The following is a 56905-nucleotide window of genomic DNA, read 5'->3' as shown; positions in this document are numbered from 1 at the left end:
CCCGCCGCCGACCAGGGCCAGCCGGGCCCTCGGCACCCGGCGCAGCACCTCCGGCCAGGCGGCCAGCAGCACGTCCTGGCCCTTCTGCCGGCACAGCCGCCCGACGCACACCGCGAGCGGGGCCTCCAGGTCCAGGCCGAGCGCGATCCGGGCGGCGCGGCGGTCGGCGGGCGCGTAGTGGCGCACGTCCACGCCGTTGGGCACCACCGCCCAGTCGGCGTGCAGCCCGGCCGCCACGCCGTCGGCCCGCTCCTGGACGCTGACGCACAGCAGCCGGTGCGACCAGCGGGTGGCGAAGCGCTCCCAGCGCAGCGTGGCGGCGGCCAGCGTGCCGTCGACGGCGGCGAAGGACCAGGCGTGCGGCTGGAAGACGGTCGGCACCGTGCCGTGCACCGCGAGCCGCCCGGCCAACCCGGCCTTGGCACTGTGCAGGTGGACCACGTCGGGCGCGGCCGCCCGGACGATCCGGCGCAGCCGCCAGGCCTCGGCGGGGGTGCCCGGGCCGGGCGGGCGCCGGGCGGGCCAGTCCTGGACCAGCGCGCCCACCGCGGCGGCCTCCGCGGCCAGCCGCCCGCCGCGCGGGCAGGCGACCAGCACCCGGTGGCCGGCCTCCCGCTGGCCCCGGACCAGATCGGCGACGACGCGGGCGACCCCGCCGTCCACCGGTTGGGAAATGTGAAGGATCGTCATATGCACGGCGGCGAGCCTAGGGTGGCCCACCGGTGCCGGGCGGCCCCCGTCACCCGCAGGTGGCGGTTCGGCCACCCGTACGGCTTTCGGCTCGTACGGGAGACCGAACCGCTCGAATCCCCGGGCGATTCGAGCGGTTCGATGGATCTACGCGCGCGAATCGCGCGGTTGGCGAATCCGGGGGCCGACGGACCGCGGTGGCCCCGGCGGACCCACGTGGACCTCGGTGGGCCTCAGCGGACCTCGGCGGGCCTCAGCGGACCTCGGCGGCCAGGTTGGCCAGCACCTGGTCGTGGATCCGGTTCAGGCCCTTCGGGGCGAAGGTGCGCTCGAAGAAGCCGCCGATGCCGGTGGCGCCCTGCCAGGTGGCGGTCACGGTGACCTTGGCGCGGCCCTCGCCGACGGCCGAGACGGTCCAGGTGATCACCATGCTGGAGTTGGCGTCCTTCTCGACCAGCTGGTCGGGCTCGGGCGCGGAGACGGTGAAGAGGCAGTCGCGCACCCGCTTCTCGGTGGCCTGGAGCTTCCAGTGCACCTGGGTGCCGGCACCGGTGCCGCCGACCCGCACCTCGTACTCGCTGTACTGCGCGGGCAGCAGCTTCGGGCGGGTCACCTGGTAGTCGGCCAGCGCCTCGTACACCCGCTCGGGCGCGGCGTCGTAGACCCGCTCGGTGGTGGCCTGCACCTGTCCCATGACCTTGCTCTCCTCATGTGGTGGGAACCGCTCTGTCCGGCAAGCCAATCACAGGGTCCAGCCCGCGACGCGGCGGGATAGGGTGGCCGGTGTGCTCGATCTGGTGACTGCTGTGCGCTACGTCGACCCGCTGCGGGCCGGCGGCTCCGTTCCGGGCGTGGTGGAGACCGACGACCTAGGCACGTACGTGGTCAAGTTCACCGGGGCCGCGCAGGGCCGCAAGGCGCTGATCGCCGAGGTCATCGTCGGTGAGCTGGCCCGGCGGCTGGGCCTGCGGGTGCCGGAGCTGCGGCTGGTGGACTTCGACCCGGCCGTCGCCGCGGACGAACCGGACGCCGAGATCCAGGACATGCTCAAGGCCAGCGCCGGGGTCAACCTCGGGATGGACCTGCTGCCCGGCGCGCGGGACTTCCGGCCGGGGATGATCACGGTGGACTCGGCCGAGGCCGGCCGGGTGGTCTGGCTGGACGCCCTGACCGGCAACGTCGACCGCACCGTGCACAACCCCAACCTGGTGGTCTGGCACGGGCGGCTCTGGCTGATCGACAACGGCGCCGCGCTGATCTTCCACCACCGCTGGGCGGGGGCCGAGGCCTCGGTCGGCAAGCGGTACGACCTCAGCGCGCACGCGCTCGGCGGCTCGGCCCCGGACGTCCGGCTGGCCGACGAGGAGCTCGGGCCGCTGGTCACCGTGCCGCTGCTGGAGGAGGTGGCGGCGCTCGTCCCGGACGAGTGGCTGGCCGGCGAGCCCGGCTTCGACTCGGTGGACGCCGTCCGGCACGCCTACGTCGCCCACCTCGCCGCCCGGGTGGTGCTCTCCGAGGAGTGGCTGCCGGAGGGCTTCGCCACGCCCGAGCAGCTGCGCGAGGCGGAGCGGCGGCGGGCGGCCCGGACCAGGGCCGGGCGGCCCGCCTGGCTGCGGGACGTACCGGACCTGCACGGCAAGCCGTCGGTGGAGACGGCCTGGGAGCAGTACGCCGACGAGGGCTAGCCGGGTTCGGGCCCGACGCGGCCGGAACGCCGACGGGTGGGAACGCGACCGGGGAGCGGACCCTGTGGGCCCGCTCCCCGGTTCTACTGTTCAGTGCTGTCCGCGGTCAGCGCGTCAGCGCCACCACTGGACCGCCTTCTCGGCGTTGACCAGGCCCGCGCCGTAGAAGCCGTTGTCGTTCGTGGTGCCCTCGCAGGTGGCCTTCCAGGCACCGGCGCCGCCCGGGTTGAACTCGCCCTTCGGGCACGGGACGGACTCGGCGTGGCTGGTCAGCATCTCGGTCAGCTCGTCCGGGCTGGCCCACGGGAAGGTGCTGGCGAGCAGCGCGACCACGCCGGCGACGTGCGGGGTGGCCATCGAGGTGCCCTGCATGTAGCCGTACTTGCCACCGGGGATGGTGGACAGGATGCGGCCGTCCTTGTCGGGGGTGTCCGGGAGCTGGAAGCGGCGGTCGCCACCGGGCGCGGTGACGGAGACGACGCCCTTGCCGTAGCTGGAGTAGTACGCCTTGACACCCTCGGAGCCCACCGCGGAGACGGCGACGACGCCGGGCAGCTCGGTCGGCAGCGACAGGCAGTCGTTGGTGACCGGGCGGGAGGCGGGGGTGGTGTCGTCCGGGCTGGCCACGTCGACGGTCTTGTGCGCCAGGTCGAGGTTCTCGTTACCGGCGGCGGCGACGTTGAGGACGCCCTTGCGCTGCGAGAAGGCGACGGCCTTGCGGACGGCGTCCGAGATGGCGGCCTGGTCCTTGTCCGTCTTGCAGTTGAACATCCACGGGTCGACGAAGTAGCTGTTGTTGGTCACCTTGAAGCCGTGCTCGCCGGCCCAGACGAAGCCGCAGACCGCGTTCTCCGGGTAGATGAACCCGCCGTCGTCGACGACCTTGACGGCGGCCAGCTTGACGTTCGGCGCGACACCGACGATGCCCTTGCCGTTCTTGGCGGCGCCGATGGTGCCGGCCACGTGGGTGCCGTGGTCGCTGGTGGTCGGCTGCCAGGCCTTCCAGTCGGTGTTCGTCTTGCCGTCGATGCAGGAGACCGACTGCGAGGCGTCCACGTTGGCGGCCAGGTCCTCGTGGGTGGCGTCGATGCCGGAGTCCAGGACGCCGACGGTGACGTTGCGGCTGCCGAGCGAGATCTTGTGGGCCTTGTCGGCACCGATCTGACGCATGTCCCACTGGTAGGCGTCGTAGGGCTCCTGGCCCGGGGCGGCCGCGGCGGCCGGCTCGGCGGCGACGTCGGCCTTGCCCTGGTCGGAGGCCTGGATGCCCTTGGTGCGGCTGGCACCGACCGAGTCGACGCCCTTGGCCAGGCGCAGCTTCTCGGCGAACTTGGTGTCGTTCGAGCGGGCGACCACGACGCCGACCTGCTCGTACGACTGGACCACCGTGCCGCCGAGGCCGGTGATGGCCTTCTCGACCTTCTGCACCTGACCGTGGTTGGCCTTGGTGTTGACGACGTAGCTCATCACCGGACCGGTCGTCGGGTCGGCCGCGGGGGCCGCGACGGCGGTGCCGGCCGGCAGCGCGAGGGCGCCGGCAGTGGCGAGCACGACGCCCACTGCCGCGTACCGGGTACCGCTGATCCGAGGAACACGCATGAGGGTTGGCCTCCCGAGTCGTCAAGGCGGCAGCTGCGGTGGCAGGTGCGCTTGGGAATGACCGGGACGCTAATGAATATTTGCTTATAAGCGCAAGAGGTAGTCATCTAATCGTCACATCTGAACCAGAAACCGGGATGCGACCGTTCGGGGGTCAACAGGGAAACAGAGGTCAAGAGTGTTAAAAAGTGATGGTTCGCCGACGTGCGGCCGCTCCCCTCGGAACCTCGGCCACCAGCGCGGATCGCGCCGCTACAACGCGTACAACCGACGCGCGTTGCCGCCCGCGACCAGGCCCGCCACCCGCTCGGCGTCGGCCGCGGAACAGGCGCCGTCGGCCCGCCAGTCCGCCAGCACCGCGCCCAGTCCGTACCGGAACTGACAGGTCCCCACCAGAAAGAGTTCGGGCAGCCCGTAGGCGTCGGTGGAGAACAGCAATTTTCCGAACGGGGCCAGCTCCAGCATCTCGCCCAGCACCGCGGCCACCCGCGGCCCGGTGTAGGAGGCCGTCAGCCCGAGGTCGGTGTACACCGTCGGGAAGGCCTGGGCCAGCCAGGCGGCCTGCCGGTGGTACGGGTAGCCGTGCAGCAGCACCAGCGGGACGCCACTGGGCTCGGCGGCCCGCACGAAGTCCGTCAGCAGCGACGGGTCGGCCCGGTGCAGGGTGAGGTCCGGATCGCCGAAGCCGGTGTGGAGTTGGAGCGGCAGGCCGAGCTCGGCGCAGACGTCCACGGCCGTCCAGAGCAGGTGGTGCAGCAGCACCGGATCCGTCAGCCGGCCCCGCCCGGCGCGCAGGTGGGCGCCGGCCGCGGCCACCACGGCCGCGGTGGCGGGGCGTTCGGCGGGGGCCGCCAGCCCGTGCCGGTAGGCGAGCACCGACTTGACCGCGACGGCCCCGGCGGCGGCCGACCCGAGCGCCTGCGCGACGGCCCCCGGCCAGTCCCCGGCGCCGGCCGTCACCGCCGCGGCGACCGACTCCAGCCGGACCACCTCGCGCACCGACGCCCCGGTGGCCCCGGCGAGTTCGGCCAACGGCAGCAGCTCGTGGCCCGCGGCGGTCGTCAGCCCGGTGTCCACCAGGCAGGTGTCCAGCCCGGCCGCCGCCAGCAGCAGCCCGGTGGCCCCGGCCGCGCCCACCTCCCGCCGCCGGGCCAGGTAGTCGGCGGCCGGGGCGTGCGCCGGCAGGCCGAGCACGGGCGGGCACCAGCGCCGCACCGCGAGGCCCAGCGCGCTGTCGAAGGGCGAACAGCCGGGCGCGGGCGGGCGGTCGGACTCGGTGAGCAGCCCGGCCAGGGCGTCGTCGGCGAGCTCGGCCGCCACCACGCTGTGGCAGTGGTGGTCGACCAGCGCGGGCCCCTCCGGCCGGGCCACCGCTCAGTACCGCCAGCGGGTGGCCGCGACCAACTCCTCGGGCGTGACGGCCGCGTACTGCTCCCGCTCCGCCCGGCGCACCGCCAGCACCGCCTGGTAGAGCGGCTCGCCGAGGGCCTCGCGCAGCACCGCCGAGCGCTCGTACGCGGCGATCGCCTCGGCCGGGGAGGCCGGCAGCCGGGGCACCGTGCCGGGCTCGGCAGCCGCCGGATCGCCGGTGAACTCCGGTGGCAGCGCGCGGCGTTGCTCCAGCCCGGCGAGGCCGGCCGCGATCACCCCGCCGACCGCCAGGTACGGGTTGGCGCTCGCGTCGAAGCACTTGACCTCGGCGTTGGCGGCGGCGGACCGCTCCCCGGTGGAGCCCGTCACCAGGCGCAGCGCGGCCTCCCGGTTCTCCAGGCCCCAGCACTGGTAGGCGCCCGCCCAGTGCGAGGGCACCAGCCGCAGGTACCCGGCCGGGCTGGAGCAGCCCAGCACCAGCAGTTCGGGCAGCGCGTCGAGCACCCCGGCGAGGAAGCCCTCGGCCTCGGCCGTCAGGCCGTGCGGGCCGGGGCCGCCGTGGCCGAGGTTGCGCCCGTCGCGCCAGAGGCTGACGTGCAGGTGCCCGCCGTTGCCGACGCCGCCGGCCTCCACCACCGGGGCGAAGGAGACCCGCAGGCCGTGCCGGGCGGAGACCGCCCGGACGGTGTGCCGGACCAGGACGGAGGTGTCGGCGGCGGCGACCGGGTCCTCGGGGGCGACCGAGACCTCGAACTGGCCCGGGGAGTACTCGGGGTGGATCTGGAGGACGCTCAGGCCCTGCCGGCCGAGGGCGCGCAGGACGTCCCGCAGGTAGTCGGAGAGGTCGGTGACCCGGTGCATCCCGTACGCCGGACCGTGCGTCGGGTACTGCGGCTCCTCCCCCGGGGCGCCGGCCAGGGCGACCGTCCACTCGACCTCGATGCCCGCCTTGAGGCTCAGGCCGCGCGCGGCCGCCACGGCCCGGGCCCGGCGGGCGAACAGCCGCTGGCAGCCGGGGTGCGGGGCGCCGGACTGGGTGTACCTGTCCCCCGGGGCCCAGGCCCAGCCGGGCTGGGCGGCCAGCGGGACGATCCGGTCGAGGTCCGGGTAGAGCCTGAGGTCCCCGGTGGGGCCGCCGATGATCGGGCTGGTGGTGATCGCGTCGTCGGCGAGGAAGACGTCGAAGCAGGGCGCAGTGCCGACGCCCCACTGCGCGGCGTGCAGCAGGCCGCCGAGCGGGACGGCCTTGACCCGGGTGATGCCCGCGTTGTCCACCCAGGTGACGGCCACCGCCTCGACGGCCTCGGTGCGCAGCCAGTCGACGGCCTGCGCCGCCCGGGCGGCCCGCTCCTCGCGCGGTGGCAGCGCGACGGCCGCCACCGCGGCGGCGGCGAGCCGTTCGGCGGTGACGGGCGGCTCGGCGGGCCCGGGCGCGGTGGGGTCGACGGCGGCGGTTCCGGTGGTCATGCCGTCATGCTGCCCCGCCGGTCGGGGTCGGGTAACTCCCCTATCGGGTGGTCCTGCGGGCGCCCCCGTTCACCCGTTCACCCGTTCGGGGCGGGCACGTCGGCGGGCAGGTCGGCGGGCACCGGGGCGGCGAACGCCCGCGGCCCCGAACGGTTTTCCGTCCCCGCCCTCTTCCTACTCGCCAGTAGCTTCGCTACAGTGGCCGGGCACGCACCACCGCCGGGCTTCGGGAGCCGCACCGGCGGCAGGCCGCGGTCGCCGCTTCTCCGGCGCCCGCGCGGTGCGCCTTCACCTTCACCGGCCGGTGCCGCGGACCGCGGCGGGCCGGGTTCCTCCTCGTATCAGGGCCGTCTCCTTCACCTTCGAGCGCCTGAGCACCACGGCACACCCGCGATCGGGCCGGAGCGGACCGGCCCCCGCCCGGCGTGCCGACACCCCGTCATCTCCCCAGCCCTCGCGCGTGGACCCTCCTCCGGCGGCGGCCGCCCCCGGCGTACGGGCGCGGCGGCGTGCCCGCCGGAGCACGCGCGGGCCCTTCATGACTAGGAGTACAGGACAGATGGAGCGTCCCTTCCCCACTGTCGCCGTCGTCGGCCTCGGCACGATGGGTGCCGGCGTCGCGGTGGCCGTCGCCAAGAGCGGCCGCCGGGTGATCGGCATCGAGGCCACCGAGGACTCGGCCGCCCGGGCGCTGGCCCGGATCGAGGAGGCCACCGCGCACGCGGTCGGCCGGGAGCGGCTCACCGCCGAGGAGCGCACCGGGCTGCTGGCCCGGATCTCGGTCGGCCACGAGCTCGCGGCCGCCGCCGGGGCGGACCTGGTGATCGAGGAGGTCCCCGAGCAGCTGGAGCTGAAGCGGGAGGTCTTCGCCGAGCTGGACCGGATCTGCCCGGAGGGCACCGTCCTCGCCACCGGCACCACCGCGCTGTCGGTGACCCGGATCGCCGCCGCGACCGCCCGTCCGGAGCGGGTGCTCGGCCTGCACTTCTTCAACCCGGTGCACGGCATGAAGCTGGTCGAGGTGGTCCGCACGGTGCTGACCTCCCCGCGGACCGCCGAGGACGCCGCCGCCTTCGCCCGCGACCTCGGCAAGGAGCCGGTGGCGGCCGGCGACCGGGCCGGCTTCGTGGTGAACGGCCTGCTGTTCGCCTACCTGAACCAGGCCGCCGCGATGTTCGAGTCCAAGTACGCCTCGCGGGAGGACATCGACGCCGCGATGCGGCTCGGCTGCGGCCTGCCGATGGGCCCGCTGGCGCTGCTCGACCTGATCGGCGTCGACACCGCGCGCACCGTGCTGGAGGCGATGTACGAGCAGTCCCGGGACCGCCTGCACGCGCCCGCCCCGATCCTCGGCCAGCTGGTCGCGGCCGGGCTGCTGGGCCGCAAGACCGGCCGCGGCTTCTACACCTACGAGGCGCCGGGCTCGTCCCGCGCCGTGGACGCGGCGACCGGGCCGGCCCTGCCGAAGGTGCCGGGCCGGGAGGTGCGCACCGTCGGCGTCTGCGGCTCCGGGACGATGGCCACCGGCATCGCCGAGGTGTTCGCCAAGGCCGGGCACCCGGTGCTGCTGGCCGCCCGCAGCCAGGAGAAGGCCGAGGCGGCCAAGGCGCAGCTGGCGAGGTCGCTGGAGCGCTCGGTGGCCAAGGGCCGGCTGTCCGCGCAGGCGCGGGACGCCGCGCTGGCGCTGGTCACCCCGGTCGGCCAGTACACCGAGCTGGCCGAGGTGGACCTGGTGGTCGAGGCGGTCGCCGAGGACCTGGCGGTCAAGCGCGAGCTGTTCGCCACCCTGGACAAGATCGTCCGGCCGGGCGCGGTGCTCGCCACCACCACCTCCTCGCTGCCGGTGATCAGCTGCGCGACCGCCACCTCGCGGCCGCAGGACGTGATCGGCATGCACTTCTTCAACCCGGCCCCGGCGATGAAGCTGGTCGAGGTGGTCTCCACCGTGCTGACCGCGCCGGACGTCACCGCGACGGTGCTGGAGCTGACCGCGAAGGTCCGCAAGCACCCGGTGGAGTGCGGCGACCGGGCCGGCTTCATCGTCAACGCGCTGCTCTTCCCCTACCTGAACGACGCGGTGCGGATGCTCCAGGAGCACTACGCGACGGTGGACGACATCGACACCGCGATGAAGCTCGGCTGCGGCTACCCGATGGGCCCGTTCGAGCTGCTGGACGTGGTCGGCCTGGACGTCTCGCTGACGATCGAGCGGGTGCTGCACCAGGAGTTCCGCGAGCCCGGTCTGGCGGCCGCGCCGCTGCTGGAGCACCTGGTCGCGGCGGGCTGCCTGGGCCGCAAGACCGGCCGCGGCTTCCGCGACCACGCGCGCCGGTGACCACCCCGCAGGCCGGGGGCGGCCCGTACGAGCTGCCGTACGAGCCGCCCCCGGCCGGACCGCACGCCGCGCCGCCACCGGGCTCCGCGGCTCCCCTGCGCCCCCTCTGGAGCCCCGGGACGGCGACCTCCCGCTGGCCCCGCCCGGCCGTGACCGGACCGGTGGTGCCGGTGCGGCGGGGAAGGGCCGCGGGCGCGCCGTCCGGGCCGTGTAGCGTTCCGGACATGGATCGGGTTCAGTCAACCTCCCCGCAGCACCCCGCCGGGCCGCACGGCGGCGCCGACCGGACCAGTCCCTCGACCGGGGGCACCGGGCCGGAGGGCGGGCCGGGCAGCCGCCGGGCGGCGGCGCAGCGCCAGCAGATGCGCCAGGACCTGGCCACGGCCGCGATGGAGCTGTTCGCCTCGCAGGGCTACGAGGAGACCACGGTCGACCAGATCGCGGCCGCCGCCGGGGTGGCCCGGCGCACCTTCTTCCGGTACTTCCGGTCCAAGGAGGAGGCGATCTTCCCGGACCACGACGACACCCTGGTGCGGGTGGCCGACCTGCTGGCCAGCGCGGAGCCGGAGGAGCACCCGCTGGACGTGGTCTGCCGCGGCATCAAGGAGGTGCTGCGGATGTACGCCTCCACCCCGGGGGTGTCGGTGGCGCGGTACCAGCTGATCCGTCAGGTCCCGGCGCTGCGCGAGCGGGAGATCGCCGTGGTGGCCCGCTACGAGCGGCTGTTCACCCGTTACCTGCTGGGCCGTTTCGACACCGGCGAGTCCATCCCGTCCGGCTGGCAGCGCGGCGGCGAGGACGACTCGATGCTGGCCGAGGTCTCGGCGGCGGCGGTGGTCGCGGCGCACAACCACGTGCTGCGGCGCTGGCTGCGGGCCGGCGGCCGGGGCGACGTGGAGGCGCAGCTGGACCACTCCTTCGAGGTGATCCGGCGGACCTTCTGGGCCTCCAGTGCCCCGGGTGCCAGGAGGCGGGGATCGGTGGTGGCACCGGGTGCCAACGGGGCCCCGGGGGACGCCGGGGTCGAGAGCGCACTGAGTGCCAGTCCCGGAGGTGAGGTGCTCATCACAGTCGCCCGGACGGACGCTCCGCTGGACGTCGTGGTGGACAGCATCCGGGCCGCTCTGAGTGGCGCCCGGGAGTCGTAGACCCAGTATTCACACAGGTCAGAGCGGTATCGAGGGCCCGCGCCGGGATGTCGGCGCGGGCCTTTCGCATGCCCGCGCAACGCGCGTCACGCAGCCTCTGAACCGGCTCGAATTCCTGGCACCCGGTGTCTTTACGAGTGGCACAGGGTGCCACTACCTTGTTACTCACCAGTCGCGGCGCCGCGGCTCCCCACCTCGGCGCGCCGTCGTCCGGCGTTCCCACACCCCGGGAGCAGAGAGCCAGAACGGCCCGGTCCACCCCGGGTGCCCCGTCTGACCCGCCCACCACCCACCTCAGCGAAGCCGGTGTCCGCTCCCGGCTCCCCCAGACGCCCTGTGACCCTCGCACAGGTACGCCTTCGGAGGCAGCCATGCAGGAAATCCTCGACGCGATCCTCAGCACCGACAGCACGTCGGCGGACTTCGCGGCGATCAAGCTCCCCGAGTCCTACCGGGCGGTGACGCTCCACAAGGACGACGAGCAGATGTTCGCGGGCCTCGCCAGCCGCGACAAGGACCCCCGCAAGTCCCTTCACCTCGACGAGGTCGCCCTGCCCGAGCTGGGCCCGGGCGAGGCCCTGGTCGCCGTCATGGCCAGCGCGGTGAACTACAACACCGTCTGGAGCTCGATCTTCGAGCCGGTCTCCACCTTCGGCTTCCTGGAGCGGTACGGCCGGCTGTCGCCGCTGACCAAGCGCCACGACCTGCCGTACCACGTGGTCGGCTCCGACCTGGCCGGCGTGGTGCTGCGCACCGGCGCCGGGGTCAACGCCTGGAAGCCCGGCGACGAGGTCGTCGCGCACTGCCTCTCGGTCGAGCTGGAGTCCGCGGACGGCCACAACGACACGATGATGGACCCGGAGCAGCGCATCTGGGGCTTCGAGACCAACTTCGGCGGCCTGGCGCAGCTGGCCCTGGTGAAGACCAACCAGCTGCTGCCCAAGCCCCGGCACCTCACCTGGGAGGAGGCCGCCTCCCCCGGCCTGGTCAACTCCACCGCGTACCGCCAGCTGGTCTCGCGCAACGGCGCCGGCATGAAGCAGGGCGACAACGTGCTGATCTGGGGCGCCAGCGGCGGCCTCGGCTCGTACGCCACCCAGTACGCGCTGGCCGGCGGCGCCACCCCGATCTGCGTGGTCTCCAGCGACCAGAAGGCCGAGATCTGCCGCGCCATGGGCGCCGAGGCGATCATCGACCGCTCCGCCGAGGGCTACCGGTTCTGGAAGGACGAGAACAACCAGGACCCGCGCGAGTGGAAGCGCCTCGGCGCGAAGATCCGCGAGTTCACCGGCGGCGAGGACGTGGACATCGTCTTCGAGCACCCGGGCCGGGAGACCTTCGGCGCCTCGGTGTACGTCACCCGCAAGGGCGGCACCATCGTCACCTGCGCCTCCACCTCCGGCTACATGCACCAGTACGACAACCGGTACCTGTGGATGTCGCTCAAGCGGATCGTCGGCTCGCACTTCGCCAACTACCGCGAGGCCTTCGAGGCCAACCGCCTGATCGCCAAGGGCAAGATCCACCCGACCCTCTCCAAGGTCTACTCCCTGGAGGAGACCGGCCAGGCCGCCCTGGACGTGCACCACAACAGGCACCAGGGCAAGGTCGGCGTGCTCTGCCTGGCCCCCGAGGAGGGCCTGGGCGTGCACGACGCGGAGTTCCGCGCCAAGCACCTCGACGCCATCAACCGTTTCAGGAACATCTGATGACCGAGCCCCGGAAGCGCGACCGCCCCTGGCTGATGCGCACCTACGCCGGCCACTCCACCGCGAGCGACTCCAACGCGCTCTACCGGCGGAACCTGGCGAAGGGCCAGACCGGCCTGTCCGTCGCCTTCGACCTGCCGACCCAGACCGGCTACGACTCCGACCACGTCCTCGCCCGCGGCGAGGTCGGCCGGGTCGGCGTCCCGGTCGGGCACGTCGGCGACATGCGCACCCTGTTCGACGGCATCCCGCTCGAACGGACCAACACCTCCATGACGATCAACGCCACCGCGATGTGGCTGCTGGCGCTCTACCAGGTGGTCGCCGAGGAGCAGGGCGCGGACATCGCCACGCTCACCGGCACCACCCAGAACGACATCGTCAAGGAGTACCTGTCGCGCGGGACGCACGTCTTCCCGCCCGGCCCGTCGGTGCGGCTGATCACCGACATGATCGCCTACACGGTCGGCAGCATCCCCAAGTGGAACCCGATCAACATCTGCAGCTACCACCTGCAGGAGGCCGGGGCGACGCCCGTCCAGGAGATCGCCTACGCGATGTGCACCGCCATCTCGGTGCTCGACGCCGTGCGCGACTCCGGCCAGGTGCCGGCCGAGCGGATGGGCGAGGTGGTCGCCCGGATCTCCTTCTTCGTGAACGCCGGCGTGCGCTTCGTCGAGGAGATGTGCAAGATGCGCGCCTTCGCCCGGCTGTGGGAGAAGGTCACCCTGGAGCGCTACGGCGTCACCGACCCCAAGCAGCGCCGCTTCCGCTACGGCGTCCAGGTCAACTCGCTCGGCCTGACCGAGGCCCAGCCGGAGAACAACGTCCAACGGATCGTCCTGGAGATGCTGGCCGTCACCCTCTCCAAGGACGCCCGCGCGCGGGCCGTCCAGCTGCCCGCCTGGAACGAGGCGCTCGGCCTGCCCCGGCCCTGGGACCAGCAGTGGTCGCTGCGCATCCAGCAGGTGCTGGCGTACGAGTCGGACCTGCTGGAGTACGGCGACATCTTCAACGGCTCCCAGGTGATCGAGGCCAAGACCGAGGAGCTGCTGGCCGGCGCCGAGGCGGAGATCGCCAAGGTGCTGGAGATGGGCGGGGTGATCCCGGCCGTCGAGTCCGGCTACCTGAAGTCCAACCTGGTCGCCTCGCACGCCGCCCGCCGGGCCCGGATCGAGTCCGGCGAGGACAAGATCATCGGGGTCAACTGCTTCGACACCACCGAGCCGAGCCCGCTCACCGCCGACCTCGACACCGCGATCATGGTCGTCGACCCGGCCTCCGAGCAGTCCGTGCTCGCCGCCCTGGAGGCCTGGCGCGCCGAGCGCGACGAGGCCGCCGTCCAGTCGTCGCTGGCCGAGCTCAAGGCCGTCGCCGCCACCGAGGCCAACCTGATGCCGGCCACGCTCGCCTGCGCCCGGGCCGGCGTCACCACCGGCGAGTGGGCCTTCGCCCTGCGCGAGGTCTTCGGCGAGTACCGGGCGCCCACCGGCGTCGGCGGCGCCCCCGTCGCGGTGGCCGCCGAGCCCGGCGGCGAGCTGGAGCAGGTCCGCGCCGCGGTCGCCGCGACCGCCGCGGAGCTGGGTGCCGGCAAGCTGCGCCTGCTGGTCGGCAAGCCCGGCCTGGACGGGCACTCCAACGGCGCCGAGCAGATCGCCGTCCGGGCCCGCGACGCCGGGTTCGAGGTGGTCTACCAGGGCATCCGGCTGACCCCGGAGCAGATCGTCTCCGCCGCCGTCGCGGAGGACGTCCACTGCGTGGGCCTGTCCATCCTCTCCGGCGCGCACAGCGAGCTGGTGCCCGACGTCCTGAAGCGGCTGCGCCGCGCCGGGGTGGAGGATGTCCCGGTGATCGTGGGTGGCATCATCCCGGCAGCGGACGGCGAGGCCCTCAAGGCCGCCGGCGTCGCCGCCGTGTTCACCCCGAAGGACTTCGGCATCACCACCATCATCGGCCGGATCGTGGACGAGATCCGGCTGGCCAACAAGCTCCAGCCGTGGACGTCCGCACCGACCGCGGCCACGAACTGACCAGCTGACCAGCTGACCACTGGGAAGGAACCCTCGATTCTGATGACTGCTGTCAACCGACTGCGCCCGCGCCGCTCCTGCCTCGCCGTACCGGGCAGCAACCCGCGCTTCCTGGAGAAGGCCCAGGGCCTGCCGGCCGACCAGGTCTTCCTCGACCTGGAGGACGCCTGCGCCCCGCTGGTCAAGGAGAGCGCCCGCCACAACATCGTCGACGCCCTCAACAACGGCGACTGGGGCGGCAAGACCCGCGTCGTGCGCGTCAACGACTGGACCACCCACTGGACCTACCGCGACGTGATCACCGTGGTCGAGGGCGCCGGCCCCAACCTCGACTGCATCATGCTGCCGAAGGTGCAGGACGCCGAGCAGGTCAAGGCGCTCGACCTGCTGCTCACCCAGATCGAGAAGACCATGGGCTTCGAGGTCGGCCGGATCGGCATCGAGGCGCAGATCGAGAACGCCAAGGGCCTGATCAACGTCGACGCCATCGCCGAGGCCTCGCCCCGGCTGGAGACCATCATCTTCGGCCCCGCCGACTTCATGGCCTCCATCAACATGAAGTCGCTGGTGGTCGGCGAGCAGCCGCCCGGCTACGGCGCCGACGCCTACCACTACATCCTGATGCGCATCCTGATGGCCGCCCGCGCCAACGACCTCCAGGCGATCGACGGCCCCTACCTCCAGATCCGCAACCAGGAGGGCTACCGCGAGGTCGCCCGCCGCTCGGCCGCCCTCGGCTTCGACGGCAAGTGGGTGCTCCACCCGGACCAGGTCGCCGCCGCGAACGAGATCTACTCGCCCTCGCAGGAGGACTACGACCACGCCGAGCTGATCCTCGACGCGTACGACTACTGCACCTCCGAGGCGGGCGGCGCCAAGGGCTCCGCGATGCTCGGCGACGAGATGATCGACGAGGCCAGCCGCAAGATGGCGCTGGTCGTCGCCGGCAAGGGCCGGGCCGCGGGCCTGCAGCGCACCACCAAGTTCGAGATCCCGGAGGCCTGAGCAGCCATGCAGTTCGGACGCACCTACGAGGAGTTCGAGGTCGGCGCGGTCTACAAGCACTGGCCCGGCAAGACGGTCACCGAGTACGACGACCACCTCTTCTGCCTGCTCACCATGAACCACCACCCGCTCCACCTGGACACCAACTACGCCGGGAAGACGACCGACTTCGGCCGGAACGTCGTGGTGGGCAACTACGTCTACTCGCTGCTGCTCGGCATGTCCGTCCCGGACGTCTCCGGCAAGGCGATCGCCAACCTGGAGATCGAGTCGCTGCGCCACGTCGCGCCGACCTTCCACGGCGACACGATCTACGGCGAGACCACCGTGCTCGACAAGTGGCCGTCCAAGTCCAAGGACGACCGCGGCATCGTGTACGTCGAGACCAAGGGGTACAAGCAGGACGGCACGGTCGTCTGCGTCTTCCGCCGCAAGGTGATGGTGCCGACCGCGACGTACACCGAGGAGCGCGGCGGCGAGCAGCCCGGCCGCCCGACCCCGCTCTCCTGAGCCCCTCCCCTCTATAGGGGCCCGCTTTTCACCGCGGGCCCCCCGAGAGACCCCGGACGGGCAGGCCGCCGTCATCGGCCGCGCCCCACCCGGCCCGGGGGCCCTGCTGCCGCAGCCACGCCGGCAGGGCCCCCGCAATCCCCCCCCCCCCGGGGATTCCCCGACTTTTCCGCAGACCCTCAGACCTTTCGGAGCCGCACGATGGGACGCCTCGCACAGACCGACGGCCTCACCGAGATCCAGCGGGACATCCTCGCCACCGTGCGGGATTTCGTCGACAAGGAGATCATTCCGGTCGCGACCGAGCTGGAGCACAAGGACGAGTACCCGACCGCCATCGTCGAGGGGATGAAGCAGCTCGGCCTGTTCGGCCTCACCATCCCCGAGGAGTACGGCGGCCTCGGCGAGTCGCTGCTCACCTACGCCCTGGTGGTCGAGGAGATCGCCCGCGGCTGGATGTCGGTCTCCGGCATCGTGAACACCCACTTCATCGTGGCGCACATGATCAACGCCCACGGCACCCAGGAGCAGAAGGACCACTTCCTGCCGAGGATGGCGGCCGGCGAGATCCGCGGCGCCTTCTCGATGTCCGAGCCGGGCCTCGGCTCCGACGTTTCGGCCATCTCCACCAAGGGCGTCAAGGACGGCGAGTTCTACGTCCTCAACGGCCAGAAGATGTGGCTCACCAACGGCGGCACCTCCACCCTGGTCGCGGTCCTCTGCAAGACCGACGAGGGCGGCAGCAGCCCGTACAAGAACATGACCACCTTCCTGATCGAGAAGGAGGCCGGTTTCGGCCCGAACCCCTCGGTTCCCGGCCTGACCGTGCCCGGCAAGATCGAGAAGATGGGCTACAAGGGCGTCGACACCACCGAGCTGGTCCTCCAGGACGTCCGCGTCCCGGCGAACCGCGTCCTCGGCGGCGTCCCGGGCCGCGGCTTCTACCAGATGATGGACGGCGTCGAGGTCGGCCGCGTCAACGTCGCCGCCCGCGGCTGCGGCGTCGCCCGCCGCGCCTTCGAGCTCGGCATCGCCTACGCCCAGCAGCGCTCCACCTTCGGCAAGAAGATCGCCGAGCACCAGGCGATCCAGTTCAAGCTCGCCGAGATGGCCACCAAGGTCGAGGCCGCCCACCAGATGATGGTCATGGCCGCCCGCAAGAAGGACGGCGGCGAGCGCAACGACCTCGAGGCCGGCATGGCCAAGTACCTCGCCTCCGAGTACTGCAAGGAGGTCGTCGAGGACGCCTTCCGCATCCACGGCGGCTACGGCTTCTCGAAGGAGTACGAGATCGAGCGCCTCTACCGCGAGGCCCCGATGCTGCTCATCGGTGAAGGTACTGCGGAGATCCAGAAGATGATCGTCGGACGCCGGCTCCTCGAGGAGTACCGGATCGCCGACTGACCCCCGGGCCGCCCGCCGACGCACCCCGTCGCCGGGCGGCCCCCTCGAACCGCCGGTCGACGGGCGTGCGGGCCCGTCCCGGCGCGGGGCCGTGCCCCGTCACGGGCCCGGCCTGGTCCGCCTGGGTCCGGCACGGCCCGCCGGAAGCGGCCGCAGGGCGTACAGCTGCAACGACGCGCCCTGCGGCCGCTTCCGCACACCCGCTTCCGGCCGCTACGGCCGTTTCGTCCGCCGGGTTCCGTCCGCGCACCCGTTGAGACAAGAGTCACCAGCCCTGTCGGGTCCCTTGGGAACCGGACCGGGCCGAGCTACGGTCGTAGGAGTGGACGCGCACACGCGCCGCCACCGGACACGTGAACGAGCAGGCGGGTTGCCCACCCACCGTCTGCTCCCGATAGCATCCACCGGGACAGCAAGCCGTCCCTCTATTACCGATTCCGCGGTGGCCCCCGTCCAGCGGCCATGATCCCCCGCGACAAAGGTCTTCGATGCCCATCAGCCCGTCCCCTCACACCTCCGTCACGGACCGCGATGCCCTCGCAGCCCCGACGGCCGGTCGGCGACCCCGCGTGACCATCGCGCGCGGAGCCACCCCCTGGTTCGTCCCCACCCTCGCCACGGCCGCCGTGACCACCGCCCTCACCCGGCGCAGCGGCAAGTGGGCCCTGGCTGCGGTACCCGCCTGTGCCCTCGGCGCGGGCATGCTGTGGTTCTTCCGCGACCCCGAGCGTGAGATCGGCACGGGCAGAGTGATCTCCCCCGCCGACGGCGTGGTGCAGAGCATCGACGCCTGGCCGGACGGCCGCACCCGGGTCGCGATCTTCATGAGCCCGCTGAACGTCCACGTCAACCGCACGCCCCTGCCGGGCACCGTGACGTCGGTCGAGCACGTCGCGGGCGGCTTCGTCCCCGCGTTCAACAAGGACAGCGACCAGAACGAGCGGGTCGTCTGGCACTTCGACACCGAGCTCGGCGACATCGAGATGGTCCAGATCGCGGGGGCCGTGGCCCGCCGCATCGTGCCGTACGTGGACGCCGGAACCAAGGTCGAGCAGGGCGACCGGATCGGTCTGATCCGGTTCGGGTCCCGCGTCGACACCTACCTGCCGGCCGGCGTCGAGGTCGGCGTCGAGGTCGGCCAGAAGACCACAGCCGGGGTGACGCGCCTTGACCGTGACTGATCCTGAGACAATCGTCGGCCTGGACGACGAGGAGACGGCCCTGCGCCGCCGCCGCTGGGCACGGGACCGCGAGCTGCGTGCCCCGCGCTCTCCCCAGCACCTGTCCACGGCCGACTTCCTGACCCTGGGGAACGCCGTCTGCGGCTTCCTGGCGATCTACTCGATCACCACCGGGGTCCTGGTCCCGCACATCACCAACCCGGACGCCGCTCCGGACCGGCACAGCGCCGCCACCGCGGTCACGCTGCTGCTGATCGGCTCGATGTGCGACCTCTTCGACGGGCTGGTGGCGCGCAAGCTGCGCTCCTCCGCCCTCGGAGCGGAACTGGACAACCTCGCGGACCTGATCAGCTTCGGCATCGCGCCGGCCTACTTCGTCGCGGTCTGGGGCATGGTCTCCCCGGGTTCCAACAGCAAGCTGTCGGCGCTGATCGCGCTGACCGTACTGCTCGCGGTGGTCCTGCGGCTGGCCCGCTTCTCGGCCGTCAAGATGCGGCCCGGGGTGTTCCAGGGCATGCCCTGCCCGATGGGCGCGATGACGGTGATCGCCATCGTGCTGCTCGACCCGCCGTTCCTGCCCGGTCTGCTCGCCATCTTCGGCGCCGCGTACCTGATGGTCAGCCGGATCGAGTACCCGAAGCCGCAGGGGCTGCTGGCCACCGCCACGCTCTGCTGGGTCGTCGTCGCGATCGGCTGCCTGGCCGCCTGGGCGACCGGGCTGCCCGGCGGCGACAGCCTGATGCACGTCGGCGCGTTCGCCCAGATCACGCTCGCCGCGATGGCGCCGCTGCTGGTCATCCGCCGCAAGGTGGGGCAGAAGGTCGGCGACGTCCGCGCCCGGCGGGCGGAGTCGCGGCTCGGCTGAGCCGTCCCACGACCGACATGGGGAAGGGCCCGGAACCTGGTGGTTCCGGGCCCTTTCCGTGTTCCCGTGTTCCTGTGCGCCCGTGTTCCCGTGCGCCCGTGCGGCTCAGGCGCCGCCGGTGTGCACGCTGAACGCCGAGCGGCGGGCCGCCCGGGCCACGCCCGGGTCCGGGTGCACGCTCGAGACCGCCGTCAGCACCGAGGCCGCCCGCGGGTGGCCGGACTGCCGGGCCCGGGCGAACAGCCGGACCGGGTCGCCCGCCGCGGCGCCCTCGACGTGGCCCACCAGCAGCTCGGTCTCGCCGTGGTCGAGCACCGCGGCCGCGGTGTCCACCCAGAGCCAGGCCGCGTCCTCCGCGCCCAGCACGTCCGCCGGGGCGACGCCCTCGTCCGCGCGCTCCGCCAGCCACAGCAGCGCGTACGGGCGCAGCACCGGCTCGTCCACCGCCGCGCGCACCGCCTGCTCAGCCGGTCCGCCGGCCACCCGCAGTGCCTCGAAGGCCAGCCCGCGCACCAGCGCGTCGTCGCCCTGGGCGGCGTCCAGCAGCTCGCCCACCGCCCGGTCGGCCGGACGGGCCGCGACCCAGGCCCGGAACTCGGCGCGGGCCGGGCCCGGCGAGTAGTCCGCGCAGGCGTTCAGCAGCTCGAAGGCGCTCTGCTCGATGTGCCCGGCCGCGGTCTGCGCGACCGTGCAGATCTCCTCCAGCTTCGCCCGCACCGCCCAGTGGCCGAGCGGCGACAGCTCCGCGGCGTCGTTCCTGCGCACCAGGGCGCCGACGGCCGCCAGGCCGTCCAGCATCCAGTCCAGGACGGCGGCCACGTCCGAGGGCGCGGCCGGGGTGTCGATCTGCGGCGCGCGGCAGGTGCCGCGGACGGCGGAGACGGCCGAGGCCGCGTGCGGCACCGGCGACAGGCCGGGTCCGCCGAGGCCGGTGCCGACCCGGCGCTCGTCCAGGCCGCGGCGCAGCAGCTCCAGCAGCTCGCTCTCGGCGACCGGACCGTCCACCAGGTGCAGGAAGGAGAGCAGCTGCGGGGCCTGGTCCACGGCCTGCCCGGCCAGGACGGCGAAGACGCCGCGCAGCGCCGCGGGCGGCACCGGGGCGAGCAGGGTCCAGGCGTCGAACAGCGCCGACCAGCCGCGCACCACGGCCTCGTCGTCGTGCTCCCAGGCGTGCAGGCGCCAGCCGGGGCCGGCTCCGCCGTCCCGGGCCTCCACCAGGCCCACCAGCAGCGCCTGCCCCCAGGCCTTGGCGGCGGCACCGACCGTCATGGCCAGGGCCCGGCCCGCCGCGCGGGCGTCGTCCGGGAGCAGCTCGCCGCGCTTGTCGACCTCGGCCAGCTCACCGGCCCAGCGGGCGACCCGGACGGCGTCCACCAGCATCCGGCGGGCCAGCGGCGCCAGCTCGGAGGGTGCCGGAAAGCCCTCCGGCACGGGAACCCTGCCCCGCCCGGGAGCCGGAGCGGGCCCTCGTCGCCGGGGTACTGCGTTACGGGGGACTCCCGCCCCGCCCGGCCTGCCACCGGCGGGCCGTTGGGCCGTTCCGGGGAGACGGGTCACCGTCGCACCGGTACCGATCGTCGGCGGGAGCGGGGCATCACGGTCGCGCGGGTTCCGAGACGTCACGTCGAGCAGTCTTCCCCTTGTACCGGCCTTCTGTCACATCCGGTTGTCCGTACGACCGGGCGACCGCCGGTGGCACCTCCGCAAGATCGGGCAACAACGGCAAACCGCCTGGCCGGAAACGTGTGACCTGCCCATGCCACAGAGGGCGGGCCGGTTGCCCGGAATGCTCGGGCGGTCACCGTGCGTACGGGTGGGGGGTAAGGGGCCGGGCCAAATATTGCTCCTGACAGCCGAGGGGCCCGTACGGGGGCGTTTCGGCCCGGCGACGCCCGGCAGGACTGTCCAGCCCGAATCCGGACGGATGGTGGGCGGCGTGATCGGGATCGAGCCGCACCGGAAGTCGGCCGGGCCGACTTTTCACGCGGGCCCGGAGGAATGGGAGGAACGTTCATTCTCGGACGGGGGGAATCGCACCGGGAAAAGCGGCGGGGACCAGCCGAAAACGCCCTCGCGCACAGGGGGGGTGGTTGAGCCCCTAGAGGAGCGGGGTGAGCCAGCGGCGGAGGAGTTCGGTGTAGCGGTCGGGGGCGGTGTTCCAGAGGGTGGCGTGGTCGGCACCGGGGAAGGGCTGGAGGCTCACCACGTCGCGGCGGGCGGCGGCCAGCTTCTCGGCGGTGCCGAAGGGCGCGATCCGGTCCTCGGGGCTGTGCAGGAGGAGGGTCGGCACCCGCAGGTCGGTGCCGTCGGCGATGCGGCCGAAGTCGGCGAGGTCGACCCCGGTGCGGCCCTCGGCGGCGAGGGCGCCGAGCTCGGCGGCGACGCCCTGGAAGCCGGCCCGGGCGGCGTCCCGGCGGGCGGAGGCGGGCAGGTCGAGCACGGGCGAGTCGAGGATCAGGCCGCGGACGGCGTGCGACCAGGCGGAGCGGGCCACGGTCTGCAGCACGATGGTCGCGCCGACGGACCAGCCGTACAGGATCACCTTGCCCGCGCCGCTGTCGAGCGCCAGCCGTACCGCCGCCTCGATGTCGCGCCACTCGGTCTCGCCGAAGTGGCTGAGCCCGTCCGGGGAGGCGGGGGCGCCCCGGTCGCCGCGGTGGGTGACGGCGAGGGCGGGCAGGCCGAGCCGGTCGAGGACGGGGAGCACCGGGAGGGTCTGCCGGCGGTCGTCGCCGGGGCCGTGCACCAGGATCACCCAGGTGCCGCGCTTGCCGTCGAGCCGCCAGGCGGGGAGGGCGCCGAGCTCGCCGTCGGCGGTGGTGTCGGCGAAGGCGAGGCCGAGCGCCTCGGTGGGGTCGCCGAGGTGGACCCGCGGGGTGAAGCGGACCTCGGTGCCGGGGACGAGGGTGCCCCGGTCGGCGCGGACCAGTCGGCGGGTGACGCCCTGTTCGTCGGCGTGCAGCACCTCCTCGACGACCGCGTGCCCGCCGTCCGCCCACTCCACCGCCCAGCGGCCGGGGCGCAGGCTCGCGGGGCCGCGGGTGAAGGTGACCCGGCCGGCGGCGAGGGCGCGGACCTGGACCGGCCCGGACTCCTGGACGGCGGTCACCGGACGGACCATCCGCTCGGAGGCCCGGCGGCCGACCACCAGCACGGCGGCCCCCACCGCGGCGGCCGCCACGACGGCGGCGGTTCCCCAACGCATCTCGCTCCCCGCTCTGTTGTTCACGGACGTTGTTCACGGACGTTCTTCACGGACCGGACGGTGTTCGAGCCCCAGTTCACCGGCGCTCCGCCCGACCGGCCACCGGGCTGGGCCGTCCGGGTCACCCGGCGGGCGCTCCCGGGGTGCTCAGGGCGGTACTCAGGGGGTGCCGGTGGCGGGGGTCGGGGCGGGGCCGCGCCGGGCGATCCGACCGGGCGTCAGCGGCGTCCCCGTGTGACCAACCCCTCCGTGACCTCGGTTGACTCCCGGTTCGGGCCCGTGATGGGATCCTGGGGCCAAACGGAGGCATGGAGAGGAAGCCGGTGGAAGTCCGGCGCGGTCCCGCCACTGTCACCGGGGAGCACGCTCGGAACATCGCCACGGCGGGCCGTCGACGGCCGCTGGAAGGCTCCGGGGGTGCGTTCGACCCGGAAGCCAGGAGACTCTCGCCGCCGTCACGTCGATCCAGGGCGCGGACCCTGAGTGAGGACACGCACGCGATGCAGGCTGCCCCGCCCGGCCGGACTCCGAGCTGCCCTCCGCCGTGCGGCCGATGACCCCGCGCGCGCCTTCCCCCGCTCCGCGCCCGCTGACCCGAGCCTCGCGCCCGCTGGCCCGCGCCGCCGTGTTCGCACTCGGCGCCGCCGCGGGCTACGCCGCCGACGCCCGCTTCGCCGACCCCCGCCGGGGCCACCCGGTGGCCTTCTTCGGCAGCGCCGCGACCCGGCTGGAGCGGCGGCTGTGGCGCGACGACCGCGCCGCCGGGGCCGGGTACACCGCGCTGTGCGTGGGCGCGGTCGCGGCGGGCGCGTTCGCCCTGGACCGTACGGTGGGCCGGCGCCCGCTGGGCCGGGCGGCGCTGGCGGCGGCCGCGACCTGGACGGTGCTCGGCGGCACCTCGCTGACCCGGGAGGCCCGCACCATCGGCCGCTCGCTGGCCGCCGGCGACCTCGCCGCCGCCCGGGAGCGGCTGCCGCACCTGTGCGGGCGGGACCCGAGCGCGCTGGACGGGCAGCAGATCGCCCGGGCGGTGGTCGAGTCGGTGGCCGAGAACACCGCCGACGCCGTGGTGAACGCGCTGACCTGGGGCGCCCTGGCCGGCACCCCCGGCCTGCTGGCCTTCCGCGCCGTGAACACCCTGGACGCCATGGTCGGCCACCGCTCGCCCCGCTACGCCCGGTTCGGCTGGGCCTCGGCCCGGCTGGACGACGTGGCGGGCTGGCCGGGCGCCCGGCTGACGGCGCTGCTGACGGTGGCCGCCGCCCCCGAGCCCCGGACCGCCTGGCGGGTCTGGCGGCGCGACGGCTCCGCGCACCCGAGCCCGAACGCGGGCCAGGCCGAATCGGCGTTCGCCGGCGCGGTGGGCGTCCGACTGGGCGGCACGCTGCGGTACGGCGAGCGGGTGGAGCACCGGCCCGTCCTGGGCGCGGAGCTGCGGCCGGTGACGGTGGACGACATCGAGCGGGCCTGCGCGCTCTCCCGGCGGGTGGGCGCACTGGCGCTGGGTACGACGGTCGCGGGGCACGTCCTGCTGCGGGCACTGCTGAAGAAGAGGGGACGGGCATGAGCAACGCACTGCTGGTCGCGGGGACGACCTCGGACGCGGGCAAGAGCGTGGTGACGGCCGGGATCTGCCGGTGGCTCGCCCGCCAGGGCGTACGGGTCGCGCCGTTCAAGGCGCAGAACATGTCGCTCAACTCCTTCGTCACCGCCGACGGCGCCGAGATCGGCCGCGCCCAGGCGATGCAGGCGCAGGCCGCCCGGGTGGAGCCGGAGGCGGCGATGAACCCGGTGCTGCTCAAGCCGGGCGCGGACGGCCGCAGCCAGGTGGTGCTGCTCGGCCGGCCGGTGGCCGAGGTCGGCGCGCTGGACTACCGCGAGCGCAAGCCCGTCCTGCTGGAGCGCGCCCTGGAGTGCCTGGCCGACCTGCGCGGCCGCTACGACGTGGTGGTCTGCGAGGGCGCGGGATCGCCCGCCGAGATCAACCTGCGCGACCGCGACATCGCCAACATGGGCCTGGCCACGGCCGCCGCCCTGCCGGTGGTGGTGGTCGGGGACATCGACCGCGGCGGGGTCTTCGCGGCGATGTACGGGACGCTGGCGCTGCTGTCGGCGGAGGACCAGCGGCACGTGGCGGGCTGGTTCGTCAACAAGTTCCGCGGCGACGCGCGGCTGCTGGCGCCCGGGCTGGAGATGCTGCACGAGCTGACCGGCCGTCCGGTGCTGGGCACGCTGCCGATGCTGCCCGGGCTCTGGCTGGACGCCGAGGACTCGCTGGACCTGTCCACCGTGGCGGACCGGGCGGACGGGCCCGGGCCGCTCGGCGCGGACGTGCTGCGGGTGGCCGTGGTGCGCTTCCCCCGGCTGTCCAACTTCACCGACATGGACGCGCTCGCGCAGGAGCCGGGCGTGCTGGTCCGCTGGGCGACCAGGCCGGAGGAGCTGGCCGACGCCGACCTGGTGGTGCTGCCCGGTACCCGGGCCACCGTCGCGGACCTCGCCTGGCTGCGCGAGCGCGGCCTGGAGCCGGCCCTGAAAGCGCGGGTGGCGGCCGGACTGCCGGTCCTCGGGGTCTGCGGCGGCTACCAGATGCTGGCGCACTCGATCGTGGACGAGGTCGAGTCGAAGGCGGGCGCCGTCGACGGCCTCGGCCTGCTGCCGACGCGGGTGCGGTTCGGCGTCGAGAAGGTGCTGGCGCGGCCGGTCGGCGAGGCGTTCGGGCAGCGGGTCGAGGGCTACGAGATCCACCACGGGGTGGTGACCGTGGAGGGGGGCAGTCCCTTCCTGGACGGCTGCCGGGTCGGCCCGGTCTGGGGCACGACCTGGCACGGCGCGCTGGAGAACGACGGGTTCCGCCGCGAACTCCTGCGCGAGGTCGCCGAGTTGTCCGGCCGGGCGTTCGTCCCGGCGCCGGACACCTCCTTCGCCGCGGCGCGCGAGGCCCGGCTGGACCGGCTGGGCGACCTGATCGAGGAGCACGCGGACACCGACGCGCTGTGGAAGCTGATCGAGGGCGGGGTGCCGGCGGCCGGATCGCTGCCGTTCCTCCCGCCCGGGGCCCCTGGGAGTGACGCATGAGCCGGACACGGACGCAGGGCTGGGCAGGACCGCCGAACCGGGCGGGGCAGCAGGGCCGGGCACGATCACAGAGTCAGGCACGACAGGACTGGGGTACGGCATGAGTGACGTCCGCTATCCGTTCACCGCGATCGTCGGCATGGCCGACCTGCGGCTCGGACTGCTGCTGAACGCGGTCTCCCCGGCCGTGGGCGGCGTGCTGGTGCGCGGCGAGAAGGGCACCGCGAAGTCGACCATGGTGCGCGCGCTGGCCGGCCTGCTGCCGTCCATCGCCACCGTGGACGACTGCCGCTTCGCCTGCGACCCGGCCGCGCCCGACCCGCAGTGCCCGGACGGGCCGCACGACTCCCCGTCCTCCTCCGAACGGCCCTCCCAGCTGGTGGAGTTGCCGGTCGGCGTGGCCGAGGACCGGATCGTCGGCTCGCTCGACCTGGAGCGGGCGCTGGCCGAGGGCGTCAAGGCCTACGAGCCCGGACTGCTCGCCCGGGCGCACCGCGGCGTGCTCTACATCGACGAGGTGAACCTGCTCCAGGACCACGTGGTGGACCTGCTGCTGGACGCCGCCGCGATGGGCCGCTCGTACGTCGAGCGCGAGGGCGTGTCGGTGCGGCACGCGGCCCGGTTCCTGCTGGTCGGCACCATGAACCCGGAGGAGGGCGAGCTGCGGCCGCAGCTGCTCGACCGGTTCGGGCTGACCGTCGAGATCGCCGCCACCCGGGACCCGGCCGAGCGCGCCGAGGTGGTCCGCCGCCGGCTCGGGTACGACGCGGACCCGACCGGATTCGCCGCGCGGTTCGCCGAGGAGGAGCGGGCGCTCGCCGAACGCATCACCGCCGCACGGGAGTTGCTGCCCAAGGTCGAGCTGACCGATGTGGCGCTGCGTCAGATCACCGCCGTGTGCGCCGCGTTCGAGGTGGACGGGCTGCGCGCGGACATCGTGATGGCCCGCACCGCCGTCGCGCTGGCCGCCTGGGACGGGCGCACCGAGGTGCTGGAGGAGGACGTCCGCAAGGCCGCCCAGCTGGCACTGCCGCACCGCCGTCGCCGCAACCCCTTCGACGCGCCCGGGCTGGACGAGGAGCAGCTGGACCGGACGCTGGAGGAGCACGCCCAGCAGGAGGAGCCGGAGCCCGAGGACGACGGGCCCGGCCCGGACGGCGACGGTGGCGGCAGCGACGACGGCGACGGGCCGGAGGGCGGCCCGGACGGGGGCGGCCCCGACGGCGGCGGCGCGCCCGAGCCGTCCGACGGCGGCCCCGAGGCGCCCGAGGCGCCCTCCCCCGAGGACCCCGCCTCCGATGGCCCCGAGGCACCCGCGCAGCCGCCCGTACCGGCCCAACACCCGGCCCCTACACGGGAGTCGGCGCCGGTCGCAGCCGGCGACCCGTACCGGACGCGGCTGTTCACCGTGAAGGGCACCGGGCACGGCGCCCAGGGCCGCCGCTCCCCCGCCGAGACCACCGGCGGGCACACCATCCGCGCCCGCCGCCCGCAGGGCGCGCTCGCCCGACTGCACCTGACCGCGACCCTCCAGGCCGCCGCGCCGCACCAGGCCGCGCGCGGGCGCAGCGGGCGGGCGCTGGTGGTGCACAAGGACGACTTCCGCGAACAGGTGCGCCAGGGACGGGAGTCCAACCTGGTGCTGTTCGTGGTGGACGCCTCCGGCTCGATGGCCGCCCGGCAGCGGATGACCGCCGTCAAGGGCGCGGTGCTGTCGCTGCTGATGGACGCCTACCAGCGCCGCGACAAGATCGGCATGATCACCTTCCGGGGCTCGGGCGCCGAGCTGGCACTGCCGCCCACCTCCTCGGTGGAGGTCGGCGCGGCCCGGCTGGAGTCGCTGCCCACCGGCGGGCGGACCCCGCTCGCCGCCGGCCTGCTGCGCGCCCACGAGGTGCTGCGGGTGGAGCGGCTGCGCGACCCGAGCCGGCGCCCGCTGCTGGTCGTGGTGACCGACGGCCGGGCCACCGGCGGGCGGGACGCGCTCGCCCAGTCGCGCCGCGCGGCCGCGCTGTTCGCGGCGCAGGGCACGGCCAGCGTGGTGCTGGACTGCGAGTCCGGCCCGGTCCGCCTGGGCCTGGCCCGCACCCTGGCCGGGCTGCTCGGCGGCACCGCCGTCAGCCTGGACGAGCTGCGCGCCGAGGGCGTGGCCTCGCTCGTCCGCGAGAACCGCGCCGCGGACCGCTCCGCGAACCGTTCGACCACTTCGATGCGAAAGGCGGCCTGAGCCGACATGCCCAAGGGAGTCCCCGAGAGCGTCCCCGACGACGGCCTGACGACCCGTCAGCGCCGCACGCTGCCGATCACCGCCGTGCACACCGGCCCCGGCAAGGGCAAGTCCACGGCCGCGTTCGGCATGGCGCTGCGGGCCTGGAACCAGGGCTGGCCGGTCGGGGTGTTCCAGTTCGTGAAGTCCGCCAAGTGGAAGGTCGGCGAGGAGAACGCGCTGCGCGTGCTCGGCGCCTCCGGCGAGGGCGGCACCGTCGACTGGCACAAGATGGGCTCCGGCTGGTCCTGGATCCAGCGCTCCGCCGAGCAGGAGATGTCCAGCGAGGAGGCGGCCAAGGAGGGCTGGGAGCAGGTCAAGCGCGACCTCGCGGCCGAGACCTACCGCTTCTACGTGCTCGACGAGTTCACCTACCCGATGCACTGGGGGTGGGTCGACCCGGACGAGGTGGTCGCCGTGCTCAAGGACCGCCCGGGCAGCCAGCACGTCGTCATCACCGGCCGGTACGCGCCCGAGGCGCTGACCGGCTTCGCCGACCTGGTCACCGAGATGACCAAGGTCAAGCACCCCATGGACGCCGGCCGCAAGGGCCAGCGCGGTATCGAGTGGTAGACCGTTGAGCAACATCCCCCGCCTCGTCGTCGCCGCGCCCTCCTCGGGCGCCGGCAAGACCACCGTCGCCACCGGCCTGATCGCGGCGCTCGCCGCGCGCGGGCTGGCGGTGTCGCCGCACAAGGTCGGCCCCGACTACATCGACCCGGGCTACCACGCGCTCGCCGCCGGGCGCCCGGGCCGCAACCTGGACGCCTTCATGTGCGGGCCGGAGCGGATCGCGCCGCTGTTCCTGCACGGCGCGGCGGGGGCGGACGTCGCCGTCGTCGAGGGGGTCATGGGCCTGTTCGACGGGGCCTCCGGGCGCGGCGAACTGGCCTCCACGGCGCACGTCGCCAAGCTGCTGCGGGCGCCGGTGGTGCTGGTCGTGGACGGCTCCTCGCAGTCCCGCTCGGTGGCCGCGCTGGTGCACGGATTCGCCTCCTGGGACCCGCAGGTGCGGCTCGCCGGGGTGATCCTCAACCGGGTCGCCTCCGACCGGCACGAGCACCTGCTGCGCGAGGCCCTGGAGGAGGGCTCCGGCGTGCCGGTGCTGGGCGCGCTGCGCCGCTCGGCGGCGGTCGCCACACCCTCCCGCCACCTCGGGCTGATCCCGGCGGTGGAACGCTCGGCGGAGGCCCTCCAGGCGGTCGCCGACATGGGTGAACTGGTCGCCTCCTCGGTCGACTTGGACGCCCTGCTCGAACTCGCCCGGACGGCACCGGAGTTGGACGCCGAACCCTGGGACCCGTCGGCCGAGGTCACCCCGGTGGCCGGCCGGCCCCGGATCGCGGTGGCGGGCGGCGCGGCCTTCTCCTTCTCGTACGCCGAGAACGCCGAACTGCTCGGCGCGGCGGGCGCGGAGGTGGTCCCGTTCGACCCGCTGCACGCCTCCTCGCTGCCCGCCGGAACGGCCGGCCTGGTCATCGGCGGCGGCTTCCCCGAGCTGTACGTCCGCGAGCTGAGCGGCAACGCCCCGCTGCGCGCCGCCATCGCCGCGTTCGCCGCCGCGGGCGGGCCGGTCGCCGCCGAGTGCGCCGGACTGCTCTACCTGGGACGGGAGTTGGACGGCCTGCCGATGTGCGGCGTGCTGCCCACCGACGCCCGGATGACCGAACGCCTCACCCTCGGCTACCGGGAGGCGGTCGCCCTGCACGACTCCCCGCTGGCCCCGGCCGGCACCAGGCTGCGCGGCCACGAGTTCCACCGCACGGTCTGCGAGCCCGGCGCGGGCGAACTCCCCGCCTGGGGCTGGCGCCTGCCGACCGGCCCCCGCACCGAGGGCTTCGCGAGCGGCAACGTGCACGCCTCCTACCTGCACCTGCACTGGGCGGGCGCACCGGCGGTGGCCGCCTCCTTCACCGCCGCGGCGGCGGCCTTCGCGGCGGGGGCGGCGTAGTCCGGGGCTTCGGCGGTGGGGGGCGGCGTTGATGGGGGCGGCATTGATGGGGGGCGGTCGGGGCCGTGCGATCCACGGCCGCGCCCCTCTGGCACCCCCGGGATAACGCCGCGACGACGCGGGGTGTGCGGCCGTAGGCTCCGCGCATGCATGTGATCGTTCTCAACGGCGGCTCCAGCTCCGGCAAGTCGAGCATCGCCCTGCGCCTGCAGGAGCTGCTGCCGGACCCCTGGCTGCACCTCGGCGCGGACACCATGGTCGAGGCGCTGCCGCCGTCGCTGCGCACCGGCGGCGAGGGCATCGGCGGGCTGGAGGACGGGGACGGGACGGTCGAGGTCGGCCCGGTCTTCGCCACCCTGGACGCCGCCTGGACGCTCGGGGTCGCGGCGATGGCCCGGGCCGGGGCCCGGATCGTGGTGGACGAGGTGTTCCTCGGCGGCGCCGCCTCGCAGGCCCGGTGGCGGTCGGCACTGGAGGGCCTGGACGTGCTCTGGGTCGGGGTGCGCTGCGATCCGGCGGTGGCCGCGAAGCGGGAGGCGGCCCGCGGCGACCGGGCGGCCGGGATGGCCGCCGCGCAGGCCTCGCTGGTGCACGAGGGCGTCACGTACGACCTGGTCGTCGACACCTCGCGGGCCTCGGTGGACGACTGCGCCCGGCTCGTCGCCGGGCGGGCAACGTCCGACGGCTGAGGCCGCACCCTCGCTTCCGGAGCCACCGGGGCCGGACCCGTCGCCGCCGCTACAGCGCGAGGGTCTGCCAGCCCCGGGTGATCTGGTCGTGGACGGCCGCCGGGTCCGGCGCCGTCGGCTGGGCCGCCGCCAGCGCCGCCAGCAGGGCCGTGCCGTCCGCCGGGCGCTGTTCGGGGGCCATGGCCAGCGCGCGGGTGACGACGGCGGCGAGCGCCGGGTCGAGGGCCTGGACCGCCGCCAGCGCCGCGGGTTCGGGCCCGGTCTCCACGATCCGGCGGATCACCGCTCCCGTGTTGGTCGCCGCGAACGGGCTGGCGCCGTGCGCCGCGCACACCACGCAGCACGCCCAGGCCCACACGTCGGCCGCCGTACCGACCCGCTCCTCGCCGAACTGCTCCGGCGCCATGTACGTCAGGGTGCCCGGCCCGCCGCCGGTGGCGGTCAGCCGGGTGCCGTCCACGATCGCCGCGATGCCGAAGTCCAGCAGGCGCGGACCGGCCGTGGTCAGCATGATGTTGGCGGGCTTGAGGTCCCGGTGGACGAGCCCCAGGCGGTGCACCCCGGACAGCGCCACGGCCAGCGCCAGCGCGAGGGCCCGCAGCGCCTCGGCGGAGCGGATCGGCCCCTGCTCGCGCAGGTGGGCGTCCAGCGGGCGGCCGTCCAGCAACTCCATGGCCAGGTACGGGCGTCCGGAGTCCACACCGGTGTCGAGCACCCGGGCGGTGTAGGCGCCGGGGACCATCGCCAGCACCTCGGACTCGCGCTGGAAGCGGCGCAACAGGTCGGCGTCGTCGAGGAGTTCGAGGTTGATGGTCTTGAGCGCGACCTGGGTGGCGGAGCCCTGCCGCTGGGCGAGGTAGACCGTGCCCATGCCGCCGGAGCCGATCCGGCCGAGGAGCTGGTAGCCGCCGATCGTGCGGGGCTCGTGAGCACTGAGGGGGCTGCCGACGGGCGGCCTCGGCAGCACCGGCGGGGCGGCCGGGGCAGCCGGCACCGGAGGGGCGGGCTGCCCGAACTGCGTGGGGACGTACGGGGCCTGAGGCGGGGCGTACGGCGTCTGCGGCGGGACGTACGGCGCCCGCGCCGGCGCGGTGGGCACGTACGGGTACGGCGACGCCGGGAGCGCCTGGGCGGCCTGGGCCGCTCGGGCCTCTTCGGCGCGTACCGCCTCCGCGCCGACCGGCCTGGCCCGGCGGCTCGCCGCCATCGCGACGGCCTGGAACACCAGCGCGGCGACGATCAGCCCGACCGGCAGGAGGAACACGGCGAGCACCGCGCGGAGGGCGAGCAGGCCGGCGACCTGGGCCCGGGTCCGGCCGGCCCGCCACAGCCGAGGCGGCATGCCGACGGTCCACAGGTTGCGCTGGGTCAGGCACCAGAGCAGCAGCCAGAGCAGCAGGCAGACGACGAAGGAGGTGATGTACCAGGTCCGCGCCGAGTGGAGGGGCAGGTGCGAGACGATCGTGAGGTACCGCGCGTTGTAGACGTCGAACGACCGCCCCAGCCCCTCGAAGAGGACGCTGCTCCAGGCGCGCAGGACGGCCAGCACTCCCACGGCGGTCAGCAGACCCACCGTCAGTTCGCCGATCGTCGCGCCGGTGCCGCCCCGCGCACCTCCGGCCGGGTCCGCAGCGGCGGCCGCCAACGCCCGGCGGCGCGTTGCCGCTTGGGCACGGACCAGCACCGGCAGCGTCGCCAGCCGCACCAGCAGCGCCACCCCGACCACCACCAGTACCGCGACGTCGAGCGTGTTCAGCATTTCTTCCCCCTGCCTGATCGGGCAGAGGGAGTATAGGCGGGCACCCCCGGGCCCCGGCCCGACCGGGTCCCACCGGTCCTACCGGCTCCTACCGGTCGAGCAGCACGGCGAGGTAGCGGTCGATCTCCTCGCGCAGTTCCTCCGGCATCGGCACGTGCCAGTGCCCGCTGCCGGCCGTGGCGTTGAACAGCACGCCGTCGCACCAGCGGATCAACCGGCGGGCGTCCCCCGTGGGGTCGCCCGAGCCGGAGGCGGCGAGCAGCTCGGCGGCGCGCTGGGCGAAGCGCGCGCCCAGGCGGTCGTAGAGGGTGCGCAGTTCGGGCCTGCGGGTGGCCTCCAGGGCGAGTTCCAGGCGGGCCAGGGTGAGTCGGCGGCCCTCCGTGAGCGCCCGGAAGAGCACCTCGGCGCCGACCTCGGCCAGCAGTTCGCGCGGCGGGACGGCGGCCCGCGGCAGTTCGCCCTCGGCGAGGACCGGGAAGTCGGCGGTCTCCCGCTCGACGATCCGGGTGAGCACGAGCTCCAGCAGGGCGGCCCTGGTCCGGGCGAGATTGGAGGTCGAGCCGGCGGGCAGGCCGGACGCGTCGTCCACGGCGCGGTGGGTGAGCCCGCGCAGGCCGGCGTCGGCGATCAGGTCGATGGCGGCGTCGGCGATCAGGGTCGGGCGCGGGGGTGTCATGGGTCCGATCATGGCCTTTCCAGTCGGGCTCCCCCAACTCACTACAGCCGTAGTTTACGGCTCACTACACATGTAGTAGCGTGCCGGACATCGGACACTACACCTGTAGTGACCGGGTCGCGCGAGAAGAGGAGCCCCCTCATGGGCCTGCACCAGGCGATCGTCATCGGCGGCGGCATCGGCGGCCTCACCGCCGCCCTCGCCCTCCACCGGCAGGGCATCCCCGTACGCGTCCACGAACGCGCCGAATCCCTCGAACCCGTCGGCGCCGGGCTCGCCCTCGCCCCCAACGCCCTGCGCTCCCTCGACCGGCTCGGCGTCGGCGCGCGCCTGCGCGCCCTCGCCGCCCCGCACCCCGCCGTCGGCCTGCGCCACCCCTCCGGCCGCTGGCTCGCCCGCCTCGACACCACGGCCTTCGAGGCCCGCTTCGGCGACACCATCGCCGCCGTCGCCCGCGCCGACGTCATCGCCGCCCTGGTCGACGCGCTCCCGGAGGACACCGTCCGCACCGGCTCGCCCGCCACCCTCGTCACCCCCGGCAGCGCCACCGAGCCCGCCGTCCTGCGCACCGCCGACGGGGAGGAGACCGCCGACCTGGTCGTCGCCGCCGACGGCATCCGCTCCGCGACCCGGGCCCTGCTCTTCCCCCGCCACCCCGGCCCCCGCTACAGCGGCTTCACCACCTGGCGCGCCGTCGTCACCCCCGACCGCCGCCCGGCCGCCGTCGGCGAGGTGTGGGGCCGCGGCCGGCTCGCCGGAGTCGTCCCGCTCGCCGACGGCCGGGTCTACGTCTACGGTGCCGCCCTCGCCCCGGCCGGCGAGCGGGCCGCCGACGGGGACGAGCGGGCCGAACTCCTGCGCCGGTTCGGCGACTGGTGCGCCCCCGTACCGCAGCTGTTCGCCCTGGCCGAGCCCGAACGCGTCCTGCGCCACGACGTCTGGGACCTCGCGGACCCGCTGCCCGCCCACCACCACGGCCGGGTCGCCCTCCTCGGCGACGCCGCCCACGCGATGTGCCCCTTCCAGGGCCAGGGCGCCTGCCAGGCCATCGAGGACGCCGTCGTCCTCGCCTCCCTGCTCACCCCCGCCGCCGACCCGGCCGCCGCCCTGCCCGCCTACACCGCCGCCCGACTCCCCCGCACCACCGCCGTCGTCGCCGCCTCCCGCCGCATCGGCGACCTCGTCGCCCTCCGCTCCCCCGCCGCCACCCTCCTGCGCGACACCGCCCTCACCCTCACCGGCCTCCTCCCCGCCCGCACCCTGCTGAACCGCTCGGCCGCGACCTTCGACTGGCAGCCACCGACCCTGGGCGGAGCGGGGTGAGGGGATCTGCCGCCCCGACTGCGGGGCGGGCGCAGGCGACACACAGAGAGCCGTTGCCTCCGCCTGGAGCCAACGGTCCACAAGACCCCTGGGCGAATGACAGCTCGGGAGAAGCTGTCGAATTCGATCCGCAAGCGCCAACCTCCAACCCGTCCAACACAGTTGGCAAGCTCCCCGGGGTGTGGTGGGGTGAGCCGGTACGGTCGGCGGGTTCCGGCACCGTGCCACCTTGGGGCAGCTTCGGGTACTTCCCCGCAACGCACCCGGGCCCTGGTCTCGTGCCGCCGTTCGTCAGCGCTGGCGAGGAGGCCCCATGTTGGACACACTGGTGACGACGGCGGCCGGGGCGCTTTCAGCCACGGCAGGTGTACTGGTCGGCGGCATCGTCACGCGCCGCGCCCAGGACCGGCACTGGTCCCGGGACCAGCAGCTCGCCGCATACCGGGAACTACTGGGCCACTACGCCGGATTCACAATGGAACTCAGGCGCGCACACGGCGAACGGCGTGGCTGGGACTACGACTGGGGCGCATGGAGTGCGGCCCTGATGCACGCGAGCCTGATCGCACCCAGGGAAGTCGCCGCCGAGCTCGACGAGTTCGGCCGTGCCGTCGAGACCTTCCTCGATCAGGTGGCTCGTAGCCGCGACCCACGAACCGATCCGCTGTCTCCGGACGAGTTCGAGCAGGCTCGGCGGTCGACGACTGCGGCACAGGTCAGGCTGGTCAACGTCATTCGGCGGTCGGTGAGCGGGGACCGGCACGGGATCCCCTTCCCCATCGGCGGGTAGCGGCCCGTGTCGGTGGCGGTTGCGATGATGCGCGCCATGGATGACTCCGGCCGCCGCGCCATTGCCGAGTACTGGGACGCGGCCGCCGCGGCCTTCGACGAGGAGCCCGACCACGGGTTGCGGGCGGGGCCGGTGCGGGCGGCGTGGCTTCGGCGGGTGCGGGGGTGGGTGCCGGGCGGGGCGGCGGACGTGCTGGACGTCGGGTGCGGCACCGGCTCGCTCTCGCTGCTGCTCGCGGCGGACGGGCACCGGGTGACGGGCGTGGACCTGGCGCCGAGGATGGTCCGGCGGGCCAGGGCGAAGCTGGTCGCGGCGGGCCTGACGGCGCGGTTCCTGGTGGGTGACGCGGGCGCGCCGCCGCTCGGGGACGAGAGCTTCGACGTCCTGCTGTCGCGGCACCTGGTCTGGACGCTCCCCGAGCCCGAGCGGGCGCTGCGCGCTTGGGTGCGGCTGCTGCGGCCGGGCGGCCGGCTGGTCCTGGTCGAGGGCCGCTGGCGGGAGACCGGGCAGGCCACCGTCTCGCCGTACCCGGCCGGGGCAGGGCCGCTGCCGTGGGGCGGCGGGGTCGGGGCGGAGGAACTCGCGGCGGCCGTACGGCCGTTGGTCTCCGAGCTGCGGGTCGAGCCGCTCGGCGGGGAGGCCGAGCTGTGGGGCGGTCCAGTGGACGACGAGCGGTACGCGCTGGTCGCACGCCGTTGAGCGGCCCGGTCGGGCGGCCCGATCGGACCTCCCGACCAGACGCCCCGGTCAGACGGGCTGGCCGAAGGTGCCGGTGAGCGGGTCGGAGTGGTGGCAGGCGGCGCAGCGCAGCCGGGTGTAGATCGCCACCGCGCCCATGAAGACGTCCTCGCGCCCGTCGGCCGGGGACGTGGAGGCGGCGGGTTCCCCGCAGTCCAGGCAGACCCGGCGGGGGCGGGCGGCGATCGAGCAGGCGCGGCAGATCAGGTGGGTCGGGTGTTCCGCGTGCACGACGACGGGCTGCGGCCCGCCGTACAGCAGGTGGTCGCACCAGGTGCAGGACTCGTCCCGCTGCGACGCCAGCATCCGGGCGCGGGTCTCCTGCTGCCACTTCGCCGCCTCCTGCAGCGGCACCTTGACCGGCGGCCCCCACCCGGAGGCGGTCAGCCACTGGGCACCCTCGGTGCCGGCGGCCCGCAGCTGGTCGCCGACGGCGATGTCCCTGGGGGTCTTCTCTTTCATCGGGGCCTCTCCTCCGGTGGGCTTCCGCAGGGGATAACGCCGCCGGGACACCGCTGGACACGCCGCCCGCCCCCTCCACCGCGGCACCGGCCCCGGCTCAGAGGAGCGGCTCGGTGTCCCCGTGCGCGATGAGGAGCTTGCGCAGCAGGGCGTCGAGCCGGTTGCGCTCGTCCGCGTCGAGGGCCGAGAGGATGCGCTCCTCGTTGCGGACGTGACCGGCCAGCGCCCCGTCGATCAGCTCCTTGCCGGCCGGGGTGAGGCGGACCAGGACGGCCCGGCGGTCGGTCGGGCAGGGGTTGCGCTCGACCAGTCCCTTGGCGGACAGCCGGTCGACCCGGTTGGTGATGGCCCCGGAGGTGACCATCGCGGACTTGAGCAGCGCGCGGGCGTTGAGCTCGTACGGCTCGCCGGAGCGGCGCAGGGTGGCCAGCACGTCGAACTCGGAGGAGTCCAGGCCGCAGGCGGTGAAGTACTCGCGCAGGGCGTTGTCGACCCGGACGTTGAGCCGTCGCAGCCGGCCGATCAGGGCCATCGGCCCGGCGTCCAGCTCGGGGCGGGCCCGGGCCCACTGCTCGACGATGTCGTCCACGGTGTCGCGCTGCTGCATGCCCGCCGCCCTTCCGGAGCCGTCTGTCCGTAGCCGTCCAGTGTCCACTGCCCACCCGACGTAGATATCTTAACATTCACATACTTGACGTTCGCGGATCCCCGGCGTAGAAATTATCTCAACGTTCAGATAATCAACGTTCAGGGGGACGTCATGGCCGTCATGGACCGCAAGCGCGCGGGGATCGCCGCCACCGCCGCACTCGCCCCGGCCGCGTGGGGCACCACCTACCTCGTCACCACCCAGCTGCTGCCCGACGGCCGCCCGCTGCTGCTCGCCGCGCTCCGCGCGCTCCCGGCCGGACTGCTCCTGCTGCTGATCGGCCGCCGACTTCCCAAGGGGCGTTGGTGGGGGCGCGCGGCCGTGCTCGGGATGCTCAACATCGGACTGTTCTTCCCGCTGATGTTCGTCGGCGCCTACCGCCTGCCCGGCGGCGTCGCCGCCACCATCGGGGCGATCCAGCCGCTGCTCGTCGCCGGGTTCTCGATCGGCGTGCTGCGGGTGCGCCCCGGACGGCGGGCGGTGATCGCCGGACTGGTCGGGGTCGGCGGAGTGGCCCTGCTGGTGCTCAAGAGCGGCGCCCGGCTGGACGGCGTCGGCATCGCCTCGATGGTCGCCGGGATCTCGCTGATGGCCATGGGCACCGTCCTCACCCGCCGCTGGGGCCGCCCCGAGGGCGCCACCCTGCTCGACCTCACCGGCTGGCAGCTCCTGGCCGGCTCGGTCTTCCTCGTCCCGCTCGCCGCCCTGGTCGAGGGCGCACCGCCGGCCCTGAGCGCCGCCAACCTGGCCGGCTTCGCCTACCTCGGCCTGTTCGGCACCGCGCTCGCCTACTCCCTCTGGTTCCGCGGCATCGAGCACCTCGGCGCCGGCCCGGCCTCCTTCCTCGGCCTGATCAACCCGGTCGTCGCCACCCTCGGCGGCCTCCTCGTCCTCGGCCAGACCCTCACCCCCTGGCAGGTCCTCGGCCTCCTCCTCGCCCTCGCCGCCATGCTCGTCGGCCAGGCCCCCACCCGCCGCACCCCGACCCCGGCCCCGGCCACCACCCCCTCCACAGCCGCAGCCGAGCCCCCCACCCCCCGCCCCGAACCGGCCACCGCCGCCCGCTGACCAGCCCCTCCCGAACGCCCGCGCCCCGCCGAGTCCCTCCTGGCGGGGCGCAGGCGCGTCCGGAGGCCGGCGCGGAGCGGCGGGTGAGCGTGGACGGCCAGGGTCAGCCGGTGGCGCGGATGTAGATGTCGGCGGCGCCGGGGAGGCCGCCGGAGATGGTGGCGACGTAGATGCGGCGGGCCGTGGGGGCGTGGGTGGGGAGGGCGGTGGGGCTGGGGGTGGGGGTCCAGGTGGGGCTCGGGGCGGGGTCGTCGGGGGTGGGCTCGTCCGGGGCGGCGGGCTCGTCCGGGACGGGGTCCGGGGCGGGGGCGACCACGGGGGCCGGGTCGGCGGGGTCGGCGGGCTCGGCGAGGGGGTCGTCGGACTCCGGGACGGGGGTGGCCTCCGGGGACGGGCTCTCGGCGGGAGCGGGGGTGGCCGAGGGGGAGGGGGTGGCGACGGGCGGCGGCGGGGAGTCGGGGAGTTCCGGGGCCTCGGCCGGCTCGTCGCCGCCGAGGGCGGCGAGCAGGTCGGCGGGGAGCGGGGCGACCGGGCCGGGCGCGGGGAGGTCGTAGGCGCTGAGGAAGTCGCCGAGACCGGGGGCCCGGCCGCCGCCGAGGCGGTAGTGCAGGTAGGCGACCGGGGCGCCGTCGGAGGTGTGGGTGTAGACGGCGCCGACCGGGACGTAGAAGCGGCCGACGCCGGGGTGCTGGGAGGGGTGGAGCCCGGCCAGGCGTTCGGCGCGGTCGCGGTCGGTCTCGCGGCCGGTGCCGCCGGCGGTGAGCGCGTTGACGCCGCGCACCACGAGGGCGGCGGCGACGGACACGCACAGCACCAGCCCGACGGCGACGGTGCGCCGCAGGACCGGGCGGCCGTGCAGGGCTGGCCACGAGTCGGTCACCGTGCGCTCGGGTGGGATGCCGTCCACGGTTGTCTTGCTCCCCCGTTCGGTCAGAACGCTCGATCAGGACGTCTGATCAGGACATTTGTTCGAGGTGCCTGATCGGGACGTCACACTCTGCTCGACGTGGGACGGTAGCCGAGAGTTCCTCAGCCCAGGTAGGCGGGGGCGACCGCGGCCTTGGTGACCGACTCCGCGCGGCCCGAACCGTCCGCCGGGACGGTCCACAGGTCGGCGCCGTAGTCGCCGGGCAGGGCGTAGACCAGGGTGCCGGCGCCGGACCAGAGCGCCTGGTCGTCGATGTTGCGCTGCTCGGCGGTGGCGGTCTCGGTCATGGTGGCGAGGTCGAGCACGTACAGCCGCCACGGGGCGTCGGCGGGCAGGCCGGGGACGCGCTTCTTGTAGGCGACGCGGGTGCCGTCCGGGGAGAGCGAGGGGCACTCGACGTTGCCGTGCAGGGCGGTGAGGGTGCGGGCGGTGAGGTCGCCGCGGACGAGGTGGGTCTGCCCGGCGCTGGCGAGGGTGGCGTAGAAGGTGGTGTCGTCGGCGAAGGTGACGCCCCAGATGTTGATGTCGTGCGCCTGGTACGGGCGGCCGTCCAGGACGACCGCGAAGTCCTCCAGGTTCTCCCGCAGGTTCCAGTCCCGGACGTCCACGATCGAGGTGCGGGTGGAGAAGTCGCTGCCCGCGTACGAGTCGCCGCTGACGAAGACCGTCCAGGCGGCGAGGTGCCCGGACGGCGAGACCCGGGAGCGGGTGGGGATGCCGGCCGCCGGGAACGAGCGGAGCTCGCGCAGGTGGTCGTCCAGGACGACGGCGCGGTAGGTGTCCTCCAGCGCGCCGTGCTGGGCCTGGAGGCAGATGCCGGTGCCGGCGGCGGCGTGGAAGCGCAGGCACTGGACGCCCGAGGCGGTGCGCGGGCCGTCCGGGTGGTCGGCGGCGACGGTGGTGATCTCGTCCCGGTGCGGGCCCCAGGCCATGTTGCGGAACAACAGCTGTCGTCCGCCGGACTGCACCTGTAGTGACACCGGGCCGGACGCGACGGACGGCCCGCCGGGCTGGGCCTGGTCCCGGCGGGCGGTGCGGTCGGCGGCGTAGAGGACGGCCCCGGTGCCGACCGCGCCGAGCAGCACGACGGCGACCAGCAGGATGATCACCCTGGTCCGGTTCCGCAGGTTCATCGGCTCTTCTCCTCCGGGGGCTTCACGACGACGGGTTCGGACGGGTGCGGCACCGCCGCGGCGGAGGGCTCGGACCGGCGCAGCACCGCCGCCGCGCCGAGCACGCACAGCGCCAGCGCCCCCGCCGACCAGCCCAGCGCCGCCGAGCCGCCGACCGCGCTCCACAGCGCGCCGAACAGCAGCGAGCAGGCGAACCGGGCCAGCGCCTGCCCGGTGCCGACCAGGGCGAGCCCGGCGCCGCGCTGCTCGGCGGGTACGGCGTCGGCGGCCGCCGCGGCGAGCACGCCGTCGGTGGCCGCGTAGAAGGCGCCGTGCAGCGCCAGCACGCAGAGCACCGCCGGCAGCCCCCGCAGCGGCGAGAGCAGCAGCCCGTACGCGAGCAGCAGCACCCCGTGCCCGGCGAGGAAGAGCCGGTGGCGGCCGATCCGGTCGGCGAGCGCGCCGAGCGGGACGGCGAGCAGCAGGAAGGCCGCGGCGGTGCCCAGCGGCAGCAGCGGGAACAGGTCGACGGGCAGGTCCAGTCGGCGCTGGACCAGCAGGTAGAGGAATGAGTCGCTGACGGTGGTGAGGCCGAGCAGGACGGCGCAGAGCGTCAGCCGGCGCAGCCCCGGCAGCCGCAGCAAGGTGAGGCTAGCGCGCAGCGAGGGGGCGGGCGCCGAGGCGTCGTCGCCCTGCTGCCGGTTCGGCACGAACAGCAGCAGGATCAGCACGCCGAGCGCCGCGACGCACGAGCTGACCGTGAACACCGCGTCGTAGCCGTGCCGTTCGCCGCCGTCGGCGAGCAGCGGGCCGCCGGCCAGCCGCAGCACCAGGAAGGCGGTGAGCGGGCCGAGCAGGGCCCCGGCCGTGTCCATCGCCCGGTGCACCCCGAACGCCCGGCCGCGGTGGGCGGGTTCGGTGGCGAGCGAGATCATCGCGTCCCGGGGCGCGGTGCGCAGGCCCTTGCCGGTGCGGTCGACGGCGATCACGGCACCGATCAGCGGCACGGTGTGGACGAACAGCAGCAGCGGCCGGCACAGCGCGGACAGCCCGTACCCGACGGCCGCGACGGCCTTGTGGCGGGCGGCGCCGTCGCGGCCGCGGCGGTCCGAGAGGTGGCCGCCGACCAGCCGGACCAGCGCGCTGAAGCCGTTCTGGATGCCGTCGAGCAGGCCGAAGCCGAGCGGGGAGAGGCCGAGCCCGGTGAGCAGGTAGAGCGGGAGGACGGCGGTGACCATCTCGGAGGAGATGTCGGTGACCAGGCTGACCGTGCCGAGGGCGAGGACCGCCCCCGGCACGGCGCCCCGCCGCGCCCGCCCAGCGGCCGGCGCGGGGGCCGCCCCGAGGGGGGCCGCGTCGGCGTCGGTCGGGGCGGCGGGGGCCTTCGAGCTGCGGGAGTCCGCGACGTACACGGGCGTCAGTTCCAGATTCCGGTGATGTCGGCGGCGCCGGCCGAGTTGCCCGCGTGGGCGTTGGCCCCGGCCAGGTCCTCCAGGGTGTGCAGCACGTCGTAGTGGTTGTACGTGGTGGCGGTGCTGCTGCCGGGGGCGACGTGGGCGCCGTAGACGAGGGTCGGGATGCGGTTGCCGGACAGCTTGTTGTCCTCGTCGAAGGTGAGCAGGAGCAGGCTGTTGTGGCTCTTCGCCCACTGCGCGTACCCGTCGAGGTTGGCCTGGAGCCAGGAGTCGCCGGTGCCGACGGAGCAGTCGTGCATGTCGTCGCAGAGGTCCGGGACGACGAAGGAGACCTTCGGCAGGGTGCTGTAGTCGCTCGGGAACGCGTCCATGCCGTACGCGCTGGAGGTGGGCACGTTGCCGAAGCCGAACCACGGGTTGTGCTTCTGGGCGTAGTTGCCGCTGCTGCAGTCGGTGGCGCCGGGGCCGGGCAGGCCCTCGTTGTAGCTGGCCCAGGTCTGGCCGGCGCCGATCAGCTCGGACGCGAGGTTGGGCTGCTGCAGGGCGCCGACGTCCACGCAGCCGTCGTCCACGATGCCCTGGGAGCTGCCGGAGAACAGCATGTAGTAGTTGGGCTGGCTGGGGTGGGTGAGCGCGTAGGACTGGGTCAGCGTCGCGCCGCCGGCCACCAGGGTGGTGTTGATGTACGGGGCCTTGGAGCTGCCGATCACCTGGGAGTAGGCGTGGTTCTCCAGGACGACGACGACCACGTGGTCGGGCGCGGGCAGGCCGGCGGCGGCGCCCGCGGCGGTGTCGGCGGCCGCGCTGCCGCCGGCGGCCCAGAGGCCGAGCGAGCCGGCGACCAGGCCGAGGCCGGCGGCCAGCGCGGTGAGCGGACGCAGCGGGCGCGGCCGGCGGCGGCCGGGGCGCGGGAGGGGGGCGACGGCGGAAGAGGGGGTGCCGGGGGTGCGCAGTCGTGCGAAGGCCATGGGGTCCTCCGGATGTCGGGGCTTCCTGGCGGGAGCGCCGAGAACAGTAGGAGTGCCGCGGTGACGTGTACCGCACAAGACAAGTGAAGAACAGGCGAACAGCTGCCGCGCCCCGGCGGACCGGCGGCGTCGGGAAGAGCATCGGGAAGGGCGTCGGGAAGGGCGTCGGGAGCGGCGACGGCACCGGCGTCGGATCTCACACCCGCCGCGATTGACCCGTTCCGCCCGGGCGTGGTGGGATCACCGGAGCTTGGGACGAAAGGGTGCGGCACGTGAGCGGACTGGTCGCCGTCGTCCCCCGCACCCTGGTGGTCGGGATCGGTGCGAGCAGCGGCGCCGAGCGGACCGAGGTGCTGCGGCTGCTGACGGACACCCTCCGGGAGGCCGGGCTGGACCGCTCCGAGGTGGCCCGGCTGGCCACCGTGGCGGGCAAGGCGGACCACCCGGCGGTGCGCTGGGCGGCCGACCACCTCACCGGCATACCCGTGGACGAGCACCCGCCCGAGGCGCTCGCGGGCGTGCCGGTACCGAACCCCTCCGCCGCCGTCGGTACGGCCGTCGGCACCGCGAGCGTGGCCGAGGCCGCGGCGCTGGCGAGCGCGCCGGGGGGCCGGCTCGTGGTCACCAAGCGGAAGTCGGCGCGGGCCACGGTCGCGATCGCCCGGGCGGCGGCGCACGGACGGCTCGCGCCGCTCGACCTCGGCGACGACCCGCGGCCCGCCGCGCCACCCGGCCCGTAGAACCGCATCACGTCCACCACCAGTCGCGACCACCCGAACCAGCCGCACCACCCAGCGAGGAGACCCCGCGTGACCGCCCCCGAACCCGACCTGCGCCACCACGGCGACGCCGAGGTGCGCGCCGACGGGCTCGGCCTGGTCGACCTCGCCGTCAACGTCCGCACCGGCACTCCCCCCGCCTGGCTGCGTGAGCACCTCGCGGCCACCCTCGGCGACCTCGCCGCCTACCCCGACCAGAGCGCCGCGCGCGCCGCCGTGGCCGCCCGGCACGCCCGCCCGGTCGAGGAGGTGCTGCTCACCTCGGGGGCGGCGGAGGCCTTCGTCCTGCTGGCGCGCGTACTGACGCCACGTCACATCGTCGTGGTGCACCCCCAGTTCACCGAGCCGGAGGCGGCCCTGCGGGACGCCGGACACCACGTGCACCGGGTACTGCTCTCCCCCGGGGACGGCTTCCGGCTGGGCGCCGTCCCCGAGGAGGCGGACCTGGTCGTCCTCGGCAACCCGACCAACCCGACCTCCGTGCTGCACCCCGCCGAGGCCGTCGCCGCACTGGCCCGGCCGGGGCGCACCCTGGTGGTGGACGAGGCGTTCATGGACACCGTCCCGGGCGAGCGGGAGTCCCTCGCCTCCGCCCGGGACCTGCCCGGCCGGGTCGTCGTGCTGCGCAGCCTCACCAAGACCTGGGGGCTGGCCGGACTGCGGATCGGCTACGTGCTCGGGCCCGCACCGCTGATCGCCGACCTCGGCGCCGCCCAGCCGCTCTGGCCGGTCTCCACCCCGGCGCTGGCCGCCGCCGAGGCGTGCAGCGGCCCGGCGGCGCTCGCCGAGGCGGAGCTGGCGGCGGCCGAACTGGCGCTCTGGCGCGAGCACTTGGTGAAGGGCCTGGCCGCCTTCCCGTCGGTGCGGCTGTACGGCGAACCGGCCGCCTCCTTCGTCCTGGTACGGCTGCCCGACGCGGCGGCGGTCCGGCGGCGGCTGCGCGAGCACGGCTTCGCCGTCCGGCGCGGGGACACCTTCCCGGGGCTGGGCGAGGAGTGGCTGCGGATCGCCGTCCGGGACGAGGCGACCACCGACCGGTTCCTCAACGCCCTTGAGGCCGTGCTCGGTTCGGCCTGACCGGCGCAACACCAGCCCAGCCCCGGCCGCCGTCCGCCCGCCCGCCCGTCAGGACGGGCGGACGGGCAGGCGGACGGACGCACGACAGCCCACCCCCGGCCGACCCGGCGAGCGCTACTGGAGCCCGAGCGCCTCCGCCGCCAGGGCGGTGCCCTTCACGCGGGCCGCGATCTTGGCGAAGGCGGTGTCCCGCGAGGTGGAGGCGTCGTCTGCGAACGGCGAGAATCCGCAGTCGTCGGTCGTGCCGAGCTGGTCGACCGGGATGTGCCGGGCTGCGGCCAGCACCCGGTCGCGCACCTCCTCCGGGGTCTCCACCCTGGGGTCGATCGGGTCGGTCACTCCGACGAACACCCGGATTCCGGGGCGGAGTTGATCCGCGATGACGGCGAGCACGCGGTCGGGGTCGGCCTCGCTCGCCAGCTGCACGTAGAAGTTGCCGACCCTGAGCCGGAAGAGCTTCGGCAGCAGCTCGGCGTAGTCGACGTCCAGGCTGTGGGTGGAGTCCTGGTCCCCGCCCGGGCAGGTGTGCACGCCGAGGCGGGCCCGCTCCTCCTCGGCGAACCGGTCGAGCACCTGGTTGTTGAGGGCCACGAAGTCGTCCAGCAGAGTGCCCGACGGGTCCAGCTTGAGCGACAACCGGGCCTCGGTGAAGTCGAGTTGGACGACGTGGGCGCCCGCGTCCAGGCAGCCGCGAATGTCGGCCTCGGCCTCGTCGGCCAGGTCCTCCAGGAAGTTCTCGCGCGAGTACCCGTCGATGCCGTCGGCGGGGTAGAGCAGGCTGAGCGCGGAGGGTGCGATGACGGCCTGCTTGACGGGCCGCGAGGTGTGCCGCAGGGCGTCGCGCAGATAGGTCTCGGCACGGACCCGGTACCGGAAGGGTCCGGCGGTCAGCCGCGGCAGCTGCCGGGTGTGTCCGTCGGCGAAGGGGATGACGGCGCCGTCCCCGGCGAGGGAGGTCAGCCCGGCGAGGGGGTACGTGACGAAGCTCGGCTTCGCCTGCTCGCCGTCCACCAGGACGGGGCAGCCGAGCTCCGCCAGCCTGGCCAGGGTGTCGGCGGTGGCCTCGTCCTGCAGCTTCTTCAGGTCGGCGTCGGACAGCCGCCCCTCGGCGTGTTCGGTCAGGGCGTTCAGCAGAGTGCTCGGCCGGGGGATGCTGCCGATGGGCTCCGTGAGAATGGTCATGACGGGACGGTAGAAAGGGCGGCGCCCCGAGCACAACGGGGCGCTCGGCGCACTCCGCTCGACCGTTCACACCTCGCGCGCCCTGCCCTTCTCCGTTCACGCCCCTGGAACAGCACACCCCTCCGCCCAATCCCGTAGCGTGGCGAAGTCGTCGGCGAGCAGGCCGAGTCGGGGGTTGACGTGCAGGGCGAGCGCCGGGCCGGGGTGGTTCGCCTCGATCCACTCCTCGTCCCGCGGGCCGAGTTCGTCGTCCACCCAGACGAACGGGCGCCCGGCGGCCCAGGCGACCACGTCCCTGGTCTTCCAGTGCAGCCCGTCCCGCGCCTCGCCGAACAGGTCGGACCAGCTGATGTACGGGAGTTCGGGCAGGCCCAGGTGCGGGCCTATGTGGGTGTTCGCGTCGCCCATCCAGCCGGTGGCCCACACCAGTTCGTAGGGCAGTGCCAGCAGTTCCGCGCCGTGCGAGGGGTTGAGCCAGACCCGCAGCGGCTTGACCCGGACGGCGGGGGGCTTGGCGTGCCTGGCGCGGGTCGCCTGCCGGGCCTGGACCGCCGCCAGGTGCTCCTGCTTCGCCACCCACCAGGAGGGGCGCAGCCGGTGGGTGGCGTAGCCCTCGGGCCTCCGCTTCGGCGCGGCGTAGGGGTTGAGCGGTCCGTCCACGTCGAGGAGGAGCAGGGGCTGCTGGGTCATGCCATGAATTCTCGGTCCGGCGGGGGCGCTTGACCAGCGGTTTGCGGGTCGACGCGCGGAGCGGGCGCCCGCTACGGGCGGGACCACAGGTTGCGGGCGGCGAGCAGCGGGAGCACGCCCTCGCCGAACCAGTACGCCTCCTCCAGGTGCGGCATCCCGCTCAGCACGAACTCGTCGACGCCCAGCCCGTGGTACTCGCAGATCAGGTCCGCGACCTCCCGGTGGCTGCCCACCAGCGCCGTGCCGGCGCCGCCGCGCAGCAGCCCGATGCCGGCCCACAGTCCGGGGTACACCTCCAGCCGCTGCGCCGAGCCGCCGTGCAGCGCGAGCATCCGCCGCTGGCCCTCCGACTCGCTCCGGGCGAGCGCCCGCTGGGTCTCCCGCACCCGCTCCGGGTCCATCGCGGCGAGCAGCCGTTCGGTCTCCGCCCAGGCCTGGGCGGCGGTGTCCCGGGTGATCACGTGCAGCCGGATGCCGAACCGTACGGTCCGGCCCCGGGCGGCGGCCAGGCTGCGGATCCAGCGGATCTTCTCCCGGACCTGGGCGGGCGGTTCGCCCCAGGTCAGGTAGACGTCCGCGTGCTCGGCGGCGACGTCGCCGGCGGCCGGGGAGGAGCCGCCGAAGTACACCGCCGGGACCGGGTCCGGCAGCCGGTTCAGCCGCGCCCCCTCGACCCGCAGGTGCGGCCCGTGGTGGTCGACCGTCTCCCCCGCCCAGAGCCGCCGGGTGATGCCCAGGAACTCCCCGGTCCGCGCGTACCGGGCGTCCTTGTCCAGGAAGTCCCCGTAGGCGCGCTGCTCGGCGGACTCCCCGCCGGTCACCACGTTGAGCAGCAGCCGCCCGCCGGACTGCCGCTGGTAGGTGGCGGCCATCTGCGCGGCCAGCGTCGGGCTGATCTGCCCGGGCCGGAACGCCACCAGGTACTTCAGCCGCTCGGTCACCTGGCTGAGCATCGCGGTGGTCAGCCAGGCGTCCTCGCACCAGGCCCCGGTCGGCGTCAGCACCCCCTCGAAGCCCAACTGCTCGGCGCTGCGGGCGATCTGGCCGAGGTAGCCGACGCTCGGCGGCCGGTCCGAGCCGGCCGTGCCGGGCGTGGAGCCGTGCCCGCCGCCGACGATCAGCCGGCTGTCGCCGTTGGTGGGGAGGAACCAGTGGAAGGTGAGAGCCATGGACGGACACACTCCTGGGGCCGGTACTGCCTGCGGTCGGTTGACGGAACCCGCCGACCGCGACACCCGTCCGCCCACACCCGCCCCAGGTCCACGTGCAGACGGCGCACGAGGAGGGGGCGGTCCGGAGCAGTCATGGCCCGATTCTCCGGGACCGCCCCACCCCGATCAAGACCCGGCCGGAACCGGCTCGCTACCGCGCCGTCCAGCCGGTCCAGCTGCCGTTGGTGTCCCTGGCCCGGGACCAGGTCCGGCCGTCGGCGCCGGGCACGTCGATGCGGAAGGCGCCGCCCATGGTCGCCGCGGTGATCTCGACCTTGCCGGCCATGGTGCCGCCGAGGGACTTCCAGTCGGTCAGCTTGGTGGAGTTGGCGATGGTCGACCGGGTGTACACCGCGTGGTTGGTGCCGATCACCAGGATCAGGCGGGTGCCGTCCCGGAAGTCGAAGAAGGTCGCCCCGCTGCCGTAGCTGCCGCCGCAGTAGAACGTGCCGCCGAACAGTCGGTCGCTGCAGGTCGTGACACCCGGCACGGGGGTGCTCCCGGAACCGGCCGGCTCGACGGCGAGGTTCTGCACCGTCCCCGGCCCGGCCGGCTTGCCCGGCGTGATCGGCACGCCCGGCCTGGGAGCGCCCGGCACCGTGGTCGGCGCACCCGGCGAGGGAACGCCCGGCACCGTGATCGGCACGCCCGGCGTGGTGGCGGTGGTCCCGCCGGCGGCCGAGGCGGGAGCCGCAGCCGCGGCCAGCCCGATGCCCGCGAGGGCGGCGGCGGAGACGAGGGCCGCCTGGATCTTCTTCATGAACGCTCCTGAGTGAACGGTTCGGGCCGCGGGCGGCGACCGGTCGGCGCGCGAGCGCTTCCCGGCGCCCGCCCGTCGGGCCCTCTCCGGTAGCAACGGGAGCCCCGCTCGGCCGAGTTCAACGGCTGGTCCGCCGATTTCGCGGAGCCGACCGGAACGCCGCCGGGCCTCCCCTCACATGGAGGGGAGGCCCGGCGGACTGCTCAGGAGACGCGGCGGATCAGACCTGGCCGGCCTTCTCCAGGGCCTCGCAGCAGGTGTTGATCAGGAGCCGGGTGACGACGTAGGGGTCGACGTTGGCGTTCGGGCGACGGTCCTCGATGTAGCCCTTCTTGTCCACCTCGACCTGCCACGGGATGCGCACCGAGGCGCCGCGGTCGGAGACGCCGTAGCTGTAGACGTTCCACGGGGCGGTCTCGTGCTTGCCCGTGAGGCGCGACTGGATGTCGTGGCCGTACTGGTTGACGTGCTCCAGCACCTTCTCCTGCGAGGTGCCGAGCGACTCGCAGGCGGTGATGATGGCGTCGTAGCCCTCGCGCATCGCCTTGGTGGAGAAGTTGGTGTGGGCGCCCGCACCGTTCCAGTCACCGCGGGCCGGCTTGGCGTCGAGGGTGGCGTCGATGCCGAACTCCTCGGCGGTGCGGTACAGCAGGTAGCGGGCGATCCACATGTCGTCCGAGACGGTCAGCGCGTCGACCGGGCCGATCTGGAACTCCCACTGGCCGGGCATGACCTCGGCGTTGATGCCGCAGATGGCCAGGCCGGCGTCGATGCAGCGGTCCAGGTGCAGCTCGACGATCTCGCGGCCGAAGACCTCCTCGGCGCCGACGCCGCAGTAGTAGCCGCCCTGCGGGGCCGGGAAGCCGCCCTCCGGGAAGCCGAGCGGGCGGGAGCCCTTGAAGAAGGTGTACTCCTGCTCGATGCCGAAGATCGACTCCTGCGAGGCGTACTTCTCGGCGACCTCGCGCAGCAGGGCGCGGGTGTTGGAGACGTGCGGGGTGCCGTCCGTCTCCAGGACCTCGCAGAGGACCAGGATGTTGTCGCCGCCGCGGATCGGGTCCGGCGTCACCCGCACCGGGTCCAGCACGCGGTCCGAGGCGTGGCCCTCGGCCTGGTTGGTCGAGGAACCGTCGAAGCCCCAGGTCGGGATCTTGTCGGCGTTGGGCAGGACGCGAGTCTTGGAACGGAGCTTCGCGGTCGGCTTGGTGCCGTCGATCCAGATGTACTCGGCCTTGATTGCCACTGCGTGTCCCTCGCATTGCTGGGTGGTGGGTGCCCGCGTAGCGTCGCAAGCCGCCGTTTCCCGGTTGTTCCTCTTGTGTAACGCGCAGGTGAACCAACCGTCCGCATTGGCACGGTCACGGTGCGGGAGTGCCGGGGGCGACACTCCCGCCGTTCCGGGTGCCATGAGTGATGACGCGAGTACGTTCAGTGACGACGCATGATCAGCGCCACCCCGTGGTCAGCGGAGCCACACGGTCAGTACCGGCGGACGGTCAGTGCCGGCGGGCGTGCGCGGCGCGACGGCGCCGGGTGGCCCACAGCGCGGCCGCCCCGCCCGCGACCAGGGCCGCGGCCCCCGCGGCCAGCGGGCCGGTGGCGCTGCTGCCGCCGGTGGCGGCCAGCTTCTCCGACTTCTCCGGCTTCTCCACCGCGGCCTGCGGAACGGGGGTGCGCGAGGCGGTGGTGTCGGCGACCGGCTCGACGGCGGGCGCGCTGGTGGGCGCGGCACTCTGGGTGGCCGGGCCGGACGGGGTGGCCGCCGGCCCGGAGGGCTTCTCGCAGCTCACCGAGGCGACGGTGACCTTCCCGGTGACCTTGGCGACGTTCAGGTTGAGCGGGTTCACCTCCACCTGCACCTCCAGGGCGGAGGCGGCGGCGGTGGTCGTGGTGACGGTCTTCTTGGAGAACTCCACCGAGACGCTGCCGACCAGCGGCACGTCCACCTTGGTCGGCCCGTACAGGCCGACGGTGATCGGCTTGCCGAGCACGCTGAGCTTGAGCGGCGCGACCACGTCGGCGGTGGGCTGCCCGTCCACCGGACAGCTGGCCTCGGCGCTCATCGCCTCCAGGCCGAGCAGCGCGGTGGCGGGCAGGCCGGGGGCGTGCACGTCGGCGTTGACCAGCTTGACGGAGGCGGTGGCGCCCTTGGCGTCGACGCGGGTGACCGACTTGCCGACGTCCGCCTTGACCAGGGTGACGGGGCCCGTCTGGTCCACCCCGGCCACCGTGGCGGTCAGGATCGAGCCGTCGCGCTGCGCCGGCGACTCCACCTTGTTCAGCGCGATGTTCACCGGGACGTCCACCGCCTTGTTCAACAGGCTGACGTCCAGGTCGAGTTCGGCGGTGACGGCGCGCGCCTTACCGGGCGACGACGGGGCGGGCTCGGCCGCCTGGACGGGCGCGGCGGTGAGCAGTGAGCTCGCCACCACGGCGGTGGCCGCGGCGGCGGAAACGATTCGGCGAGCGGACGAGCGAGCGGACGGGCGCGAAGACGAGGCCGAAGACGGGCGAGAAGACAAGGCGGTACCCCCACACAGATGAAACGATGAGCCGCCAGTCTTCTCGAACAATCCGTCACATGAGTAACACAGAACGTCATTTCACCCGTTGGAGTGAGATTGGCGTTCTGCGCTGACCCATCTCTGCTACGGCAGCCGCCAGTCCACCGGCTGCGCCCCCTGCCGCACCAGCAGCTCGTTGGCCCGGCTGAACGGCCGCGAGCCGAAGAAGCCGCGGTCGGCCGACATCGGGCTGGGGTGCACCGACTCCACCGACGGGACGTTGCCCAGCAGCGGCCGCAGGTTGCGGGCGTCGCTCCCCCACAGGATCGCCACCAGCGGGCCGCCGCGCGCCACCAGCGCCCGGATCGCCTGCTCGGTGACCGCCTCCCAGCCCTTGCCCCGGTGCCCGCCGCTCTTGCGCGGCTGGACGGTGAGCACCCGGTTGAGCAGCAGCACGCCCTGGTTCGTCCACGGGGTGAGGTCCCCGTTGGACGGCTCCGGCAGGCCCAGGTCGGTGCCGTACTCCCGGTAGATGTTGATCAGGCTCGCCGGGATCGGCCGCACCTCCGGCGCCACCGAGAAGCTGAGCCCGACGGCGTGGCCGGGGGTCGGGTACGGGTCCTGCCCGACGATCAGCACCCGCACGTCGGCGAAGGGCTGCTGGAAGGCGCGCAGCACGTTCGGGCCGGAGGGCAGGTAGGTACGGCCTGCGGTCAGCTCGGAGCGCAGGAAGTCGCCCATCGCGGCGACCCTTCCGGCGACGGGTTCCAGGGCGGTGGCCCAGCCGGGCTCGACGATCTCGTTCAGTGGACGCGGTGCCATGGTCGCCACCCTATCGGCCTACACCGACACGGCTTTCAGCGGATGATCATGTGATCGAGAGGGCCCGGCGGGCCGGCCCGGGGCCGGCGGCACCCCCGCCCAGACACCCTCCCCGGCCCCGCGGCGGAACCCCCGGCGCGGCTACCCGACCGGCCGCCCCCGCAGCACCACCAGCCGCGGGTCCGCGAGCACCCGGACGTCCGCCCGCGGGTCCTGCGCGTACACCACGAAGTCCGCCGGCGCGCCCTCCTCCAGCCCCGGCCGCCCCAGCCACGCGCGCGCTCCCCAGCTCGCCGCCGACAGCGCCTCGGCCGGGCTCAGCCCCGCCTTCACCAGCTCCGCCACCTCCTCCGCGACCAGCCCGTGCGCCAGCGAGCCGCCCGCGTCGGTGCCGACGAACACCGGGATGCCCGCGTCGTGCGCGGCGCCCACCGTGGCGTAGCGGCGCTCGTGCAGCCGCCGCATGTGCGCCGACCAGGCCGGGAACTTGGCCTCGCCGCCGGCCGCGAGGTCCGGGAAGGTGGCGATGTTGACCAGGGTCGGCACGATCGCCACCCCGCGCTCGGCGAAGACCGGGATCAGCTCCTCGGTCAGGCCGGTGGCGTGCTCGACGCAGTCGATCCCGGCCGCCAGCAGGTCCGGCAGCGACTCGGCGGAGAAGCAGTGCGCGGTGACCCGGGCGCCCTCCTCGTGCGCCGCCGCGATCGCCTCGGCCAGCGCGTCGCCGGGCCAGCAGGCGGCGAGGTCGCCGCGGTCGCGGTCGATCCAGTCGCCGACCAGCTTCACCCAGCCGTCCCCGCGCCGGGCCTCGGCCCGGACGTAGGCGGCCAGGTCGCCGGGCTCGATCTCGTGCGCGTAGTTGCGGATGTAGCGGCGGGTGCGGGCGATGTGCCGCCCGGCCCGGATGATCCGGGGCAGGTCCTCGCGGTCGTCGATCCACCGGGTGTCGGCGGCCGAGCCGGCGTCGCGGATCAGCAGGGTGCCGGCGTCCCGGTCGGTGAGCGCCTGCTTCTCGCTGGTCTCTGCGTCCACCGCGCCGTGCGCGTCCAGGCCGACGTGGCAGTGCGCGTCCACCAGGCCGGGCAGCACCCAGCCGGTCACCGTCCGGACGTCCCCGGCGGTCGGCGGGCGGGTGAAGCTCACCCGGCCGTCCACCACCCAGAGTTCGTCCCGGACGTCCTGCGGACCGACCAGCACCCGACCCCGCACGTGCAGCACCGCGCCATCGCTCATGGCCGCACTCTACCGACGGGCGGGTTCCGTGTAAGCAGTCACAATGCGGCAGACTCGTTTCCGCACCCCCACCCCGCACGACCCCCGCGCGGCCCCCGCGCGACTCCCGCGAAACCCCGCGAAAGGCGATACCGACGTGAGCCCCTTCCTCGACCTGCCCCCGCTCAGCGCCGCCGAGTTCGCGGCGATCGAGGACCAGGTGGCCGCCCTGCTGCACACCGGGGCCGACGTGATCGTCACCCAGGGCGAGGCGCTGCTCCCCCTGGAGGCCGCGATCCGCGGCGCCGCGCACCCCGGCTCGACCGCCCTCAACGTCGTCACCGGCCCGTACGGGCAGACCTTCGGCAACTGGCTGCGCTCCTGCGGAGCGAAGGTCGTCGACCTGGCCGTGCCCTTCGACAGCGCGGTGAGCGCCGAGCAGGTCGCCGCGGCCCTGGAGGCGAACCCGGAGATCGACTTCGTCTCCCTGGTGCACGCCGAGGCCGCCACCGGCAACACCAACCCGGTCGCCGAGATCGGCGCCGTGGTCCGCGAGCACGGCGCGCTGCTGATGCTCGACGCGGTGGCCTCCGTCGCCGCCGAGCCCGTGCTCACCGACGAGTGGGGCGTCGACCTGTGCGTCATCGGCGGCCAGAAGGCGATGGGCGGCCCGGCCGGCGTCTCCGCCGTGTCCGTCTCCGAGCGCGCCTGGGCGCGGATCGCCGCCAACCCGGCCGCCCCGCGCCGCTCCTACCTCTCGCTGCTGGACTGGAAGGAGCGCTGGACCGACGCCGGCCGCGCCGTACTGCCGCACGCCCCGGCCCAGTTGGAGATGCTCGCGCTCGGCGCCTGCCTGGACCGGATCGCCGCCGACGGCCTGCCCGCCGTGATCGCCCGGCACCGCGCCGCCTCGGCCGCCACCCGGGCCGGCGTCCGCGCGCTCGGCACCCTGGCCCCGTACGTCGTCGAGGACGCCCACGCGGCCCCGGTCGCCACCACCCTGCGCACCCCGGACGGCGTCGACGCGACCGCCCTCGCCGCCCGCCTCGACCCGGCCCTGCCGGTCCAGCCGGGCGGCGGCGCGCTGGCCGGTTCGATGCTGCGGGTCAACCACTACGGGCGGGCCGCCTCGCTGGACACCGTCCGCGCCTGCCTCACCGGCCTCGCCGCCGCCACCTCGGCCGACCCGGCGCCCGCCCTGGCCGCCGCCGTACCCGGCCGTCAGTGCCCGTTGACGTCCACCACCTCGACGCCGCGGATGTTCCGCTCGATCTCCTCCGCCGGCAGTGCGATCGCCAGCGCCCAGTAGTAGACGACCAGCGAGAACACCACCACGACGGCGATGTCCCACCACAGCGGCAGGTTCCCCTGCGCGCCCGCGCCGAAGGTGCCCTGCCAGGAGACCACGCCCATGCCGAGCAGGTAGACCGGCAGCCACTGCCCGGCCCGGAAGTCCATCCGGGGCGCGTTCGGCATCCCCTTCGAGCGCGCGTACCAGGAGTACCCGCCGAGCAGCAGGTAGCCGATCACGATCGCCAGGCCGAGCCGCCACAGGGTGTCCCAGCCGGACCAGTAGATGACCAGGCTCGCCACCACGAAGGCCAGCGGCGAGACCACCGTGCCGCCGGGCAGGTGGTACGAGCGCTCCATCCCCGGCAGCCGCTTGCGCAGCACCCCGAAGGCCAGCGGGGCGCCCGCGTACATCAGCACCACCGCCGAGGTGATGAAGCCGACCAGCCGCTGCCAGCTCGGGAAGGGCAGGAAGCAGATCACCCCGGCCACCCAGGCGATCAGCAGGCCGAGCCAGGGCACCGCGCGCTTGTCGGTGGACTGCAGCGCCTGCGGGGCGTAGCCGTTGCGGCTCAGGCCGTAGGTGACCCGCGAGCTGGAGGTGATGTAGACCAGCCCGGTGCCGGCCGGTGAGACGACCGCGTCGATGAACAGCACGGTGGCCAGCCAGCCCAGGCCGATCAGGGTCGCCAGGCCGGCGAACGGTCCGCTGATCCCGGGGTAGTCGAGCGTGGTCCAGCCCTTGGCGAAGGTCTCCGGCGGCAGCGCGCCGATGAACACCACCTGGAGCATCACGTAGACGACCGTGCCGATCACCACCGAGCCGAGCACGGCGCGCGGGATGTCCCGGCGCGGGTTGCGGCTCTCGCCCGCCCACTGGATGGCCTGCTCGAAGCCGAGCAGCGCGAAGATCACCCCGCTGCTGCTGATCGCGGCGAGCACGCCCTTGGCCCCGTCCGGGGCGAAGCCGTGGACGGTGAAGTTGGAGCCGTGGAACTCGGTGAGGCCGAGCGTGACGATGGTCAGCACCGGGATGGCGACCTTCCACACGGTCGCCGCGCTGTTGGTGTGCGCGAGCAGCCGCACGCCGAGGAAGTTGACCGCGACGAAGACCCCGAGCAGCAGGGCCGCGACGACGAACCCCCAGCCGGTCAGCGTCAGGTCCTTGTTCAGCAGGCCGTCCGCCCAGCTCCAGTGCTGGGCGTAGTTGATCATCGCCTGCACCTCGATCGGCGCGATGGTCGCGGCCTGCAGCCAGGTGAACCAGCCGAAGGACATCCCGGCGAACCCGCCGAAGGCGTAGTGCGGGTAGCGCGCCGTGCCGCCCGCCACCGGGAACAGCCCGCCCAGCTCGGCGTGCACCAGCGCCAGCAGGATGATCGCCACCGCGCCGACGCCCCAGGACACCAGCGCCGCGGGCCCGGCCGCCACCGCGGCCTTCTGCGCCCCGAACAGCCAGCCGGAGCCGATGATCGCCCCGACCGAGGCCCAGAGCAGTCCGATGACGCCGACCTCGCGCCGCAGCGCGGTGTGCCCCGAGCCGGGCGGATTGGAGGAGGAATGGGCCATTGCTCGCACCTCTCATATATCGGGACAAATCCACCCCGACAGTGCCGCAGCCCCCACCCCTCCCCCACCGAAACGCGCGGCGCCCCGCACCCCCTCACCCGAACAGCCCGCCGGGACGGCCCACCGGGCACAGTTCCCGTGGCGTTCACCCGCCGGGCACGTGGAACTCACCGAGGGCGGGCAGGCTCCCGGCAGGGCTGAAGTTGGCTATACAACTTCAGCCGACACGACAGCCGTAGTGCCGCCGAGGAGACGACCGATGACCGAGCTGCCGCCGTACTGGCTGCGCGACAACTGCCCGTGCGCCGAGTGCCGGGACCCGCGCAACGGACAGAAGCTGTTCCAGATCCACGAGCTGCCGCCGGACCTGGCGGTCGCCGCGAGCACGGAGGCCGACGGGCACCTGGAGGTGCTCTGGTCGGACGGGCACCGGTCGCGGTACCCGCGGGAGCGGCTGGACGGGACGGACGAGGGCGACGGGCGCACCGAGCGGGGCAAGCGGCTCTGGACGGCGGCGGACTTCGCGCCCGGCCTCCCCGGGGCGTCGTGGGAGGCCTACCTGACCGACCCGGCCGAGCAGGCCGCGGTGCTGGCCGCCGTACGGGACAGCGGCTTCGCCGTGCTGCGCGGGGTGCCGACCGTCGAGCGGCAGGTGCTGCGGGTGGCGGAGAGCTTCGGGTACGTGCGGGTCACCAACTACGGGGAGCTGTTCGACGTCCGGGTCGAACCGTCTCCCAACAACCTCGCCTTCACCAGCGTCGCCATCGCCCCGCACACCGACAACCCGTACCGGGACCCGGTGCCGACCCTCCAGCTGCTGCACTGCCTGGAGAACTCGGCGACCGGCGGCGACTCCGGACTGGTGGACGGCTTCAAGGCCGCGGCGGTCCTCCGGGAGGAGGCGCCGGAGGCCTTCGAGGTCCTCACCCGCACGCCTGTCCCGTTCGTCTTCCGCGACCGCCGCACCGAGCTCCGGGCCGACCGCCCGCTGATCGACCTGGACCCGAAGGGGCGGATCCGCGAGGTCCGGTTCAACAACCGCTCGACCGGCACCCTGCGCGGATCGGGCCTGGACGCCTTCTACGCCGCCTACCGCCGCTTCGCCGAGATCACCCTGCGCCCCGAGCTCCAGCTCACCTTCCGCCTCGGCCCCGGCGACTGCCTGGTCTTCGACAACACCCGCCTGCTGCACGCCCGGACGGCCTTCCAGCAGGACGGCCACCGGCACCTCCAGGGCTGCTACGCCGACCTCGACTCGCTCTCCTCCACCCTCGCCGTGCTGCGCCGCCGCGCCGCCGCCCTGGACACGATCGCCGCACTGTTCGCCGGCGAGGGCGCCGCGGAGTACCTGGGCGAGGAGGTCACCATGGCCGAGCACATGCTCCAGGCCGCCGCTGCCGCCGAGGCGGCCGGGGCACCCGACCACCTGGTCGCCGCCGCGCTGCTGCACGACGTCGGCCACTTCCACGGTGCCCTGCACGGAACGGATCTGATGCAGGGTCAGGACAACCGCCACAGCGACTCCGGGGCCGACTGGCTGGCGGGCTGGTTCGGCCCAGAGGTCACCGAGCCGGTCCGACTGCACGTGGCCGCCAAGCGCTACCTGTGCGCGGTCGAGCCCGGCTACCGGGAGAAGCTCTCCGCGGCCTCCGAGTACACCCTGACCGTCCAGGGCGGCCCGATGGACGAGCAGCAGGCCGCCGCCTTCGCCGAACTCCCGGGCGCGCGGGACG

Annotated in this window: 48 protein-coding genes and 1 riboswitch (2 of these 49 only partly in view); of the genes, 24 read left to right on the top strand and 24 right to left on the bottom strand. The window is 74.3% G+C overall.

The features are described from left to right. Positions 1-690, bottom strand: the 5' portion of a protein-coding gene (locus tag ACFCY1_RS03095; RefSeq protein ID WP_375873292.1) for a glycosyltransferase. Its footprint begins 465 nt before the window's first position; only the first 690 of its 1155 coding nucleotides appear in the window; the start codon lies at positions 688-690; its stop codon lies off the left edge, out of view. A 253-nt stretch (positions 691-943) separates the two neighbouring features. Further along, positions 944-1384: an SRPBCC family protein gene (locus ACFCY1_RS03090; protein WP_074001617.1), complete on the bottom strand. Its 441-nt coding sequence runs from the start codon at positions 1382-1384 to the stop codon at positions 944-946. 91 nt (positions 1385-1475) lie between these two features. Between ACFCY1_RS03090 and ACFCY1_RS03085 the strand changes: the two genes are divergently transcribed. Further along, positions 1476-2375 (top strand): HipA family kinase, encoded by a 900-nt coding sequence (locus ACFCY1_RS03085; RefSeq protein ID WP_049659266.1) that lies wholly within the window; start codon positions 1476-1478, stop codon positions 2373-2375. Positions 2376-2489: 114 nt separating this feature from the next. Here the strand turns inward: ACFCY1_RS03085 and ACFCY1_RS03080 are convergent, their stop codons facing one another. The 3 genes from ACFCY1_RS03080 to ACFCY1_RS03070 form a co-directional block, all read right to left on the bottom strand. After that, positions 2490-3974 (bottom strand): S8 family serine peptidase, encoded by a 1485-nt coding sequence (locus tag ACFCY1_RS03080; RefSeq protein WP_049659264.1) that lies wholly within the window; start codon positions 3972-3974, stop codon positions 2490-2492. A gap of 252 nt (positions 3975-4226) precedes the next feature. Next, entirely contained in the window at positions 4227-5345 is a 1119-nt protein-coding gene (locus ACFCY1_RS03075; protein WP_375873291.1) for an amidohydrolase family protein, read from the bottom strand. 3 nt (positions 5346-5348) lie between these two features. Continuing rightward, positions 5349-6812: a glutamine synthetase gene (locus ACFCY1_RS03070; RefSeq protein WP_375873290.1), complete on the bottom strand. Its 1464-nt coding sequence runs from the start codon at positions 6810-6812 to the stop codon at positions 5349-5351. A gap of 559 nt (positions 6813-7371) precedes the next feature. Here ACFCY1_RS03070 and ACFCY1_RS03065 point away from each other — a divergent pair. The 9 genes from ACFCY1_RS03065 to ACFCY1_RS03025 all read left to right on the top strand — a co-directional run bounded on the left by ACFCY1_RS03065 (position 7372) and on the right by ACFCY1_RS03025 (position 18999). Further along, entirely contained in the window at positions 7372-9147 is a 1776-nt protein-coding gene (locus ACFCY1_RS03065; protein WP_375873289.1) for a 3-hydroxyacyl-CoA dehydrogenase family protein, read from the top strand. A gap of 224 nt (positions 9148-9371) precedes the next feature. Beyond that, on the top strand, positions 9372-10295 hold the full coding sequence (locus ACFCY1_RS03060; RefSeq protein ID WP_375873288.1) for a TetR family transcriptional regulator: 924 nt from the start codon (positions 9372-9374) through the stop codon (positions 10293-10295). Positions 10296-10666: 371 nt separating this feature from the next. Beyond that, a complete protein-coding gene (gene ccrA, locus ACFCY1_RS03055; protein ID WP_049655667.1) occupies positions 10667-12004 on the top strand; it encodes a crotonyl-CoA carboxylase/reductase in 1338 nt (445 codons plus the stop codon). Next, entirely contained in the window at positions 12004-14034 is a 2031-nt protein-coding gene (locus tag ACFCY1_RS03050; RefSeq protein ID WP_049655664.1) for a protein meaA, read from the top strand. Before ccrA ends, ACFCY1_RS03050 begins: the two co-directional genes overlap by 1 nt. Before the next feature lie 42 nt (positions 14035-14076). Beyond that, positions 14077-15039, top strand: coding sequence for a CoA ester lyase (locus ACFCY1_RS03045; protein ID WP_049655662.1), 963 nt, complete (start codon positions 14077-14079; stop codon positions 15037-15039). A 6-nt stretch (positions 15040-15045) separates the two neighbouring features. Beyond that, complete coding sequence (locus ACFCY1_RS03040; protein WP_375873287.1) at positions 15046-15549, top strand: MaoC family dehydratase; 504 nt, start codon at positions 15046-15048, stop codon at positions 15547-15549. A gap of 201 nt (positions 15550-15750) precedes the next feature. Beyond that, a complete protein-coding gene (locus ACFCY1_RS03035; RefSeq protein ID WP_074001622.1) occupies positions 15751-16953 on the top strand; it encodes an acyl-CoA dehydrogenase family protein in 1203 nt (400 codons plus the stop codon). 488 nt (positions 16954-17441) lie between these two features. Further along, entirely contained in the window at positions 17442-18134 is a 693-nt protein-coding gene (locus ACFCY1_RS03030) for a phosphatidylserine decarboxylase (RefSeq protein ID WP_375873286.1), read from the top strand. Continuing rightward, complete coding sequence (locus tag ACFCY1_RS03025) at positions 18121-18999, top strand: phosphatidylcholine/phosphatidylserine synthase (protein WP_369808332.1); 879 nt, start codon at positions 18121-18123, stop codon at positions 18997-18999. The genes ACFCY1_RS03030 and ACFCY1_RS03025 overlap by 14 nt, the downstream gene beginning before the upstream one ends. Positions 19000-19104: 105 nt before the next feature. Here the strand turns inward: ACFCY1_RS03025 and ACFCY1_RS03020 are convergent, their stop codons facing one another. Then, positions 19105-20430 carry a hypothetical protein gene (locus ACFCY1_RS03020; protein WP_074001623.1) on the bottom strand — a complete coding sequence of 442 codons (1326 nt, stop codon included), beginning with the start codon at positions 20428-20430 and terminating at the stop codon, positions 19105-19107. 667 nt (positions 20431-21097) lie between these two features. Then, positions 21098-22204, bottom strand: coding sequence for an alpha/beta hydrolase (locus ACFCY1_RS03015; protein WP_375873285.1), 1107 nt, complete (start codon positions 22202-22204; stop codon positions 21098-21100). Between the two features lie 312 nt (positions 22205-22516). Further along, positions 22517-22650, top strand: a riboswitch (cobalamin riboswitch). Positions 22651-22757: 107 nt separating this feature from the next. Between ACFCY1_RS03015 and ACFCY1_RS03010 the strand changes: the two genes are divergently transcribed. The 6 genes from ACFCY1_RS03010 to cpt all read left to right on the top strand — a co-directional run bounded on the left by ACFCY1_RS03010 (position 22758) and on the right by cpt (position 30188). Continuing rightward, positions 22758-23771 carry a cobalamin biosynthesis protein gene (locus ACFCY1_RS03010; RefSeq protein WP_375873284.1) on the top strand — a complete coding sequence of 338 codons (1014 nt, stop codon included), beginning with the start codon at positions 22758-22760 and terminating at the stop codon, positions 23769-23771. Next, entirely contained in the window at positions 23768-25282 is a 1515-nt protein-coding gene (locus ACFCY1_RS03005; protein ID WP_074001625.1) for a cobyric acid synthase, read from the top strand. Before ACFCY1_RS03010 ends, ACFCY1_RS03005 begins: the two co-directional genes overlap by 4 nt. A gap of 100 nt (positions 25283-25382) precedes the next feature. Next, entirely contained in the window at positions 25383-27509 is a 2127-nt protein-coding gene (locus ACFCY1_RS03000) for a putative cobaltochelatase (protein WP_375873283.1), read from the top strand. Positions 27510-27515: 6 nt separating this feature from the next. Continuing rightward, entirely contained in the window at positions 27516-28121 is a 606-nt protein-coding gene (cobO, locus tag ACFCY1_RS02995) for a cob(I)yrinic acid a,c-diamide adenosyltransferase (RefSeq protein ID WP_049655361.1), read from the top strand. A gap of 4 nt (positions 28122-28125) precedes the next feature. Further along, positions 28126-29499 carry a cobyrinate a,c-diamide synthase gene (locus ACFCY1_RS02990; RefSeq protein WP_375873282.1) on the top strand — a complete coding sequence of 458 codons (1374 nt, stop codon included), beginning with the start codon at positions 28126-28128 and terminating at the stop codon, positions 29497-29499. Positions 29500-29651: 152 nt separating this feature from the next. After that, complete coding sequence (gene cpt / locus ACFCY1_RS02985) at positions 29652-30188, top strand: chloramphenicol phosphotransferase CPT (RefSeq protein ID WP_074001628.1); 537 nt, start codon at positions 29652-29654, stop codon at positions 30186-30188. A 49-nt stretch (positions 30189-30237) separates the two neighbouring features. Here the strand turns inward: cpt and ACFCY1_RS02980 are convergent, their stop codons facing one another. Further along, positions 30238-31947, bottom strand: a complete 1710-nt coding sequence (locus tag ACFCY1_RS02980) for a serine/threonine-protein kinase (protein WP_375873281.1) — start codon at positions 31945-31947, stop codon at positions 30238-30240. Between the two features lie 88 nt (positions 31948-32035). After that, the gene (locus ACFCY1_RS02975; protein ID WP_181970709.1) at positions 32036-32623 is read right to left on the bottom strand and encodes a TetR/AcrR family transcriptional regulator; all 588 of its coding nucleotides are present in this window, start codon (positions 32621-32623) and stop codon (positions 32036-32038) included. Between the two features lie 141 nt (positions 32624-32764). Here ACFCY1_RS02975 and ACFCY1_RS02970 point away from each other — a divergent pair, with 141 nt between their 5' ends. From ACFCY1_RS02970 to ACFCY1_RS02960, 3 genes are all read left to right on the top strand, one after another. Further along, a complete protein-coding gene (locus tag ACFCY1_RS02970; protein ID WP_375873280.1) occupies positions 32765-33946 on the top strand; it encodes an FAD-dependent monooxygenase in 1182 nt (393 codons plus the stop codon). Positions 33947-34259: 313 nt separating this feature from the next. Next, the gene (locus ACFCY1_RS02965; RefSeq protein WP_375873279.1) at positions 34260-34736 is read left to right on the top strand and encodes a hypothetical protein; all 477 of its coding nucleotides are present in this window, start codon (positions 34260-34262) and stop codon (positions 34734-34736) included. Positions 34737-34763: 27 nt separating this feature from the next. Continuing rightward, entirely contained in the window at positions 34764-35435 is a 672-nt protein-coding gene (locus tag ACFCY1_RS02960) for a class I SAM-dependent methyltransferase (RefSeq protein WP_375873278.1), read from the top strand. Positions 35436-35483: 48 nt separating this feature from the next. Here ACFCY1_RS02960 and ACFCY1_RS02955 read toward each other — a convergent pair whose 3' ends face one another. After that, positions 35484-35936 carry a hypothetical protein gene (locus ACFCY1_RS02955; protein WP_049655346.1) on the bottom strand — a complete coding sequence of 151 codons (453 nt, stop codon included), beginning with the start codon at positions 35934-35936 and terminating at the stop codon, positions 35484-35486. A 97-nt stretch (positions 35937-36033) separates the two neighbouring features. Beyond that, a complete protein-coding gene (locus ACFCY1_RS02950; protein ID WP_375873277.1) occupies positions 36034-36543 on the bottom strand; it encodes a MarR family winged helix-turn-helix transcriptional regulator in 510 nt (169 codons plus the stop codon). Positions 36544-36705: 162 nt separating this feature from the next. Here ACFCY1_RS02950 and ACFCY1_RS02945 point away from each other — a divergent pair, with 162 nt between their 5' ends. Continuing rightward, positions 36706-37653, top strand: a complete 948-nt coding sequence (locus tag ACFCY1_RS02945) for an EamA family transporter (protein ID WP_375873313.1) — start codon at positions 36706-36708, stop codon at positions 37651-37653. Positions 37654-37756: 103 nt separating this feature from the next. On the opposite strand, the gene ACFCY1_RS02940 is transcribed toward ACFCY1_RS02945, so the two are convergent. From ACFCY1_RS02940 to ACFCY1_RS02925, 4 genes are all read right to left on the bottom strand, one after another. Continuing rightward, positions 37757-38560, bottom strand: a complete 804-nt coding sequence (locus ACFCY1_RS02940) for a hypothetical protein (RefSeq protein WP_375873276.1) — start codon at positions 38558-38560, stop codon at positions 37757-37759. 122 nt (positions 38561-38682) lie between these two features. Further along, positions 38683-39714, bottom strand: coding sequence for a TolB family protein (locus ACFCY1_RS02935; RefSeq protein WP_375873275.1), 1032 nt, complete (start codon positions 39712-39714; stop codon positions 38683-38685). Further along, positions 39711-41105, bottom strand: coding sequence for an MFS transporter (locus tag ACFCY1_RS02930; RefSeq protein WP_375873274.1), 1395 nt, complete (start codon positions 41103-41105; stop codon positions 39711-39713). The genes ACFCY1_RS02935 and ACFCY1_RS02930 overlap by 4 nt, the downstream gene beginning before the upstream one ends. A 5-nt stretch (positions 41106-41110) precedes the next feature. Continuing rightward, positions 41111-42076 carry an alkaline phosphatase family protein gene (locus ACFCY1_RS02925; protein ID WP_375873273.1) on the bottom strand — a complete coding sequence of 322 codons (966 nt, stop codon included), beginning with the start codon at positions 42074-42076 and terminating at the stop codon, positions 41111-41113. A 272-nt stretch (positions 42077-42348) separates the two neighbouring features. Here ACFCY1_RS02925 and ACFCY1_RS02920 point away from each other — a divergent pair, with 272 nt between their 5' ends. Beyond that, positions 42349-42816 (top strand): cobalamin biosynthesis protein, encoded by a 468-nt coding sequence (locus tag ACFCY1_RS02920; RefSeq protein WP_375873272.1) that lies wholly within the window; start codon positions 42349-42351, stop codon positions 42814-42816. Positions 42817-42885: 69 nt separating this feature from the next. Then, a complete protein-coding gene (cobC, locus tag ACFCY1_RS02915; protein WP_375873271.1) occupies positions 42886-43932 on the top strand; it encodes an Rv2231c family pyridoxal phosphate-dependent protein CobC in 1047 nt (348 codons plus the stop codon). 114 nt (positions 43933-44046) lie between these two features. Here cobC and ACFCY1_RS02910 read toward each other — a convergent pair whose 3' ends face one another. The 8 genes from ACFCY1_RS02910 to ACFCY1_RS02875 all read right to left on the bottom strand — a co-directional run bounded on the left by ACFCY1_RS02910 (position 44047) and on the right by ACFCY1_RS02875 (position 52334). Continuing rightward, entirely contained in the window at positions 44047-45114 is a 1068-nt protein-coding gene (locus ACFCY1_RS02910) for a cobalamin-independent methionine synthase II family protein (protein WP_375873270.1), read from the bottom strand. Between the two features lie 96 nt (positions 45115-45210). Then, a complete protein-coding gene (locus tag ACFCY1_RS02905; protein WP_049656658.1) occupies positions 45211-45804 on the bottom strand; it encodes a hypothetical protein in 594 nt (197 codons plus the stop codon). Between the two features lie 71 nt (positions 45805-45875). Next, positions 45876-46973: an LLM class flavin-dependent oxidoreductase gene (locus ACFCY1_RS02900; protein WP_375873269.1), complete on the bottom strand. Its 1098-nt coding sequence runs from the start codon at positions 46971-46973 to the stop codon at positions 45876-45878. Between the two features lie 193 nt (positions 46974-47166). Beyond that, positions 47167-47775, bottom strand: a complete 609-nt coding sequence (locus tag ACFCY1_RS02895; protein WP_375873268.1) for a hypothetical protein — start codon at positions 47773-47775, stop codon at positions 47167-47169. Positions 47776-47995: 220 nt separating this feature from the next. Beyond that, a complete protein-coding gene (glnII, locus tag ACFCY1_RS02890) occupies positions 47996-49018 on the bottom strand; it encodes a glutamine synthetase (protein WP_049656664.1) in 1023 nt (340 codons plus the stop codon). A 253-nt stretch (positions 49019-49271) separates the two neighbouring features. Further along, a complete protein-coding gene (locus tag ACFCY1_RS02885; RefSeq protein ID WP_375873267.1) occupies positions 49272-50297 on the bottom strand; it encodes an SCO1860 family LAETG-anchored protein in 1026 nt (341 codons plus the stop codon). A 126-nt stretch (positions 50298-50423) separates the two neighbouring features. Then, complete coding sequence (locus tag ACFCY1_RS02880; RefSeq protein WP_049659571.1) at positions 50424-51101, bottom strand: uracil-DNA glycosylase; 678 nt, start codon at positions 51099-51101, stop codon at positions 50424-50426. Between the two features lie 141 nt (positions 51102-51242). Next, positions 51243-52334, bottom strand: coding sequence for an amidohydrolase family protein (locus tag ACFCY1_RS02875; protein WP_074001643.1), 1092 nt, complete (start codon positions 52332-52334; stop codon positions 51243-51245). Between the two features lie 136 nt (positions 52335-52470). On the opposite strand from ACFCY1_RS02875, the gene ACFCY1_RS02870 reads away from it, so the two are divergent. Further along, positions 52471-53622: a pyridoxal-phosphate-dependent aminotransferase family protein gene (locus ACFCY1_RS02870; RefSeq protein WP_375873266.1), complete on the top strand. Its 1152-nt coding sequence runs from the start codon at positions 52471-52473 to the stop codon at positions 53620-53622. Here the strand turns inward: ACFCY1_RS02870 and ACFCY1_RS02865 are convergent. Next, positions 53535-55172: an APC family permease gene (locus ACFCY1_RS02865; RefSeq protein ID WP_375873265.1), complete on the bottom strand. Its 1638-nt coding sequence runs from the start codon at positions 55170-55172 to the stop codon at positions 53535-53537. The genes ACFCY1_RS02870 and ACFCY1_RS02865 overlap by 88 nt on opposite strands. Before the next feature lie 259 nt (positions 55173-55431). Here ACFCY1_RS02865 and ACFCY1_RS02860 point away from each other — a divergent pair, with 259 nt between their 5' ends. Further along, on the top strand, positions 55432-56905 hold the 5' portion of the coding sequence (locus tag ACFCY1_RS02860) for a phosphonate degradation HD-domain oxygenase (RefSeq protein ID WP_375873264.1). The gene runs 101 nt beyond the window's last position; the window shows 1474 of its 1575 coding nt (coding positions 1-1474); the start codon lies at positions 55432-55434; the stop codon falls past the right edge of the window.

This window comes from Kitasatospora sp. NPDC056273, from assembly GCF_042268845.1.
Classification (GTDB): domain Bacteria; phylum Actinomycetota; class Actinomycetes; order Streptomycetales; family Streptomycetaceae; genus Kitasatospora.
Note: the sequence above shows the minus strand (reverse complement) of the source record. Positions and strands in the feature narration are given on the sequence as shown.

What these genes read in the sequence shown, in the direction of transcription:
- ACFCY1_RS03090 (WP_074001617.1), bottom strand. Translation starts at nt 1,384, where the DNA reads ATGGGACAGGTGCAGGCCACCACCGAGCGGGTCTACGACGCCGCGCCC.
- ACFCY1_RS03080 (WP_049659264.1), bottom strand. Translation starts at nt 3,974, where the DNA reads ATGCGTGTTCCTCGGATCAGCGGTACCCGGTACGCGGCAGTGGGCGTC.
- ACFCY1_RS03070 (WP_375873290.1), bottom strand. Translation starts at nt 6,812, where the DNA reads ATGACCACCGGAACCGCCGCCGTCGACCCCACCGCGCCCGGGCCCGCC.
- ACFCY1_RS03065 (WP_375873289.1), top strand. Translation starts at nt 7,372, where the DNA reads ATGGAGCGTCCCTTCCCCACTGTCGCCGTCGTCGGCCTCGGCACGATG.
- ACFCY1_RS03060 (WP_375873288.1), top strand. Translation starts at nt 9,372, where the DNA reads ATGGATCGGGTTCAGTCAACCTCCCCGCAGCACCCCGCCGGGCCGCAC.
- ccrA (WP_049655667.1), top strand. Translation starts at nt 10,667, where the DNA reads ATGCAGGAAATCCTCGACGCGATCCTCAGCACCGACAGCACGTCGGCG.
- ACFCY1_RS03050 (WP_049655664.1), top strand. Translation starts at nt 12,004, where the DNA reads ATGACCGAGCCCCGGAAGCGCGACCGCCCCTGGCTGATGCGCACCTAC.
- ACFCY1_RS03045 (WP_049655662.1), top strand. Translation starts at nt 14,077, where the DNA reads ATGACTGCTGTCAACCGACTGCGCCCGCGCCGCTCCTGCCTCGCCGTA.
- ACFCY1_RS03040 (WP_375873287.1), top strand. Translation starts at nt 15,046, where the DNA reads ATGCAGTTCGGACGCACCTACGAGGAGTTCGAGGTCGGCGCGGTCTAC.
- ACFCY1_RS03035 (WP_074001622.1), top strand. Translation starts at nt 15,751, where the DNA reads ATGGGACGCCTCGCACAGACCGACGGCCTCACCGAGATCCAGCGGGAC.
- ACFCY1_RS03030 (WP_375873286.1), top strand. Translation starts at nt 17,442, where the DNA reads ATGCCCATCAGCCCGTCCCCTCACACCTCCGTCACGGACCGCGATGCC.
- ACFCY1_RS03015 (WP_375873285.1), bottom strand. Translation starts at nt 22,204, where the DNA reads ATGCGTTGGGGAACCGCCGCCGTCGTGGCGGCCGCCGCGGTGGGGGCC.
- ACFCY1_RS03010 (WP_375873284.1), top strand. Translation starts at nt 22,758, where the DNA reads ATGACCCCGCGCGCGCCTTCCCCCGCTCCGCGCCCGCTGACCCGAGCC.
- ACFCY1_RS03005 (WP_074001625.1), top strand. Translation starts at nt 23,768, where the DNA reads ATGAGCAACGCACTGCTGGTCGCGGGGACGACCTCGGACGCGGGCAAG.
- ACFCY1_RS03000 (WP_375873283.1), top strand. Translation starts at nt 25,383, where the DNA reads ATGAGTGACGTCCGCTATCCGTTCACCGCGATCGTCGGCATGGCCGAC.
- cobO (WP_049655361.1), top strand. Translation starts at nt 27,516, where the DNA reads ATGCCCAAGGGAGTCCCCGAGAGCGTCCCCGACGACGGCCTGACGACC.
- ACFCY1_RS02980 (WP_375873281.1), bottom strand. Translation starts at nt 31,947, where the DNA reads ATGCTGAACACGCTCGACGTCGCGGTACTGGTGGTGGTCGGGGTGGCG.
- ACFCY1_RS02975 (WP_181970709.1), bottom strand. Translation starts at nt 32,623, where the DNA reads ATGACACCCCCGCGCCCGACCCTGATCGCCGACGCCGCCATCGACCTG.
- ACFCY1_RS02970 (WP_375873280.1), top strand. Translation starts at nt 32,765, where the DNA reads ATGGGCCTGCACCAGGCGATCGTCATCGGCGGCGGCATCGGCGGCCTC.
- ACFCY1_RS02965 (WP_375873279.1), top strand. Translation starts at nt 34,260, where the DNA reads ATGTTGGACACACTGGTGACGACGGCGGCCGGGGCGCTTTCAGCCACG.
- ACFCY1_RS02960 (WP_375873278.1), top strand. Translation starts at nt 34,764, where the DNA reads ATGCGCGCCATGGATGACTCCGGCCGCCGCGCCATTGCCGAGTACTGG.
- ACFCY1_RS02955 (WP_049655346.1), bottom strand. Translation starts at nt 35,936, where the DNA reads ATGAAAGAGAAGACCCCCAGGGACATCGCCGTCGGCGACCAGCTGCGG.
- ACFCY1_RS02950 (WP_375873277.1), bottom strand. Translation starts at nt 36,543, where the DNA reads ATGCAGCAGCGCGACACCGTGGACGACATCGTCGAGCAGTGGGCCCGG.
- ACFCY1_RS02945 (WP_375873313.1), top strand. Translation starts at nt 36,706, where the DNA reads ATGGACCGCAAGCGCGCGGGGATCGCCGCCACCGCCGCACTCGCCCCG.
- ACFCY1_RS02935 (WP_375873275.1), bottom strand. Translation starts at nt 39,714, where the DNA reads ATGAACCTGCGGAACCGGACCAGGGTGATCATCCTGCTGGTCGCCGTC.
- ACFCY1_RS02925 (WP_375873273.1), bottom strand. Translation starts at nt 42,076, where the DNA reads ATGGCCTTCGCACGACTGCGCACCCCCGGCACCCCCTCTTCCGCCGTC.
- ACFCY1_RS02910 (WP_375873270.1), bottom strand. Translation starts at nt 45,114, where the DNA reads ATGACCATTCTCACGGAGCCCATCGGCAGCATCCCCCGGCCGAGCACT.
- ACFCY1_RS02905 (WP_049656658.1), bottom strand. Translation starts at nt 45,804, where the DNA reads ATGACCCAGCAGCCCCTGCTCCTCCTCGACGTGGACGGACCGCTCAAC.
- ACFCY1_RS02900 (WP_375873269.1), bottom strand. Translation starts at nt 46,973, where the DNA reads ATGGCTCTCACCTTCCACTGGTTCCTCCCCACCAACGGCGACAGCCGG.
- ACFCY1_RS02895 (WP_375873268.1), bottom strand. Translation starts at nt 47,775, where the DNA reads ATGAAGAAGATCCAGGCGGCCCTCGTCTCCGCCGCCGCCCTCGCGGGC.
- ACFCY1_RS02880 (WP_049659571.1), bottom strand. Translation starts at nt 51,101, where the DNA reads ATGGCACCGCGTCCACTGAACGAGATCGTCGAGCCCGGCTGGGCCACC.
- ACFCY1_RS02875 (WP_074001643.1), bottom strand. Translation starts at nt 52,334, where the DNA reads ATGAGCGATGGCGCGGTGCTGCACGTGCGGGGTCGGGTGCTGGTCGGT.
- ACFCY1_RS02865 (WP_375873265.1), bottom strand. Translation starts at nt 55,172, where the DNA reads ATGGCCCATTCCTCCTCCAATCCGCCCGGCTCGGGGCACACCGCGCTG.